The 41,447-nt window shown below is 55.1% G+C and carries 42 protein-coding genes; 40 read left to right on the forward strand and 2 right to left on the reverse strand.

Going from position 1 to position 41,447, the window contains the following annotated elements:
- Positions 1 to 614: 614 nt before the first annotated feature.
- The gene (locus tag DW089_RS08105) at positions 615 to 1,289 is read right to left on the reverse strand and encodes a Crp/Fnr family transcriptional regulator (protein ID WP_118287069.1); all 675 of its coding nucleotides are present in this window, start codon (positions 1,287 to 1,289) and stop codon (positions 615 to 617) included.
- Between the two features lie 151 nt (positions 1,290 to 1,440).
- Between DW089_RS08105 and DW089_RS08110 the strand changes: the two genes are divergently transcribed.
- From DW089_RS08110 to DW089_RS08120, 3 genes are all read left to right on the forward strand, one after another.
- A complete protein-coding gene (locus tag DW089_RS08110) occupies positions 1,441 to 2,628 on the forward strand; it encodes a flavodoxin domain-containing protein (protein ID WP_118287070.1) in 1,188 nt (395 codons plus the stop codon).
- Positions 2,629 to 2,838: 210 nt separating this feature from the next.
- Positions 2,839 to 4,908, forward strand: a complete 2,070-nt coding sequence (locus DW089_RS08115) for a polyribonucleotide nucleotidyltransferase (protein WP_118287071.1) — start codon at positions 2,839 to 2,841, stop codon at positions 4,906 to 4,908.
- A 199-nt stretch (positions 4,909 to 5,107) separates the two neighbouring features.
- A complete protein-coding gene (locus DW089_RS08120; RefSeq protein ID WP_118287072.1) occupies positions 5,108 to 5,542 on the forward strand; it encodes a zinc ribbon domain-containing protein in 435 nt (144 codons plus the stop codon).
- An 81-nt stretch (positions 5,543 to 5,623) separates the two neighbouring features.
- On the opposite strand, the gene rpmB is transcribed toward DW089_RS08120, so the two are convergent.
- Positions 5,624 to 5,815, reverse strand: coding sequence for a 50S ribosomal protein L28 (gene rpmB, locus DW089_RS08125; RefSeq protein ID WP_012937850.1), 192 nt, complete (start codon positions 5,813 to 5,815; stop codon positions 5,624 to 5,626).
- Between the two features lie 120 nt (positions 5,816 to 5,935).
- Here rpmB and recG point away from each other — a divergent pair, with 120 nt between their 5' ends.
- From recG to DW089_RS08310, 37 genes are all read left to right on the forward strand, one after another.
- Positions 5,936 to 7,999: an ATP-dependent DNA helicase RecG gene (recG, locus tag DW089_RS08130; protein WP_118287073.1), complete on the forward strand. Its 2,064-nt coding sequence runs from the start codon at positions 5,936 to 5,938 to the stop codon at positions 7,997 to 7,999.
- A gap of 87 nt (positions 8,000 to 8,086) precedes the next feature.
- A complete protein-coding gene (locus DW089_RS08135) occupies positions 8,087 to 8,833 on the forward strand; it encodes a TVP38/TMEM64 family protein (protein ID WP_118287074.1) in 747 nt (248 codons plus the stop codon).
- A gap of 194 nt (positions 8,834 to 9,027) precedes the next feature.
- Positions 9,028 to 11,094, forward strand: coding sequence for an elongation factor G (gene fusA / locus DW089_RS08140; protein ID WP_118287075.1), 2,067 nt, complete (start codon positions 9,028 to 9,030; stop codon positions 11,092 to 11,094).
- Between the two features lie 341 nt (positions 11,095 to 11,435).
- Positions 11,436 to 13,424, forward strand: coding sequence for a transketolase (gene tkt, locus DW089_RS08145; protein WP_118287076.1), 1,989 nt, complete (start codon positions 11,436 to 11,438; stop codon positions 13,422 to 13,424).
- 95 nt (positions 13,425 to 13,519) lie between these two features.
- Positions 13,520 to 14,320 (forward strand): bifunctional hydroxymethylpyrimidine kinase/phosphomethylpyrimidine kinase, encoded by an 801-nt coding sequence (gene thiD, locus DW089_RS08150; protein WP_105326166.1) that lies wholly within the window; start codon positions 13,520 to 13,522, stop codon positions 14,318 to 14,320.
- Positions 14,317 to 15,141, forward strand: a complete 825-nt coding sequence (gene thiM / locus DW089_RS08155) for a hydroxyethylthiazole kinase (RefSeq protein ID WP_233547577.1) — start codon at positions 14,317 to 14,319, stop codon at positions 15,139 to 15,141. Before thiD ends, thiM begins: the two co-directional genes overlap by 4 nt.
- Positions 15,122 to 15,757 carry a thiamine phosphate synthase gene (thiE, locus tag DW089_RS08160; RefSeq protein ID WP_118287077.1) on the forward strand — a complete coding sequence of 212 codons (636 nt, stop codon included), beginning with the start codon at positions 15,122 to 15,124 and terminating at the stop codon, positions 15,755 to 15,757. The genes thiM and thiE overlap by 20 nt, the downstream gene beginning before the upstream one ends.
- A gap of 12 nt (positions 15,758 to 15,769) precedes the next feature.
- The gene (locus DW089_RS08165; RefSeq protein ID WP_105326164.1) at positions 15,770 to 16,213 is read left to right on the forward strand and encodes a hypothetical protein; all 444 of its coding nucleotides are present in this window, start codon (positions 15,770 to 15,772) and stop codon (positions 16,211 to 16,213) included.
- A gap of 66 nt (positions 16,214 to 16,279) precedes the next feature.
- On the forward strand, positions 16,280 to 16,630 hold the full coding sequence (gene ylxM, locus DW089_RS08170; protein ID WP_231085954.1) for a YlxM family DNA-binding protein: 351 nt from the start codon (positions 16,280 to 16,282) through the stop codon (positions 16,628 to 16,630).
- Between the two features lie 2 nt (positions 16,631 to 16,632).
- Positions 16,633 to 17,979, forward strand: coding sequence for a signal recognition particle protein (gene ffh, locus DW089_RS08175; RefSeq protein WP_105326162.1), 1,347 nt, complete (start codon positions 16,633 to 16,635; stop codon positions 17,977 to 17,979).
- A 27-nt stretch (positions 17,980 to 18,006) separates the two neighbouring features.
- Positions 18,007 to 18,279, forward strand: a complete 273-nt coding sequence (rpsP, locus tag DW089_RS08180; RefSeq protein ID WP_118287078.1) for a 30S ribosomal protein S16 — start codon at positions 18,007 to 18,009, stop codon at positions 18,277 to 18,279.
- A gap of 11 nt (positions 18,280 to 18,290) precedes the next feature.
- On the forward strand, positions 18,291 to 18,518 hold the full coding sequence (locus tag DW089_RS08185) for a KH domain-containing protein (RefSeq protein ID WP_105326160.1): 228 nt from the start codon (positions 18,291 to 18,293) through the stop codon (positions 18,516 to 18,518).
- Positions 18,519 to 18,620: 102 nt separating this feature from the next.
- Positions 18,621 to 19,028, forward strand: coding sequence for a YlqD family protein (locus DW089_RS08190; RefSeq protein WP_105326159.1), 408 nt, complete (start codon positions 18,621 to 18,623; stop codon positions 19,026 to 19,028).
- A 4-nt stretch (positions 19,029 to 19,032) separates the two neighbouring features.
- Positions 19,033 to 19,527 (forward strand): ribosome maturation factor RimM, encoded by a 495-nt coding sequence (rimM, locus tag DW089_RS08195; RefSeq protein WP_105326158.1) that lies wholly within the window; start codon positions 19,033 to 19,035, stop codon positions 19,525 to 19,527.
- Entirely contained in the window at positions 19,528 to 20,292 is a 765-nt protein-coding gene (gene trmD, locus DW089_RS08200) for a tRNA (guanosine(37)-N1)-methyltransferase TrmD (protein ID WP_231085952.1), read from the forward strand. It begins immediately after the preceding gene.
- A gap of 125 nt (positions 20,293 to 20,417) precedes the next feature.
- A complete protein-coding gene (gene rplS, locus DW089_RS08205) occupies positions 20,418 to 20,759 on the forward strand; it encodes a 50S ribosomal protein L19 (protein ID WP_105326157.1) in 342 nt (113 codons plus the stop codon).
- A 63-nt stretch (positions 20,760 to 20,822) separates the two neighbouring features.
- Positions 20,823 to 21,170: a hypothetical protein gene (locus DW089_RS08210; protein WP_105326156.1), complete on the forward strand. Its 348-nt coding sequence runs from the start codon at positions 20,823 to 20,825 to the stop codon at positions 21,168 to 21,170.
- 54 nt (positions 21,171 to 21,224) lie between these two features.
- Complete coding sequence (gene lepB, locus DW089_RS08215; RefSeq protein WP_105326155.1) at positions 21,225 to 21,764, forward strand: signal peptidase I; 540 nt, start codon at positions 21,225 to 21,227, stop codon at positions 21,762 to 21,764.
- A gap of 261 nt (positions 21,765 to 22,025) precedes the next feature.
- On the forward strand, positions 22,026 to 22,943 hold the full coding sequence (gene ylqF, locus DW089_RS08220) for a ribosome biogenesis GTPase YlqF (protein ID WP_105326154.1): 918 nt from the start codon (positions 22,026 to 22,028) through the stop codon (positions 22,941 to 22,943).
- Entirely contained in the window at positions 22,930 to 23,733 is an 804-nt protein-coding gene (locus tag DW089_RS08225) for a ribonuclease HII (protein WP_105326153.1), read from the forward strand. The genes ylqF and DW089_RS08225 overlap by 14 nt, the downstream gene beginning before the upstream one ends.
- Positions 23,734 to 23,785: 52 nt before the next feature.
- Positions 23,786 to 24,139 carry a YraN family protein gene (locus tag DW089_RS08230; protein ID WP_118287079.1) on the forward strand — a complete coding sequence of 118 codons (354 nt, stop codon included), beginning with the start codon at positions 23,786 to 23,788 and terminating at the stop codon, positions 24,137 to 24,139.
- 44 nt (positions 24,140 to 24,183) lie between these two features.
- Positions 24,184 to 25,710: a YifB family Mg chelatase-like AAA ATPase gene (locus DW089_RS08235; protein ID WP_105326151.1), complete on the forward strand. Its 1,527-nt coding sequence runs from the start codon at positions 24,184 to 24,186 to the stop codon at positions 25,708 to 25,710.
- An 8-nt stretch (positions 25,711 to 25,718) separates the two neighbouring features.
- A complete protein-coding gene (locus DW089_RS08240) occupies positions 25,719 to 28,076 on the forward strand; it encodes a prepilin peptidase (protein WP_118287080.1) in 2,358 nt (785 codons plus the stop codon).
- Positions 28,066 to 28,605, forward strand: coding sequence for a hypothetical protein (locus tag DW089_RS08245; protein ID WP_105326149.1), 540 nt, complete (start codon positions 28,066 to 28,068; stop codon positions 28,603 to 28,605). The genes DW089_RS08240 and DW089_RS08245 overlap by 11 nt, the downstream gene beginning before the upstream one ends.
- Before the next feature lie 110 nt (positions 28,606 to 28,715).
- Positions 28,716 to 29,966, forward strand: coding sequence for an aminotransferase class I/II-fold pyridoxal phosphate-dependent enzyme (locus DW089_RS08250; protein WP_105326148.1), 1,251 nt, complete (start codon positions 28,716 to 28,718; stop codon positions 29,964 to 29,966).
- 104 nt (positions 29,967 to 30,070) lie between these two features.
- The gene (locus DW089_RS08255) at positions 30,071 to 31,732 is read left to right on the forward strand and encodes a nucleoside kinase (protein WP_105326147.1); all 1,662 of its coding nucleotides are present in this window, start codon (positions 30,071 to 30,073) and stop codon (positions 31,730 to 31,732) included.
- An 11-nt stretch (positions 31,733 to 31,743) separates the two neighbouring features.
- Positions 31,744 to 32,940 carry a pyridoxal phosphate-dependent aminotransferase gene (locus tag DW089_RS08260; protein ID WP_118287081.1) on the forward strand — a complete coding sequence of 399 codons (1,197 nt, stop codon included), beginning with the start codon at positions 31,744 to 31,746 and terminating at the stop codon, positions 32,938 to 32,940.
- A gap of 136 nt (positions 32,941 to 33,076) precedes the next feature.
- On the forward strand, positions 33,077 to 34,720 hold the full coding sequence (locus tag DW089_RS08265) for a subtype B tannase (RefSeq protein WP_118287082.1): 1,644 nt from the start codon (positions 33,077 to 33,079) through the stop codon (positions 34,718 to 34,720).
- Positions 34,721 to 35,303: 583 nt separating this feature from the next.
- A complete protein-coding gene (locus DW089_RS08270) occupies positions 35,304 to 36,557 on the forward strand; it encodes a DEAD/DEAH box helicase (RefSeq protein WP_118287083.1) in 1,254 nt (417 codons plus the stop codon).
- Between the two features lie 79 nt (positions 36,558 to 36,636).
- Positions 36,637 to 38,100 (forward strand): glutamate--tRNA ligase, encoded by a 1,464-nt coding sequence (gene gltX / locus DW089_RS08275; protein ID WP_105326143.1) that lies wholly within the window; start codon positions 36,637 to 36,639, stop codon positions 38,098 to 38,100.
- Between the two features lie 166 nt (positions 38,101 to 38,266).
- Positions 38,267 to 38,704 (forward strand): 50S ribosomal protein L13, encoded by a 438-nt coding sequence (gene rplM, locus DW089_RS08280; RefSeq protein WP_105326142.1) that lies wholly within the window; start codon positions 38,267 to 38,269, stop codon positions 38,702 to 38,704.
- A gap of 20 nt (positions 38,705 to 38,724) precedes the next feature.
- Positions 38,725 to 39,117 carry a 30S ribosomal protein S9 gene (gene rpsI / locus DW089_RS08285; RefSeq protein WP_105326141.1) on the forward strand — a complete coding sequence of 131 codons (393 nt, stop codon included), beginning with the start codon at positions 38,725 to 38,727 and terminating at the stop codon, positions 39,115 to 39,117.
- Positions 39,118 to 39,574: 457 nt separating this feature from the next.
- Positions 39,575 to 39,934, forward strand: a complete 360-nt coding sequence (locus DW089_RS08290; RefSeq protein ID WP_105326095.1) for a hypothetical protein — start codon at positions 39,575 to 39,577, stop codon at positions 39,932 to 39,934.
- Positions 39,935 to 39,972: 38 nt separating this feature from the next.
- Positions 39,973 to 40,161: a hypothetical protein gene (locus tag DW089_RS08295; protein ID WP_105326094.1), complete on the forward strand. Its 189-nt coding sequence runs from the start codon at positions 39,973 to 39,975 to the stop codon at positions 40,159 to 40,161.
- 62 nt (positions 40,162 to 40,223) lie between these two features.
- Entirely contained in the window at positions 40,224 to 40,595 is a 372-nt protein-coding gene (locus tag DW089_RS08300; RefSeq protein WP_105326093.1) for a hypothetical protein, read from the forward strand.
- Between the two features lie 38 nt (positions 40,596 to 40,633).
- Complete coding sequence (locus DW089_RS08305; protein WP_105326092.1) at positions 40,634 to 40,822, forward strand: hypothetical protein; 189 nt, start codon at positions 40,634 to 40,636, stop codon at positions 40,820 to 40,822.
- Between the two features lie 38 nt (positions 40,823 to 40,860).
- Entirely contained in the window at positions 40,861 to 41,049 is a 189-nt protein-coding gene (locus DW089_RS08310; RefSeq protein WP_105326091.1) for a hypothetical protein, read from the forward strand.
- Positions 41,050 to 41,447 lie beyond the last annotated feature (398 nt).

A 41,447-nucleotide genomic window follows, 5' to 3' on the forward strand; every position in this document is an offset into this window, starting at 1 on the left:
CAGTCAGTCCTGCGGACTGACAGCCCCTCCACGCTTGGATGGGCCGGTCTTAGCTCCCTACGAGTCATGTACTAAACGGATATAGTAAAGCAACATAGTTCGTAAATATCTGCACTACCCAAATCTATTACTTGACCAGTAGCGGCATAGATTGCTTCCTGAGTGGTTCGCCGTTTCCAATCAGCGGCGTCCTAACGGACTTGCTTCTTGGACGGCTATCACATAGGTCGCATATTCCAAATGTCCTTGAGAAACTGCATTGACATTTGGATGCGACCGTAAAGCGTGTAGGAAGTGTCGCATTTTCCTCTATAGCTCCCTTCAAGCGTTGCGCTTATATCCAATAATCCAAAAAATAATTCTATGGGATTATTGGTTAATATGAGCCATGCGATAGCCGTCCGGGAATCAAACCCGTAGGGTGCTGATGACCGGTATACGGCGAACCGCTAAGGGGGTGGCAGCCACTACCTTCCACGTTTACGGGGAAGGGGAACCGCCCGCAGGGTGGTGGAAAGGGGGCTGACGGAAGAAGTTTTTCCAAGAATAAGGCGACGATAGAAGTTTCTTTATTTCACACCCCTTCTTTTGTAGGCGGTGGGGCCAGTTGGCGGCTATTCCTCCTCCAGCTTTTTCAGGACGAAATGGTTTTTGTGGTACTGGAGGATGCCTTCTTTTTGCAGCTTGGACAGTTCGGTGGACATGGCGGCCCGTTCTACGCAGAGATAATCGGCCAGCTGCTGCCGGTCGTAGGGAATGGCAAAGGACAGGCTGCCCTTTTGGAGGGCCTGGGAGGACAGGTAGGACAGGAGTTTTTCCCGGGTGGTCCGTTTGCTGAGATGGGTGAGCTTTTCGTTGAAGACCATGGTCTTGCGGCCCAAAATGGCCACCAGGTTTTCAATCAGTCGGTTGTGGAAAGCGCAGGCAGCCTGGCAGGAGGTGAGCAGCCGTCTGACGTTCAGAAAAAGCAGTTCGCAGTCTTCTGCGGCCACTACGCTGGCATTCAGCAGACTGCCCGGCACGGCGGCAAAGGGCTCGGCGAAAATATCCCCGGCGCCAATCCGGGTCATAATATGGCGGTGGCCCCACAGGTCTTCCTGAATGGCTATGACAGAGCCGGACAGCACCAGGCCCATTTCCTGGGTGGGTTCCCCGGCCCGGAGTATGTATTCTTCGGCTTTTTTCCGGCAGTGCCGGGGGCCCAGGCAGCCCATTAAAATTTTGCTTTCTTCCGGTGTGATGCCTTTAAACAGGGCGTGGTTTTGGAGCTTTTTTGTGTAATCTTCCATAATTCCTCCATATTTGTTTGTTTTCCAACATAAATAATAGTTTCAGTGTACTATACTGATTGCAGAAAAACAAGAAATCCTGTATGATACGGCGTATTGATAAGCGTTTTATAATGGCAGCAAGGTAAGAGGAGTTTAGGAGGAGAGCAGTATGAAAAAGCAGGTAAAAAATAATGTCAGCTGGGTAGGCTATATCGACTGGGAACTGGAACATTTCCACGGGGACGATTATTCCATCATGAATGGTTCCAGCCAAAATGCCTATCTGATTGAAGAAGAAAAGACCGTGCTGGTGGATACGGTGTGGGCGCCCCATCGGTTCGAATTCGTGGAAAGCCTGAAAAAGGCCGTGAACCTTCACAAGATTGACTTTATCGTCATGAACCATGGGGAAGTGGATCATTCCGGGGCGCTGACAGCGCTGATGGAAGAAATTCCTGGAACGCCCATCTACTGCACCGCCAATGCCGTAAACAGCATCAAGGGCCAATACGGGGACCGGGGCTGGGATTTCCACGTGGTGAAAACCGGGGATTCCCTGGACGTGGGCAACGGCAAGAAACTGATTTTCGTGGAAATGAAAATGCTCCACTGGCCGGATTCCATGGCCACCTATCTCACCGGGGACAACATCCTGTTTTCCATGGACGCTTTTGGCCAGCACTTTGCCGTAGAAGAAATGTTCAATGACAAGGCCAACCAATGCCTCCTGATGAAGGAAGCCATGAAATACTACGCCAACATCCTGAATCCCTTCTCTCCTTTGGTCACCAACAAGCTGAAGGAAATTGCCGGGCTGGGCATCCAGATCGATATGATTGCCCCTGCCCATGGGGCCATCTGGCGGGACAACCCTTTGCAGATTGTAGAGAAATACGGCCAGTGGGCTGCCCAGTACCAGGAAAACCAGGTGACCATCGCCTACGATACCATGTGGGAAGGCACCACCAAGCTTGCCCACGAAATCGCCCGGGAAATTGCCCGCCAGAGCCCGGATACGGTGGTGAAGCTGTTCAACATCGCCAAGTCGGACAAGAATGAAGTGATGACGGAAGTATTCAAATCCAAGGCCATTGCCGTAGGTTCTCCCACGGTGAGCAACGACATTCTCTCCAGCGTTTCCGGCTGGCTGGCCTTCCTGAAGCAGCTGAAATTCAAGAATAAGAAAGGCGCTGCTTTTGGCTGCTATGGCTGGAGCGGGGAAAGCGTCAAGATTCTGAAGGAAAAACTGAAGGACGCTGGCTTTAAGGTGGTAGAGCCGGAAGTCAGATCCCAATGGAACCCGGCGGAAGAAGATTTTGCCAAGGTGCCGGCTCTGGTGAAAGCCCTGCTGGAGTAGGACTGGGCCGACTGCCGCAGAACCCTGGGAAAAACCAAATACCCCAAACGAGTACACCTGCATTCTGGTGCTGCCGCTGGCGCCCAGGGTGCAGGTTTTTTCACAACTGCTGGGGGAACCTTTCTGGGATTTTTATTGTAGTTTTTCCAACTTCTGTAGTATAATATTTTACATACATGTCAAGAGTGTAACATAAGGAGGATGCAGAGGATGCATACATTTAGCACGGACCTGGGAGGAAGAACTCTCACGATTGAAACCGGCAAAATTGCCAAGCAGGCCAATGGTTCTGTATTGGTGCGTTACGGCGATACGGCTGTAGTAGTGGCCGTCACCGGGACGGATACCCCTCGGGAAGGCGTTGACTTTTTCCCGCTGACGGTGGACTTTGAAGAAAAGATGTACGCCGTGGGCAAGATTCCCGGAGGCTTTTTACGGAGAGAAGGACGCCCGGCAGAAACGGCCATCCTGACTTCCCGTCTGATTGACCGCCCCATTCGTCCCATGTTCCCGGAAGGCTACCACAACGACGTACAGATTGTGGCCACTGCCGTTTCCGTGGATCCCGACAATGCTCCGGACATTCCGGCTATGATTGGTGCTTCCTGCGCCCTGTCCATTTCCGATATTCCCTTCGAAGGCCCCATTGCAGGTGTTCGGGTGGGCCTGATTGATGGCCAGTTCATCGTGAACCCCACGGTGGAACAAGCTGCGGTCAGTGAAATGAACCTGTGTGTGGCTGGTACCAAAGATGCCATTTTGATGGTAGAAGCCGGTGCCAAGGAAGTTTCTGAAGAAACCATGCTGGACGCCATTTGGTTCGCCCATGGGGAAATCAAGAAACTGGTGGAATTCCAAGAAAAAATTCAGGCTGAAGTGGGCAAACCCAAGATGGAAGTGCCCGTTTACACGCCTCCTGCTGAACTGGTGGAAGAAATCCGCCTGTACGGCGAAGACAAACTGAAGGCTGCCCTGATGGATGCGGACAAGCTCCACCGGGAAAAAATGGTGGATGAAGTAAAAATGGAAATCGCTGAACATTTCAGCGAACTGTATCCGGACAACGCCGTAGATGTAGCCTACATTACCCAAAAGCTCATCAAAGCGGTAGTGCGCCATACCATTTCCGTGGACAAGATTCGTCCCGATGGCCGTGCTTTGGATGAAGTACGTCCCATCAGCTGTGAAGTAGGTCTTCTGGCTCGGCCTCATGGCTGCAGCCTGTTCACCCGTGGGCAGACCCAGGTACTGAACTGCCTGGCCCTGGCCCCCCTGCGGGAAGCCCAGACCCTGGACGGACTGGGTACCGAACTGGTAAAACGGTACATCCATCACTACAACTTCCCGCCCTACAGCGTAGGCGAAACCAAACCCCTGCGTTCTCCCGGCAGACGGGAAATCGGTCACGGCGCCCTGGCAGAACGGGCTCTGCTGCCGGTAATTCCTTCTGAAGAAGAATTCCCGTACACCATTCGGCTGGTATCTGAGGTGCTGGAATCCAACGGTTCCTCCTCCATGGCCAGCGTCTGCGCCAGCACCCTGTCCCTGATGGATGCCGGCGTGCCCATTAAGGCTCCGGTTTCCGGCGTAGCCATGGGTCTGGTCAAGGAAGGCGAACACTTCACCATCCTCACCGATATCCAAGGGCTGGAAGATGCGCTGGGCGATATGGACTTTAAGGTAGCTGGTACTGCCAAAGGCATTACCGCCATCCAGATGGATATCAAGATTGACGGCATCAACAGGGAAATCTTCCAGCAAGCCCTGGCCCAAGCCAAAAAAGGCCGTGCCTTCATCCTGGGCAAGATGCTGGAATGCATCTCCGAACCCCGCAAGGAACTGAAGAAGTACGCTCCCAAGATTACCACCCTGAAGGTGAACCCGGACAAGATCAAAGACATCATTGGACCTGGGGGCAAGGTAATCAAGAAGATTGTGGAAGAAACGGGTGCCAAGATTGATATCGAAGACGATGGTACCGTGTACATTGCAGCCGTGAACTCCGAATCTGCTGACAAGGCCATTGCCACCATCAAAGGCATTACTGCTGAACCGGAAGTGGGCAAGATCTACACCGGTAAGGTAACCCGCATCATGAACTTCGGCGCATTTGTGGAATTCATGCCCGGCCGTGAAGGTCTGGTACACATTTCCCAACTGGCCAAGGAACGGGTGGAAAAGGTGGAAGACGTGGTCAGCGTCGGCGACGAAATCGTCGTGAAACTGGTGGAAATCGACAACAAGGGCCGGATGAACCTGTCCAGAAAAGCTGCCCTGTAAGCTTAGACAAAATAAGACTTCCTGGAACTCCGCGAGGAGCACCAGAAAGTCTTTTTGCGTTAGAAGGGGCAGGGAAGGGGACTGCTGACAAAGCGTTCTAAAAATGGTAAAATTATAAAGATAGCCCTGTTTTCAGGGTATGGAAAAGAATAACAGGGAACCGCGTTCCCTGATCAGCTGGTATAAAAGGAGTAGGAATATGCGTGTAAATGGCAGCGGCGGCAGTTTTGTGCAGCAGGCTTTTCAGATTTCCCTAGAGGCTGCCTGGCAGCTGGGGCTTATGGTCATTGCCGATATGGGCATTGAAGCAGAAAGCCAGGACGATCAGCAGCATCTGTTTTCCGGGTCCCTGCTGACGGAAGAAAAAAGCTTCCTGTTTGGCCGGCCCAAGCGGAAATTCGTGACGTTTGCGGTACAGCCTCTGGAGGAGGGCTGCCAGGTGATTGTGGACATCCACAAAAAGCACCTGGAGGTGTACAGCCTGACGCCCCAAAACCGGGAAACCAAGCAGTTCATGGAGCTGTTTCAGCAGAAGGTGGACGCCTATCTGCACCAGCGGATCTGCAGTCGGTGCGGTCAGGCCGTGGCAGTGGGCATGGCCTTTTGCCCCTACTGCGGGCAGAAGCTGGACTAGGGCAGAAGGGTGGGCGCAGCCCAAACTGCGCAACAAAAAAGGACCAGTTGTCAATGACAACTGATCCCTCAGCTTTATAGCTTAGATGGCGCGGGTTACCTTGCCGGAACGTAAGCAGCGAGTGCAAACGTTGATGCTTTTTACTTCACCGTCTACCACCGCTTTAACCTTTTGTACGTTAGGTTTCCAAGAACGTTTTACATGTCTATTGGAATGGCTGACGTTGTTACCGGACAGCTCACCTTTGTTGCAGATTTCACAGATGCATGCCATGGTCCCACCTCCTTCTAGTTATAAGGCAATGCTTTACATTTTTTTAAATCAGTGTATCTATTCTAACATATACGCTTAGTTTTATGCAAGTATATTTTCAGCAAGAGGAGAGAAAAAAAGATGTGGTGGCAGGAACCCATTACCAAATTAAAAGGCATCGGGCCCAAAAAAGCCCTGGAATTCGAAAACTTGAACGTACAAACCATAGGGGATCTGCTGAACCATTTTCCCCGGCAGGGCTGCTACCTGGACTATTCCCATGTAAAAACCATCAAGGAATTGACCACGGACGGGGAGATGCAGCTGTTTAAGGGCCGGATTGTCCGGCTGAACCAGCGGCGCAGTGCCCGGAATATGAAATACGCCACGGTTACCGTAGGGGACGACACGGGCTTTGCGGAAGTGATGCTGTTCGGACCCCAGGTGTACGGGGTGCGGTTTTTGAAAAACGGGGAGGAGGTACTGGTCATCGGCAAGGTGACCCAGGGCCGCACGGCCAAAAGCGTGACCAATGCTTCCCTGTCGGCGGTAAAGGAGGAGCAGCAGGCGGCGCCTGGGATTTTGCCCACCTATGCCCTGACCGGCGGCCTGAGCCAGAACCAGGTGCGCAGCGCCGTAAAGCAGGCCCTGGCTTTGGCCAAAAAGGAACTGCCCGAGTGCCTGCCGGCGCCCATTATGGTGAAATACCATTTTCTGGGTCGCTACGAAGCCCTGCGGAACATCCATTTTCCCAGTTCTCCCAAACTCCTGGACGAGGCTACCCGGCGCTTTGTTTTTGAGGAACTGTTCTTTCTCCAGTGCGGGCTGCTGCACCACCGGACGAAAATCAAACAGGAAAACAGCGGCATCAAAATGAGCCCCAACGGAAAGCTGTGGCTCCAGGTGAAGCACAACCTGGGGTTTGAGCTGACCGCCAGCCAGAAAAAGGCCTGGCAGGAAATTGACGACGATATGCAGGGCACGGAACCCATGAATCGGCTGGTCCAGGGGGATGTAGGCTCCGGCAAAACGGCGCTGGCCCTTCTGGCCATGGCCAAGGCCGTGGAAAATGGCTACCAGACCTGCCTGATGGCGCCTACGGAAATCCTGGCTGAGCAGCACTACAAGGAAATGCAGAAGGTGCTGGAACCGGCGGGCATCCATACGGCCCTGCTTACCGGCAGCCTGAGTACCAAACAGCGCCGGGAAGTGCTGGAAGGCCTGGCGGACGGCAGCATCCAGGCGGTGGTGGGCACCTACGCCCTGATCCAGGACGCGGTGGTGTTCCAGTCCCTGGCCCTTGTGATCACCGACGAGCAGCACCGGTTTGGGGTGGCCCAGCGGGCCAAGCTCCAGGATAAATCCACGGCGGCGCCCCATGTACTGATCATGACGGCCACCCCCATTCCCCGGACCCTGGCCCTGACAGTGTACGGGGACCTGGACGTATCCCTGATGAAGGGGCTGCCCCCGGGCCGTAAGCCTGTCCAGACTCTGTGCTACACGGAGGATATGCGTCCCGGAGTCTACAAGGGGCTGATTCACCAGATCCAGCAGGGCCACCAGGGCTACGTGGTGTGCCCCCTGATTGAGGAATCGGAAGGGGTGGATGCCAAGGCCGCCTCGGAGCTCTACGACGAATTGACCCAGACCTATCTCAAGGGGATTCCCTGCGGTCTGCTCCACGGCCGGCTGAAGGCGGAGGAAAAGGACCAGGTGATGGAGGACTTCGTCAAGGGCAAAACCAAGGTGCTGATTACCACCACGGTGGTGGAGGTAGGGGTGAATGTGCCCAACGCCACGCTGATGATTATTGAAGGGGCGGACCGGTTCGGCCTGGCCCAAATGCACCAGCTCCGGGGCCGGGTAGGCCGGGGCAGCGCCCAATCCTACTGCGTGCTGCTGACGGCTTCCCAGAATCCGGTGACCCTGGAACGGCTCCAGATTATGCGCACCTGCAGCGACGGCTTTCTCCTGGCAGAAAAGGACCTGGAGCTCCGGGGCGCTGGCCAATTCTTCGGACTGCGTCAACATGGGTTGTCGGACCTTTATATAGCTGATATACTACGAGATGCAGATACTTTGGTGGAAGCCCGGAAAGCAGCCCTTTGGGCCATGCATGACCCTGAGACGGCGGCTTTTGTGGAAAATGCTGCGGCTACCACCCAGTTTGACGGACGTTTTGACCGGATTTTCAATGCCTAGGCGGCAGCCTTCGCCTATAAATGCACAGCCACCTTCCTTGCAGGCGCCTTTGGCCCTGTACAACCTGACCCCAGAAAGCAGGCGCTTATGACCCCAGACCAAGATCCCAGTACCCTACCTCAAAAGAATAAAAGCAAGGACCACTGTGAAGCCCGGGTTTTTAAATTCATTGCCTTTGCAGCCCTGGTTCTGCTGCTGTATCTCATCAATGTGCTTGACCCCACCTTTTACGGCCACGTGTTCCACCTGGTGAAAGGCGGGGACATGGAAGAAGCCGTGTGCTTTCTCCGTTCCTATGGCCCCTGGGCCATTGTGATCAGCTTTTTCCTGGACGTGTTCATCAATGCGGCGGGCTTTCTGCCCTCCATTTTCATGTCTACTGCCAACGGAGTGGTGTTTGGCCTGCCCATTGGCATTACCATTTCCTGGACGGCGGAGTCCGTGGGCGTAATCATTTCCTTTCTGATTATGCGCTACTTTCTCCGGGCCACAGCAGAAAAGGTCATTATCAAAAGCAACAACCTGAAGAAAATCGATGACATGAGCAGCGACAAAGGGCTGGTGGTCATGGCCCTGGCCCGGACCCTGCCCTATTTCCCGTCGGGGATTCTCACCTGCCTGGGGGCCATCAGCCGGATGAGCCTGCGGGACTATGTGATTGCCACCTTTCTCGGAAAATTTCCCTCCACCTTTTTGGAAGTGGTGGTGGGCCACGATATCGTCAACTTTCATGAGCATATGCACCGGCTGGCCATTCTCACCACCCTGGTGGTACTGGCCTACGGTACCCTGCTCTATGTCCAATACAAACGGCACAAAAAGCCCAAAGTCTGAAGAAAGTCCTCTGGCAGAACTGCTGCTGGAGGGCTTTTTGTTTACCGAAAAACTTTTTTGTGTATCTTTCCTTACAAAAATTCCTGTTATTTGAAGAAAATTCAGAACTTTACTCGGTCTTTGCAGGAAAAGGGCCCACTGCACCCGAAAAAAGTCATCAGATGTTTGTGATTACCGATTAAGGGGGGCTTATTGTGAAAGAGTATACAGGCGATAAAATCAGAAACGTAGCAATCGTGGGACACGGCGGAGCCGGGACCACTTCCCTGACGGAAGCACTGCTGTACCGCAGCGGGTCTATCAGCCGGATGTGCAAGGTGGAAGACGGCCAGACCACCACGGACTTTGAACCGGAAGAAATCAAGCGGGGCGTTTCTGTCAGCGCCACCTTGGCCCCGGTGGAATGGCGGGACGTGAAGATCAATTTCATTGATACCCCGGGCTTTGCCGACTTTGTAGCCGAGGTAAAGGGTGCTTTCCGGGCTGTGGACAGCGTGCTGATTGTGGTCAGCGCCACCAGCGGTGTCCAGATTGGCACGGAGCAATGCTGGAAACTGGCGGAAGAAGCGGGGCTGCCCCGGCTGATTTTCGTCAACAAGATGGACCGGGAAAACGCGGACTACGACAATATCTTGAACAACCTGCGGGCCAAGATCGGCAAGGAAGTACTGCCCCTGGAACTGCCCCTGGGCAAGGAAGAAAATTTCTGCGGCGTCATTGACGTGTTCAATATGAAGGCCTATCGGGGCAACGGCAACGGAGCGGACGAAATCGAAGTGCCGGACGATATGAAGGCCTGGGTGGAAGACGCCCACAGCAAGATGGTGGAAGCTGCGGTGGAAGCCGATGATGCGGTAATGGAACGGTACCTGAACGGGGAAGACATTTCGGACGAGGACATTATGCGCTGCCTGGTAAAGGGCATCCGCCAAGGGCTGATTTTCCCGGTGCTCTGCGGTTCCGCCTATAAGAACATTGGTCTGGGCCGCTGCCTGAACGCCGTGGTGGACTACACCTTCCCGGCCATTTTGAACGACTTCATTGTAAAGGATGTTAAGACCGGCGAAGAAGAAATCAAGGACTCCAACGCAGCCATGGCAGCCCTGGTGTTCAAGACCACCTCCGATCCCTTTGTGGGCCGGCTCAGCTTTGTCCGGGTGTTCTCCGGCACCATCAAGAAGGACAGCACCGTGTACAACGCCAGCCGGGAAGAAAACGAAAAGGTGACGGGTATCTTTACCCTCCGGGGCAAGACCCAGATTCCCATGGACCAGATTGTGGCCGGGGATATTGGGGTGCTCTCCCGCCTGCAATTTACGGCTACCGGGGATACCCTGAGCGACCCCAATGTGCCGGTCCTGTTCCCGCCCATTGATTTCCCGCTGCCCATGTACAGCCGGGCCATCTACCCCAAGAAGAAGGGGGACGAGGATAAGATTGCTTCCGCCCTGACCAAGATGACGGAAGAAGATCCTACCATTATTGTCAGCCGGAACCCGGTGACCAAGGAAACCCTGATCAGCGGCATGGGGGACCAGCATCTGGAAATCATTATGGAACGGATGCAGCGGAAATTCGGCGTGGAAGCTGACCTGAAGGCGCCCATTGTGGAATACCGGGAAACCATCCGGGGCAGCGCCGATGCGGAAAGCAAGTACAAGAAACAAACCGGCGGCCACGGCCAATACGGCCATGTGGTCATCAAGATGGAACCCCTGCCTCCGGGAAGCGGCTTCGTCTTTGAGGATAAGATTTTTGGCGGGGCCATTCCCCATCAATATATTCCTGCGGTGGAAAAGGGCATGAAGGAATCCATGGAACACGGTATCCTGGCCGGCTATCCGGTGGTGGACCTGAAAATCAGCCTGCTGGACGGTTCCTACCATACGGTGGACTCCTCGGAAATGGCCTTTAAGGTGGCTTCCCACCAGGCCTTCCAGAAGGCCGCCGAACAGGCCAAACCGGTGCTTATGGAGCCCTATTACAACCTGAACGTGTACTGCGACGAACGGATGACCGGGGACGTGATTTCCGACCTGAACGGCAAACGGGGCCGGATTCTGGGCATGCAGACCCTGGAAGACGGACGGGCCTGCGTCAACGCCCAGGCTCCCTATGCCGAGGTGCTGGACTACGCCGTAGACCTGCGGGCCCTGACCCAGGGCACGGGCTCCTTCGAGATGAAGTTCGACCATTACGAAGATGTTCCGCCCAAACTGGCAGAAAAAATTATTGCGGAAAGTAAGCAGGAAAAAGCCTAACCATTAGCGAATAAGAATAGTGTCACGAAGGCGGCAGTTTGCAGGTGTAGGGGCCTGGACTGCCAGGGGATCCTCCGGCGTGCCCAAAACAGGCAGGCCGGAGGAGCTTCGGGACAACCGCTGTTCTTATAGTGAACAACAACCGAAAAACCGCTTTCTGTGCCGGCAGCGCTGCTGTACCGGGACAGGGGGCGGCTTTTTGGCGTTTGGACCGAAAAATCCCGGGAAACGGAGAAAATTCTGAAAAGTGCCACGTGTTGCGTAAACGGTAAAAATATCCTATAATCAAAATGAATTGCACCGTATTTCAATCTGTCCAATCATGGGGGAGTTCAAACTAAATGAAAAATATTGACCAAGAATGTATCAACACCCTGCGTTTTTTGTCCATTGATGAAGTTCAGGCCGCCAATTCCGGCCATCCGGGCCTGCCCCTGGGCACCGCGCCCCTGATGTACACCCTTTGGGACCGCTTCATGAAATATAATCCCAAGAACCCCAGCTGGTTCAACCGGGACCGTTTTGTCCTGTCTCCCGGCCACGGCAGCGCACTTTTGTATGCTATGCTCCATGTGGCTGGCTATGACCTGTCTATTGAAGACCTGAAAGCCTTCCGGCAATGGGGTTCCCGGACTCCGGGCCATCCGGAATATGGTGTTACCGCCGGCGTGGACGTTTCCACCGGTCCTCTGGGCCACGGCTTTGCCATGGCAGTGGGTATGGCTATGGCAGAAGAAATGCTGGCTGCCCGCTACAACAAGGAAAACTTCCCGGTGGTGGACCACTATACCTTCGGCATTACCTCCGATGGGGACCAGATGGAAGGGGTAGCTTCTGAAGCTGCTTCCCTGGCTGGCACCCTGGGCCTGGGCAAATTGATTTTCCTGTATGACGACAACCACATTACCATTGAAGGCAATACGGAAATTGCTTTCCGGGAAAATGTGGGCGCCCGCTTTGCCGCTTACGGCTGGCAGGTACTCAAGGTGGATAATTCCGAGGATGTGGAAGCCCTGCAAAAGGCCGTGGAAGAAGCTAAGGCCGATACCAAGCATCCGTCCCTGATCATCGTCAAGACCCATATCGGGTTTGGCAGCCCCCGGCAGGATATGGCCAGCGCCCACAGCGAGCCCCTGGGCGAAGACAATGTGGCCAAAACCAAGGAAGCCGCTGGCTGGGACAGCAGCAAGTCCTTCTACGTGCCCGACGAAGTCAAGGCGCATTTTGACGCCAAAATTCCGGACTGCCAGAAGAACGAAGCCGACTGGAACCAACTGGTTATCGACTACGCCAAGGCCTATCCGGAACTGGCCCAAGAACTCACCGACCGGATTAACGGAAAAATGGACCTGGATGTGAAAGAGCTGATGAAGGTCTTTGCGGATGCCACTTCCGTAGCTACCCGCAGTGCTTCCGGCACCCTGCTGCAAACCCTGTCCGACCAGCTGCCCGCGCTTATTGGCGGTTCTGCTGACCTGGGTCCTTCCAACAAGACCGAAATGAAGAACAAGGGCTTCTTCTCTGCAGAAGACCGGACCGGCCGGAACATCCATTTCGGCATCCGGGAACACGCCATGGGCTGCATTGTCAACGGCCTGTGCCTCCACGGAGCCATCCTGCCCTTTGGCGCTACCTTCCTGGTGTTCTCCGACTTTATGCGCCCGGCTGTAAGAATGGCCGCCCTGATGGGTATCGGCAGTATGTTCGTGTTCACCCATGACAGTATTTTCGTAGGGGAAGATGGTCCTACCCATGAACCCATCGAGCAAACCATGAGCCTGCGGCTGATTCCCAACGTATCCGTCTTCCGTCCGGCTGACGCCCTGGAAACGGCTGTTGCCTGGAAAGCCGCCTGCGAAAACCGCAAGCAGCCCACCTGCCTGATGCTCACCCGGCAGAACCTGCCTGTGCTCCACGACTATGCAAAGGTGATTGCCAAGAACGCCGCCAAAGGCGCCTATGTGCTGAGCCCGTCCCCCCGGGACAAGGTGAAAGCCATTCTGCTGGCTACCGGCAGCGAAGTACATCTGGCCCTGGCCGCTCAGGCTGCCCTGGACAAGGAAAAAATCGGCGTAACGGTGGTTTCCATGCCCAGCTGGGATAAGTTCGACGCCCAGGACGAAGCCTACCGGAAGAAGGTCCTGCCCAAGGATACGCCGGTCATCGCTTTGGAAGCCGGGGTCAGCCTGGGCTGGGCCCGCTACACCGGCAGTGAGAAACGGGTGCTGGGCATTGACCGCTTTGGGGCCTCCGCTCCGGGCAAGACCGTTTACGAAAAGTTTGGTTTTACCGTGGACCATGTGGTAGAAATGGTAAAGAAAGTTAAATAAGATTTGTCTTCCTTGGCATCAAAGGAAACTGGTAAAGAAGCGCTGTATGGATTTCCTTTCCTGCGGCGCTTCTTTTTTGGAAAAGAGGCGCGCTGATGTTTCACTTATTAACCATTGCCGGATCCGATTCTTCCGGCGGGGCCGGCATCCAGGCCGACCTGAAATCGTTTGCAGCCCACGGCTGCTTTGGCATGAGTGTGATTACTTCCGTAACGGCCCAGAATACCACTGGCGTTACGGCCATCCAGAATATTGACCCGGAAGTGGTGGCCGCCCAGATTGATGCGGTATTTACGGACATCCGGGTGGACGGGGTGAAAATCGGCATGGTTTCCACGTCCCCCATTATCCGCACCATTGCGGAAAAAATGCGCCAGTACAAGCCCAAGGTCCTGGTGGTGGATCCGGTGATGGTGGCTACCTCCGGTGCCTACCTGCTGGAAAAGGACGCCCGGACGGATTTGATTGAAGACCTGCTGCCCCTGGCGGACCTGATTACTCCCAACATGATGGAAGGGGAAGTGCTGTCCGGGCTGACCATCCGCAGCAAGGCGGATATGGAAAAGGCGGCGGCCATTATCCTGGAAAAGGGGGCCAAGGGCGTTCTCTTAAAGGGCGGCCATTTGGCCCAGACGGCCGATGATTATCTTTTGACCCGGGACGGGGGCAAATGGTTTGACGGTCCCCGCTATGATAACCCCAATACCCATGGTACAGGGTGCAGTCTGTCTTCTTCTTTGGCAGCGGACCTGGCCAGCGGTATGACGATGGAGCAGGCCGTCCGGGAAGCCAAGGACTACGTGGCCCTGGGCATCAAAAACGGTCTGCCGGTGGGCCACGGCCACGGCCCCATCCATCACTTTGTAACCATGTTCAAGAAGGCCGGACTGGAATGATGGAGGACCTGCTGGCCGAGTTCCCGGTAATCAGCGGCCAGGTCCGGGAGCGGCGGCCGCTGCTGCACCATATTACCAACTACGTAACCGCCGGCTTCTGTGCTGATGCAGGCCTTGCCCTGGGAGCCCTGCCCATGATGACGGATGCCCCGGAAGAGGTGGAAGCCGCAGCCCGCCGGGCGGACGCCCTGGTGTGCAACCTGGGTACCTTCAGCGCCAGCCATTATGAGGCCATGGAAAGAGCCATGGGGGCGGCCCGGGAAGGCGGGGTGCCCATTCTCCTGGACCCGGTAGGGGTCATGACGGTGGACTGGCGGAAACAGGCAGCCCTCAAACTTTTGCAGGGCGGGGTGACGGTGCTCAAGGGCAACGGCGCCGAAGGCCGGGCACTGCTAGACTGGCAAAAGGGTAAGGGCAAAGGGGTGGACGCAGGACTGGAAACCCAGCCGGGCCTATTGGCCAAAGCCCTGGCTCGGACCTATCATTGTGTGGCGGTAATTACCGGTCCGGTGGACGCCCTCAGCGACGGAAAACGGATACTCTATGCCCGGAACGGGTCGGCGCTGCTTTCCCGGATTACCGGGGCAGGGTGCATGACCGGCACCGTTATGGGAGCCGGCATTGCCGTGGCGGAGTCTCCGCTGGCGGGCGCCCTGTGGGGCCTGACGGTAATGAACGTGGCGGCAGAAGCGGCCCAGGTGAACTGCCCGGGACCGGGAACTTTCCGGGTCCGGCTGATGGACGCCCTGTACCAGGAAAACGGCCTGACGCTCCAGCAGAAATTTCGGGGGGAAGAACAACGTGACGAAGAAAACCATTGATTACAGCGTATATTTGGTGACGGATACCCATTGCCTGAAGGGCCGGGATTTTTACGCCGCCGTGGAAGAAGCCCTGAAGGCCGGGGTAACCCTGGTCCAGCTCCGGGAAAAAGATGCCTCCTGGGAAGAACTGCTTGCTAAGGGAAAACGGGTGAAAGCCCTGTGTGACCGGTATGGGGTACCCCTGCTGATTGACGACAATATTGCAGCGGCCAAGGAAATCGGCGCCGCCGGGGTCCATTTGGGCCAGGAGGACGCCGCCATCGAAAAGGCCCGGCAGGAACTGGGAACGGACGCGGTGGTGGGCATCTCCGCCCACAATGTGGCGGAAGCCACCGAGGCCCAGCGCCGGGGTGCGGATTACCTGGGGGCGGGAGCCCTGTATCCCACCGGCAGCAAAAAGGACGCCAAGCTGCTGCCGGCCCAGACTTTCCGGGCTATTGTGGCCGCAGTCCAGATTCCTGTGGTGGGCATTGGGGGCATCCACGAGGACCAGTACGCCCAGGTTTTGGAACTGGGGGCCAGCGGCTGTGCCATGATCAGCGGTATTTTGGGAGCGGAGGACATTACCGCCACCGTAACCCGGCTGAAGGCGTTGTACGCCGCCCGCCGCTAAAGGAAGGTGCCTATGGCAGGAAACAAAGAAGCGGAAGCACTGGGACGCAAGGTCCTGGAGCTTTTTACCTACAGGATTACCGATGAGATTTTCCAGTTCATCGAGAAACACCCGGAGCTCCTGGAGCAGTACCGGGAAGCGGTGAAAAACAGCTCTGCCCATGGGGTCAACGCCGTATTGGGAAAGATGATCACCGAAGCCTATGACCTGGAAAACCTGAACAAGGAAACCAATCCGGAGTCCAAACTGCTGAAAAAGTACACCCGGCACGGGGTCCGCTGGGATAAGGACAGAACCCGGCGCATGGCCAAAAAGGTCATGTACGGCGGGGAGGACTTGTTCTCCGGGGAAACCAAACGCCGGGAGACGCCGGTGAAGAAGGACGAAAACCAGGAGAAAACCGGGTTTGTGGAAGAAAGTTTGTTCAGCCTGGAAAAAACTGAGCCTGTCAAGTAAAAATGCTTGACAGGCTTGTGCCATTATAGTAGAATAAGCGTCGGTGATACCATGCAGGATGATGAATTGACAAAAAAGATCCGGTTTGGCCGGCTCTACGATATGTACGGCGGTCTGCTGACCGAAAAGCAGCAGGCTGTGATGGAGCAGTACTTTTACGATGACCTCTCCCTGGGAGAGATTGCGGAAAGCTGCGGCATCAGCCGCCAGGCAGTGTACGATCTGCTGCGGCGGGTAGAACAGACCCTGGAAAAATATGAATCCAAATTGCAGCTGCTGCATGGCGCCCAGGATACCCGGTTTAAGCTCCGGGGAGCCCTGTCGCTGCTGGAAGCCTGCAAGTCCGACGGCTTAACCGACCCGCGTCTGGAAGAAGTCCGGACCATCTTGCAGAGTTTGATTGACGAAGGCAGGTAACTATGGCTTTTGAAATATTAACCGATAAATTGACGGCTGCCATCCAAAAGCTGCGCGGACAAAAGACCGTATCCGAACAGGATTTGAAGGATACCCTCCGGGAAGTCCGGCTGGCTCTGTTGGAGGCCGATGTAAACTTCAAGGTCGTCAAGGAATTTACAGCAAAAATCAAGGAGCGGGCCCAAGGGCAGCAAGTGGACCCCAGCCTGACTCCTGGCCAATATATTGTAAAGATTGTTCATGAAGAACTGATCAATCTGCTGGGCGGCACCCAGAGCAAACTGGCCGTGTCTCCCAACCCGCCCACCATTATTATGCTGGCGGGCCTGCAGGGCGCTGGTAAGACCACTACGGTGGGCAAGCTGGCCAACTACCTGCGGAAAAATGGCAAAAAGCCCCTGATGGTGGCTGGGGACGTGTACCGTCCTGCTGCTATCACCCAGTTGGAGGTCATTGGCAAACAGCTGGACATGCCGGTGTTTACCCTGGGCGACAAGGTTTCCCCGGTGGAAATTGCCAAGGAAGCCCTGAAGCGGGCCAATGCCCTGTTGTGCGACACGGTAATCATCGATACCGCCGGCCGTCTCCACGTGGACGAAACCCTGATGAACGAGCTGAAGGACATGAAGGAAGCCGTACATCCCGACGAAATCCTTTTGGTGGTGGACGCCATGACCGGTCAGGACGCCGTTACGGTGGCCGATGCCTTTAACCAGGCACTGGGCATTACGGGCCTGATTGTGACCAAACTGGACGGCGACGCCCGGGGCGGTGCGGTTCTCAGTGTGAAGGCAGTGACCAACTGCCCGGTAAAATTTGTGGGTATGGGCGAAAAGCTGGATGCTTTGGAACCCTTTTATCCTGATAGAATGGCTTCCCGGATTCTGGGCATGGGGGATGTGCTCTCCCTGATTGAAAAAGCCCAATCCGCCTTTGATGAAAAGGAAGCCCAAAAGCTGGCTGAGCATCTGAAAAAGAATGAATTTACCCTGGACATGTTCCTGGACCAAATGAAACAGGTCAAGAAACTGGGCTCCCTGGAATCCATTCTCAGCCTGATCCCCGGCATGGGGAAAATCAGCAAGCAGTTGGAAGGGGTGGACCTGGACGGCAAGGAAGTACGCCGCCTGGAGGCCATTATCACTTCCATGACTGCCGAAGAACGGCGCAATCCCCGGATTATCAACGGGTCCCGCCGGAAACGCATTGCAGCCGGCTGCGGCCAGCGGGTACAGGATGTCAATCGCCTGCTGAAGCAGTTTGAGGAAAGCAAGAAGTTGATGAAAACCATGCAGGGCATGAACAAGTATGCACGGAAGGGACGCTTTAAGCTCCCCTTCCTGCAATAAACAAATTCTTTTAAGGAGGTGAATCTTGTGGCAGTTAAAATCCGTCTGAAACGTATGGGTGCTAAGAAAAACCCGTTCTACCGTATCGTTGTTGCCGACGAACGCGCTCCGCGTGATGGGCGCTTCATCGAAACCGTAGGTACCTATGATTCCACTGTTGATCCCGCAGTGATCAATATTGATGAAGAAAAGGCTCTGGCTTGGATGCTGAAAGGTGCTCAACCCACCGACACGGTTCGTTCCATGTTCAGCAAACAAGGCCTGATGGCTAAACTGGCTGGCGAAAAGGCTGGTAAATAAGGAGGTTGACTATGAAAGAGATAGTTGAAGTCATTGCTAAGGCTATCGTCAATAATCCCTCCGAGGTCCAAGTGGAGGAGGAGAGAAACGGTTCTTCCGTGATCCTCAAACTCCACGTGGCACCTGAAGATATGGGTAAAGTGATCGGCAAGCAGGGCCGCATTGCCAAGGCTATCCGTCTGGTGATGAAAGCTGCTGCCACCCGTGAAAACGTAAAAGTAATCGTAGACATTGATTAATGGAAGAGCAGCCCCTGTATTGCAGGTGATGCTCTTCTTTAGTCAGGAGACATGACGCGGATCCCGGCGCCCTGGCGTCAGGGGTTCAGTAAGGTGGATACTATGGATAAAATGATCGTCCGGGTACCGGTTGGCATCAAAGCCAAGGTGACCGAAGACCTGAAATCTCAAATCGTTGCAGATATGAAACGCCAGGTCCAGGCCGCCGAGCTGGATTTTGAACAATTCCAGTTCAATGCCAAACGGGCACTGAATGAACAAGCTGGTGCCGATCCCAATGCCCTGCGCGGTTTGCAGGAACAGATCGAGTACGAAAAGGCCCAGCGCGGCCATGCGCTCCAGGAGCTGAAAGATAAACTGGAACGGGCTGAAAATCTGGAAATTGGCAGTGAAGTCGGTCACGGCACACTGGAACGCAGTGTGGAAATCACCATCGGTTCCGATCTGGAATCCCTGATGGGCGCCGAAATCCTGGTGGAAGACGGCAAAGTCATCGGTTTTAGAGCGTGAGTCCATGGAACAGAAGATTGTGATTGGCAAAATTGTCGCCCCGCATGGCGTGCGGGGCGAATTTCGCGTTCTGCCCCTGACGGACCAGCCGGAACAGTACGAGGACAGGGAAACCCTGACCTTGGACAACGGCCGGGTGCTGCACGTAGTTTCCGTACGCTTCCATAAGAATGCGTACCTGGTAAAGGTGCAGGAAGTCACCGATATGGACCAGGCCGAAGCCCTGCGGGGCCGGACCATTGTCCTAAGGCCAGAGGAGCTGCCGCCCCTGCCGGAAGGGCAGTTCTATGTCAGGGACATTATCGGGTTTGCGGTGGTTTCTCCTGCGGGAGATCCCATTGGCACGGTAAAGGACGTGATTTCCCCGGGACCCACGGATGTGTTCGTGGTGGCTCCCCCGGAAGGGGAAGATATTCTGGTGGCCTCCATTGCCGAGAATATCAAAAAAATTGATTGGGACCAGAAGCAGGTGGTCATGGTCCTGCCGGAGTGGATCTAAGTGAGACAGTTCATCTTTCTCACCCTGTTTCCGGAAATGATCCAGCAGGCGGCGTCCTTCTCTATTTTGGGCAGGGCCGTACAGGAAGGTCTTCTTTCTGTAGCCTGCGTGAATCCTCGGGACTTTGCTACGGACCGGCACCGCAGTGTGGATGATACCACCTGCGGCGGCGGCGCCGGTATGGTGCTCCAGCCCCGGACCTATTTGGCTGCGCTGGAGCGGGCCAGGGAACTGGCACCGGAGGCTCTGGTGCTGGCGATGACCCCCGCCGGGGAAGCCCTGAAGCAGCAGCGGGTTTGCAGCTTGGCCGCCAGCGGCCGGGACCTGATCTTTTGCTGCGGGCACTACGAGGGCTTTGACGAGCGGATTCTGGCCCAGGCGGACCTGCGGCTTTCCGTAGGGGACTTCGTCCTGACGGGAGGGGAGCTTCCGGCTCTTGCCGTCATGGATGCAGTGGCCCGCTTTATTCCCGGGGTGCTGGGCAAGGCCGTCAGCGCTGAGGAGGAATCCTTTGCTGCGGGCCTGTTGGAATACCCCCAGTATACCCGCCCGGTGGACTATCAGGGACAGCTTGTACCCTCCGTCCTCACCAGTGGGGACCACGGGAAGATTGAAACCTGGCGGCGGAAGGAAGCCCTGCGGACTACCCTGAAGTACCGGCCGGAACTGCTCCGGACGGTGCCCTGGCAGCCCGGGGACGGCAAGCTGTTTCTGGCCGTCCAGGCGGAAGAAAAAAATCAGGGAAAGGACCCGGAAAAGGACTGATTTTGCAGCCCTTTTTCTTGCGCCCACCCTGTCTGTATGGTATAATACAGCGTATGCATTAACGGGCGGTCCGCTGTTAGCACGAGGCTAAGAATGAACGTCTTGGATTCTGAGGAGGAACATAAATGAACATCATCGAAGCAATTGAAAAGGAACAACTGCGTTCCGACATTCCTGAATTCCGTGCCGGCGACACTTTGAAAGTTTATGTAAAAGTAGTCGAAGGTACCCGTGAACGTGTTCAGCTGTTTGAAGGCGTTTGCATCTCCCGCAGTGGCGCAGGTGTGCGTGAAATGTTCACCGTACGTCGTATCGCTTCCGGCGTTGGCGTAGAAAGAACTTTCCCTGTACATTCTCCCAGACTGGAGAAAATTGAGGTATCTCATAGAGGTATCGTTCGCAGAGCAAAACTGTACTATCTGCGTAAACTGACCGGTAAGGCTGCTCGTATTAGAGAACGCCGCTAATCGGAAACAAAAAACGGTGGGGGACTGTCTGCGCAGTCCCCTTTTGTTTTAGGAGTTGGTAAGATGGCTGCACCTAAGAACGCACAGGGCTGGTCCGGAAAGTTGTCCAGTCTGCTGCTGTTTGTGATCCTGACCTACTGGCCCATGGTCCTTTTTGTGGACAAGGCCTGGACGGAACAGGGGCTGAACTTACTGGGACTGGTGTCCCTTTTGTACTGGCTGGCGGTAATCCGGGAACGCCAGGGCTTTGCCCTGCTGCAGCGGTACGTCCACGGGGACAAGAAGGCGGTAAACCAGCTGGTGGCCGGAGTCTGGAACTTCTGGAACCAGGATGCCTTTGCCACCCAGGCCACCTTGGTGAAACTGGTGGCGGTGCTGGGAATTCTCCATTTGCTGGGGAATCTGCTGTAAAAATTTTGGAAGCGGCGGTGCTGCGGCTTTCCAATTTTGTGCTAGGAGAATGGTATGGACGAAAAAGAAAAATCCGGGTCCTGGCAGGACACTGTCAGCGACTGGCTGATTTCCATTATTGTGGCCGTGGTGCTGGCCTTTGGGATTCGTACATTTTTGGTGGAACCCTATATGGTTTCCGGACCTTCCATGATGAATACCCTCCAGGACCAGGAACGGCTGCTGGTGAACAAGCTGGTGTACTACACCAGGGAGCCCAAACGGGGCGAAATCATCGTTTTCAAATATCCCAGTGACACCCGCAGGGACTTTATCAAACGGGTCATCGCCGTAGGCGGGGATACCATTGAAATCCGGGATGGGAAGACCTATGTGAATGGTGAGGCGCTGGATGAGTCCTATATCCGGGAACCCTTCCACACCAACTATCCCAAAACCACGGTACCCCAGGGCCATATTTTTGTCATGGGGGACAACCGGAACAATTCCGAAGACAGCCGGTACCGGGACGTGGGCTTTGTGGACCTGAGTCTGGTCAAGGGCAAAGCCAGCCTGATTTTCTGGCCCTTGGGACAATTTCGGTCTTTGCCTTGAGTAGAATAAGAACATGCAGGGTCGGTGCAATAACTGGCCCTGCTTCTTTTTTTGCCTGGGAAAAAAGTGGGGGATTCCCGTTAAACCCCTAAAAATGCCCGCATTTTGCAGGGAGAAAGAAAACTGTTATAATAAAACAAATTGAAAGCCGCAGGACCTGAAGGCTGCGGCAGAGGGGGAGCAACTGGCTCTCCTAAAGGACAGAAAAGAGCGGCTCTGCTGGCCTCTGGGCGGCAGGGCGTAGGATAGAAAGGAAAAACTATGAACGAAATGGAAAAAGAACCCAAGCTTCACATCCAGTGGTTCCCCGGTCATATGACCAAGGCCAAACGGATGATGGAGGAACAGCTGAAGCTGGTGGACGTGGTGGTGGAAATGCTGGACGCCCGGATTCCACGGTCCAGCGCCAACCCCATGCTGAAAAAGCTCATTGGCAACAAGCAGAAAATCGTGGTGCTGAACAAGACGGATATGGCGGATCCTGTGCAGACCGCCCGGTGGCTGGAGCGGCTGAAGGAACAGAACTTTACCGCCCTGGAAGTGAACTGCCAGAAGAACAAAGGGGTCAAGGCCCTGGTGGCGGCCATCCAAAAGGCCGGCCAGCCTACTCTGGACAAATGGCTGAAAAAAGGCGTCAAGAACCATCCGGTCCGGGTGATGATTGTGGGCATTCCCAACGTGGGCAAGTCCACCCTGATCAACCGGCTGCTGGGCAAAAACAAGACCGTGGCCCAGAACCGGCCCGGCGTAACCCGGGGGCCCCAGTGGGTCATCCTGGGCAAGGGGCTGGAACTGCTGGACACCCCGGGGGTGCTGTGGCCCAAATTTGACGACCCGGAAACGGGCTTTTCCCTGGCCGTGACTGGGGCCATCCGGGAAGAGGTATTCGACTTGGAAATTGCCGTGCACATTCTGCTGCTGCGGCTGAAGAAGTACTATCCCCAGGAACTGTCCGCCTACTACAACATTGCACTGGCGGAAGAAGACGGGGCCAAGGAACTGGAAGAAAAAATCGGCCGTTCCCGGGGTTGCCTGAAAGCCGGCGGCCTGGTGGACTACAACAAGGTCATCCAAATGGTGATCCGGGACTTTAAGACCGGCAAACTGGGGGCTTTCACCCTGGAGGTTCCGGGAAAAAGTGCTGCCGAAAAGGCGGAGGAACACCATGAAGATTGCTGAAGTGAAGGAACTGCTGGCGGGAACGCCCACCGCAGAACAGCTGGCGGAGCTGCGCCTGGATGCCCGGGCCGGGGTCCAGAAGCTGCTGGCGGCCTATACGAAGCGCCTGGCGGCAGAAGCGGCGGAACGGGACCGGCTGCTGCATTTCCAGGACCTGGAGCGCCGGTATTGGGAGCAGGGCCTGAATCAGGTGGCCGGCACCGATGAAGCGGGGAGGGGCCCTTTGGCGGGACCTTTGGTAACCGCTGCGGTTATTTTGCCCCACGGGATTTGGCTGCCCGGGCTCAACGATTCCAAAAAGGTGCGCCCTGCCCGGCGGGAAGAACTGTATGACGAAATTTTGGACCAGGCGGTGGCGGTGACCGTGACCATTCTGGGGCCCCGGGAGATTGACGCCCTGAACATCTATCAGGCGGCCAAGTGGTCCATGACCAACTGCCTGAACCACCTTTCCACGCCGCCCCAGGCAGCCCTGACAGACGCCATGCCCCTGACGCTGGCCTCTGGGATACCGGTGGAGGACCTGGTCAAAGGGGACAGCAAAAGCGCGGCCATTGCGGCGGCTTCCATTATCGCCAAGGTTACCCGTGACCGGCTGCTGGTGGAGCTGGACGCCCAGTATCCCCAGTACGGGTTTGCAGCCCACAAGGGCTACGGCGTTTCCACCCATGTGGAGGCCATTCTGCGGGACGGCCCCTGTCCCTGGCACCGGGGCAGCTACGAACCCATTAAGACCCACTTTCCCCAGCATCAGGGAATCAGTGAGGAAAAAACGCTGGTATTAAAATAGGCGGAGTGCCCGTGTCCTGCGCCTGCCAGCCGCTGAAACAGGAGGGATTGGTATACACGAACACAGATGCTTTGGCAACTGGGGAGAGGATGCAGCTGCCCAGTACCTGGAAAAACAGGGCTACCGGATTGTAGCCCGGAACTATGCTTGTGCTTATGGAGAACTGGATATTATTGCCCAAACAAAGAATACGCTGGTTTTTGTGGAAGTGAAAAGCCGACGCAGCCTGAAATTTGGCCGTCCGGCAGCAGCTGTAACCCGCGAAAAACAGGTTCACCTGCACCGGGCGGCTTTTGTGTATCTCAAGGAGCATCCAGGCTTTCGGGGCAAGATCCGCTTTGACATTATTGAGGTACTTTCCCTGCACGAGACCCTGAACATCAATCATATGCAGGCCTGCTTTTAGGCCAGACTACAAACGCTATTCTATTTGAAACAGGTGATGAACAAATGTATGCACGCACATGGGGGGAAACCACCCGAGGCATTAACGGAGAAATGGTGGCCGTGGAAGTGGATGTGGCCAACGGCCTGCCCGCCTTTGAAATGGTGGGACTGCCGGATACGGCGGTAAAGGAGTCCAAGGAACGGGTAAAGGCGGCGGTGAAAAACACCGGGTTCTACTTTCCCGATACCCACATTACGGTAAATCTGGCGCCGGCGGACCTGAAAAAGGACGGCTCCGGCCTGGACCTGCCCATTGCCCTGGGCATCCTGGCAGCCAAACAGCATATCAAGCTGCCGGAGGACAATCCTCCGGTCTTTGCCGGAGAACTGGCCCTGGACGGCAGCCTGCGGCCCATCAGCGGCATTCTGCCCATGATTCTCCGGGCCCGGGAAGAAGGCCGGGACACCATCTACATCCCCCGGGGCAATGCCCAGGAAGGGAAGCTGGTGGACGGCATCCAGGTGTTTACGGCGAAAACCCTGCTGGAACTGGTGGACCATCTTCAGGGCAAGGAGCTTTTGGAACCTTTGGAGAAGGAGCCTCTCCAGCTGGAAAACCCGGAGGACAACAGCGTGGACTTTGCTGACGTCCAGGGGCAGGTGGTGGCCAAACGGGCCATGGAAATTGCTGCGGCCGGGGGCCACAACGTGCTGATGGTGGGGGCTCCCGGAGCCGGGAAAACCATGCTGGCCCGGCGTCTGCCCACCATTCTGCCGCCTATGACGGAGGAGGAAGCCCTGGAGGTAACGAAAATCTACAGCATCTCCGGACTGCTGAAGCGGCGCAGCGGCATTATCAGCGAGCGGCCCTTTCGCAGCCCCCACCATACGGTGTCCCAAAGCGCCCTGATTGGGGGCGGCACCATTCCCCATCCTGGGGAAGTGACCCTGAGTCACCACGGGGTATTGTTTTTAGATGAATTACCGGAATTTTCAAGAAGCGCCCTGGAGGTCCTGCGCCAGCCCCTGGAGGACGGAATGGTGACCATCAGCCGGGTCCAGGCTTCCCTGACCTATCCGGCCCGGTTCATTCTGGTGGCGGCCCAGAATCCCTGTCCCTGTGGGTTTTGGGGAGAGGAGGACAAGGTGCACCAGTGTTCCTGCCGGCCCGGGGATATTGCCCGCTACCGGAAGAAGATTTCCGGGCCGCTGCTGGACCGGATCGATATCCAGATTCACGTACCCCGGCTGCAATACCAGGAACTGAAAAGCGATAAGAAGGAAGAATCCTCTGCCGTAATCCGGCAGCGGGTGGTGGCGGCCCGGGAAATCCAGCGGCAGCGCCTTAAAGGCACCCACCTGTACTGCAACGCCAGTATGGGACGCCGGGAAGTGAAGGCCTTTTGTCCCATGACCCCGGAAGCGGAAGCCCTGCTGGAGCGGTACTTTGTGGCTCTGGGGCTCAGCGCCCGCAGCCACGACCGGATTATCAAGGTGGCACGGACCATTGCGGATTTGGCGAAAAGTCCCATAATTACCGTCACCCATTTGGGGGAAGCCATCCAGCTGCGCACCAGTATCCAAGGGTAGGGGAGGACATGATGGGAGTAAATGTTTTTTATGGAATCATCTATTTTCTCACCGGCCTTTGTGCCGGCAGTTTTGTGGGACTGTGCGCGGACCGGATGAAAAACGGGGTGTCCATCTGCTGGCCGCCGTCCCATTGCGAGGCCTGCGGCAGAAGACTGGGCCCAAAGGACCTGGTGCCGGTGGTAAGCTATTTGTACCGGAAAGGCCGCTGCGGCTACTGCCGGACGCCCCTTTCCCGGGACCTGCTGTATCAGGAACTAGGCTGCGGCCTGCTGTTTCTGCTGTTGGGCTGGGGCCAGGTTCCCGGCTGGCAGCTTTTTACCCTGTGGGGTATCTTCGGCACCCTGTACCTTATCGTCTGGCAGGACCTGCGAGAACGGGCGGTGTACCACTGCGTGCTGCTGGCCTTGGCCGGGTGGATTGCCCTGCGCTGTTTTTTGGTAGGGGGAACGCTGCTGGAAGGGCTTTTTGGGGTTTTGGCCGGCGGCGGTTTCCTGCTGGTGTTTCATTTGATTTTTCCCCAGGGTCTGGGGTTTGGGGACGTGCTTTTGTGTTCCCTTTTGGGAGCTTGGCTGGGACCTTTGAAAGGGTTCCAATGCATTGTGCTGGGGAACCTGCTGAGCCTGGGCTGGGCCCTGTCCCGTGCCCGGGAGAAAAAGCTGGCTCTGGAAAAGGTGGGTGTTCCCCTGGCTCCTTTTTTGGCCCTGGGAGCCTTTCTGGTGCATTGTAAAGGGGTGGTGGGAACGCTGCCGTCGGCGCTGGACCCGGGGCTTTTGCTGCTGGGGCTGCTGCCCCTGGAGCAAACCCTTTCCTGGGACAACCTGCGCAGCCGTTGGGAAAAACTGGTTTCCCCCTGGCCCAAGCGGCTCCTGGTGGTCCACTGGGGAAACCAGGCTCTGACCCTGACGGAAACGGAGCGCCGGGGAGAAAAGCTGCACCTTGCCCGTACGGCCCAGCTGCCCTGGCCCCGGGAACTGCCGGCGCTTACCAGTCCGGAACAGGTCCCTGCCGTAGCCGAATGGCTGGGGGACCAGTGCCGGAAGCGGGGCTTTGGGGCGGGGCAGGTGAGCTTTAGCCTGTCCAGCCGGCAGGTGCTGCTGCGCCGGGCCAGCCTGCCCCAGGCAGCGGCGAAAAACCTGGCGGAAGCGGCCCAGTGGGGCCTTTTGCAGGACGTACCCTGGAAGCCCGGCACCTTTACGGCCGCCGCGGTTCCGGTGCAGCTCAAAAGCAATAATACGGCGGTGCTGCTCCAGTCCAAGGCCCTGAATCAGGCCCTGCTGGACCTGGCAGCGGCACTGGACTGGGAACTGGTGAGCCTGGAAGCCCAGGCGGCCAGCTGGGGCAAATGGCTGACGGAGGAACCGGGGGCGCTGCTGCTTACCAAAGAAGGGAAGCGCTTTGTCCTCACCGTGCTGCAGCGGGGGATTCCTGTGGACAGTGAGCCCCTGGCCCTTGCGGAAAAAGAGAAAACGGGGGCGGAGGAGCTGACCAAAAGCCCCCTGTGGCAGGAGGCGCAGGGGACTTTTCAGGAGTCTGGCCAGCAGGCAGCCCAGCAGATTGCTGCCTATGCAGAGCTGTGGCGGCAGGAGCTGGGACTTGCGGCGCTGCCCCTTTATGCGGCCCTGGGCGGCGGGGAGCCTTTGGGCCAGGAGCTCCAGCCCCTGCTCCAGAAACGGGGGCTGCTGCGGCCTCTGCCGGGCCTGGACAAGGTTACGGTGGCAGAAGCCTATGCCAGGGGGGAAGAACTGCTTTCCCAGCCGGAAATCCTCTGCTCCCTGGGGGCGGCCAAACCCTGTCTCCACACGAGAAAGCTGTCCCTCCACCGGACTGCGGGAGCCCAGCCGTCCCTGGGGCGGCTGTCCCAGAAACGGGGGTTTACCCTGCTTTGGGGTCTGGGCTTTTGCGGCTTGTTTTTTTGCCAGCTGCTGCGGCTGGGCACTGCCTGGCGGCTGGGAGAAACCCAAAGGCATTTGGCGGCCCTGGCACCCTGGGAAGCCCAGTGGCAGACCAGCCTGAGCCGCAAGGCGGACCTGGAGGCCCGGAGCCAGCTCCGGCAGAAGGTGCAGCAAAAACAGCTGCCCTGGGCTGGACTATTGGCCCTTTTGGGCAGCCTGGTGCCGGCGGACTGCTGGGTAACCCGGGTGACCCAGGAAGGGGACGGGGAAGCGGTGCAGGCGCCTGGGGTGGTGCTGGAAGGCCGGACCCTGGAGAAAAACAGCGTCCTCAGGCTGGTGGACCTGCTCCAGCATCAGCCCGGCATCAGCGACGCCCAGCTGGAACGACTGGAGGAAGACGGGGCCAAGGACCGGACGGCGGGTTTCCGGATCCGGCTTCAGCTGAAGGGAGGCGGCAGCTATGCTGGCTAACCTGAAACGGGACCCCAAAATCCGACTGGCCCTGCACCTGTGCCTATGGCTGGCCTTCCTGGTTTTGGCCTTTCGCCCGGCCCTGACCCAGCTTCGGCTGGAGCGGCATAAGCTGCTGGGCCTGGAGGAGCGGCAGCGGCAGCTGGTGCTTTTTGCCAAACGGTATGACCCTGGAACAGCCGCCCAGACGGAAGAGCAGTGGCAGCAGCTGCGCCGGCAGGTGCCGGACCAGGTGACCCGGGAAGAAGCCGTCAGCCGGCTGGAAGCCCTGTGCCGGGAAAGCGGGGTGCGTCTGCTTTCTCTGGAAGCCCAGGCTCCCGGCCGGGAAGCGGGGGGAACGTACCTGCCCCTGTCCCTGGCTCTGGAGGGGGATTACACCCAATTGCTGTTGTTCCACCAGCTGTGGGAGCAGGAACCTGGCACTTTTCAATGGACAGAATCTAGCACAGAGTGGAAAAATCGTAACAGTATGTTAAATTTTCATGGAAAATTAAAAATTTTTGCTACAAAAAATGGCCAAAAATCCTAAAATTTCCGTTCTTCCAGTTGACCTCCCCGAAAATTAATGAGATAATATTTAGTGCAACGGTTATGAACAGAGTTTATCTAGTTGTTCAATCATTGAGGGGAGGAACTATCATGACCATTAGTTGTGTAGCACCGCATACACACGGAAAGACAAGTGTAGACAGAATTTTCGGAGCCAGCGAAGCAGCCCAAAAGAGAATCAAAGAAATCGGTGCTGACGCAGTGACCAATGCCACCATTGGCGCTATTATGGACGATGATGAAAAATTCGCAGTACTGCCCACCGTCAGCAAGGTGTTCAGAAGCCTGGAAGACGGCCAGTACTTCAGATATGCTCCCATTATGGGGCTTCCAGAATTCCTGGATCTGGTGCAGGACGCCTGCTTTGGCGAGTCCCGCCCCGAAGGCTATACCGCAGCCCTGGCCACGGCCGGCGGCACCGGTGCCATCCACCATTCCATCTGGAACTATACGGAAGTGGGCGACCAGGTAATTACCGCTGAATGGTACTGGGGTGCCTACAACACCATCTGCCGGGACATGGATCGGGAACTGGTAACGTATCCCATGCTGACCCCGGACGATAAGTACTTCAACCTGCCGGCCCTGACCGAAACGGTCCACAAGGTGCTGGCCCGCCAGGACCGGGTACTGGTCATCATCAACACCCCGGCCCACAACCCCACCGGTTTCAGCCTGACGCCTGAAGACGTGGAAAATGTCCTCAATATGCTGAAGGAAGAACTGAAGGGCACCAACAAGACTGCTACCCTGTGCCTGGACGTAGCCTATATCGACTATGCCGGCGAACGGGAAGAAGTCCGCAAAATCTTCAAGAAGCTGTCCAACCTGCCCAAGAACATCTTCGGCCTGGTTGCCTACAGCATGTCCAAGAGCTTTACCATGTACGGCGAGCGCTGCGGCGCCCTGCTGGGGGTAACCTCCGACAAGGAACAGATCCAACAGTTCCTGGACGTAAACAAAAATACCGGCCGCTCCACCTGGTCCAACATCAACCGGGGAGCTATGGAAACCCTGCAGATCATCTACAAGGACCCTGAACTGCTGGACAAGGTACAGCAGGAAAGAGCCTACTATTACAAGATGGTACAGGCTAGAGGTGACCTGTTCACCAAGGAAGCCAAGGAATGCGGCCTGAATATTGTGCCCTACATCTCCGGTTTCTTCCTGTCCATTCCGGCAAAGGATTCCATGAAGGTCTGCGAAAAACTGCATGAAGTCAACGTATTCTGCGTGCCTTTGGCTGCAGGCGTGCGTGTAGCCCTGTGCGGCATTTCCCTGAACAAGGTAAAGGGTCTGGCTGCCAAAATCAAGGCTGCCATGGATGCAGTAGGAGAATAAACAGAAATGGATTGGCTGCCGGACCTCGGCAGCCAATTTTTCTTGTATACAATATTCAATATAGACTTAGCACGAGAAACCATCAGCAAAGGAGAGGTTGCAGTATGTATATCTATGGACCGGGTGGGGAGAAAAGATCCTACGCGGATCGAACCCCGCTTGTGGAAATGGCCAAGGACTTTCAAAGCCAATACCAGGCGCCCATTGCGGTGGGTGTAGTCAATGGAGAAGCTGTGCCTCTCCAGCTCTGTCCCCACAACGGGGACCGGGTGGGCTTTTTGGATTTGGATTCTGCCGAAGGGTATAAGGCCTACATCAGCACCTTTTTGTTTGCCCTGATTACTGCCATGAAGAAGCTGCGGCCGGAAGTGCGGCTGGAGGTGGAAAACACCTTTGGCAATGCCCTTTTCTGCGATATCAAGAACCGGATTGTACTGAGCAAGTACGACCTGGCGGACGTGACCGGCTTTATGGAACAGATGATCCGGGAACGGGTACCGGTGGAAGTGACCCAGATTGCCAAGGACGATGCCTGGCCCTATGTGAAGCCCCGGTTTTACGAAGATCAGGCGCCGCTTTTGGCAGCCCTGCCGGCGGATTACAAAATCAATATTTACCAGCTGGGCCGGGAAAATGCCTACTTTGTAGGTCCCCTGCTGCCGGATTTGGGGTACCTGAAGAAGTTTGAACTGCTGCGGATGGGGCCTGGTATCCTGCTGCGCTATGGTAAGCGGGGCCAATACAATCATCTGAAGCCCTTTAAGGAGCGGCAGAAACTGGCCTCCGTCTATGCCCAGGCAGAAAAGATGGGCCAGGTGATGCACTGCCCCACGGTGGCGGCCTTGAACCAGTACATTACCCGGGGCGACAGCCGGGGGATTATCCAGATGTGCGAGGCCCAGCACGAAAAGAAGATTGCCCAGATTGCGGATGTGATTGCGGACCAGGAAGACCGGGACATCAAACTGGTGCTCATTGCCGGGCCGTCTTCCTCCGGGAAGACCACCTTTGCCCAGCGGCTAGCGGTCCAGATGCGGGTCAACGGCCTGCGGCCCATCCCCATTTCCCTGGACAACTATTTTAAGGAACGCAAAGATACGCCGCTGCTGCCCGATGGCAGCTACGACTATGAATCCATCAATGCCCTGGACCTGGACCTGTTCAACTACGATTTGGAACAGCTGCTGAAGGGCAAAACGGTGGAAATTCCCCATTACAGTTTCAAATCCGGCAAACGGGAGTTCCGGGGCCAGAAAGAACAACTGGGCAGCGATGGGGTGCTGGTTGTGGAGGGTATACACGGACTGAACGAAAAGCTCTCTAGTCACGTCTCAGCGAAACACAAATTAAAAATTTATATTAGTGCCTTGACACCATTGTCATTTGACGATTATAATCGTATACCAACAACGGATATGCGGCTTCTGCGCCGAATGGTCCGGGATTCCCAATTCCGGTCCCACAATGCCCTGCAAACCTTGCAGAATTGGCCGAAAGTTCGGGCGGGAGAAGAAAAGTACATATTTCCTTTCAGTGAGGAGGCGGACATTATGTTCAACACCACGCTGATTTACGAACTGGCCGTGCTGAAAAAATATGCCCAGCCTCTCTTGGCCAAGATTACCCCGGATAAACCGGAGTACACCGTAGCCAAGAATTTGATGGATATGTTAAGTATCGTTGAATCCATTGATGACGAGGCCATTCCCAACAACTCAATTATCCGTGAGTTCATTGGTCACTCCATTTTTGGTGACCTATTATAGGAGGTCTTGCTATGTATATTTCTCAAAGATCACTGAACATCCCTACCTCTCCCATCCGGAAACTGGCACCCATTGCCAACCGGGCGGAGAAAGCCGGCCGCAAAATCTACCATCTGAACATTGGCCAGCCGGATATTGCTACGCCGGAAAGCTTCTATGAAGGGGTTGCCGCCTGCCATCCCAAGGTATTGGCTTATGCCAAGAGCCAGGGGGACGAGAACCTGATCAAAGCTATCCAGAAGTACTATGAAGGCTGGAATATCCACTTTGACTTTGACGATATCTACATCACCAACGGGGGCAGCGAAGCCCTGGCCTTTGCGGTGATGACCACCTGCGATCCCGGGGACAACATTGTGATGTTTGAGCCCTTCTACGCCAACTACAAGAGCTTTGTAGGCGCCTATAACGTGGAAATCAACGGGGTGCCCGCAGATCCTGCCACCGGCTACCGGATGCCCAGCCGGGAACAGATTGAAGCGGCCATTAACGACCGGACCCGGGCCATTCTGATTACCCATCCCGGCAATCCCACCGGCGTCATTTACAACGCCGAAGAAATGAAACGGCTGTCGGACATTGTCCTGGAACACGACCTGACCCTGATTGCCGATGAAGTGTACCGGGAATTTGTCTACGACGGGGACTACACCAGTTTTGCTTCCCTGCCGGAACTGAACGATAACCTGGTGCTCATCGATTCTGTATCCAAGCGGTACTCTGCCTGCGGCGCCAGAAGCGGCTGCGTGATTACCCGGAACAAGGCCCTCCAGGCAGAACTGTTAAAGAGCTGCCAGGCTCGGCTGGCTTGTCCAGAACTGGAAATGGCCGGTGCGGCTGCTCTCTACAGCACGCCCAAGTCCTATTGGGCTGACGTGAAGGCGGAATACACCAAACGGCGGGATACCATCAAAGCTGCCCTGGCAGCCATGCCCGGGGTGATTTTCTCCCAGCCCAAAGGCGCCTTCTACGTCATGGTGAAACTCCCGGTGGACAATACGGAAAGCTTCGCCAAATGGCTGCTGGAAGACTTTTCCATTGACAACGAAACGGTCATGATTACCCCCGGCAGCGGCTTCTACGCCTCCAACCCGAACCTGGGTGTGGATGAAGCCCGGCTGGCCTATGTGCTGAACTGCCAGGACCTGGAAAAGGCCATGCACATTCTGGCCGAAGGCCTGAAACAATATCCGGGCCGGACCCTCTAAGGTAAGCAAGCGTTTGACTCTTGCACGGAAAAGAATTACAATAAAATAGAAATTGGGGAAGAACAACGATAGCTGCACAGGGTTTGCATCGTCGTTGTTCTTCTTTTTGTATATGGGAAAGAAAGGATCTGATTGTATGCGTCAATCGAAAAAGCTGCTTTCGGCAGCCCTTGTCTGCGGCATCCTGGCGGGTGCCTCCTGTTATGCACCGGCAGCCGTTTGGGCGGCCGATACCCAAAAGCCTTCGGCAGCAGCCGTGAAAACCGGGACTGAGGCCCAGAAAACCTACGACCTGACCTTCCACCCGGAAAAGGGCATCCGGGAAAGCAAAACCTACCAGAACCAGCAGGTGGACTACTACGCCTACCGGAATATTGTCTATGTCAGCAAACCGAAAAATGTGGAATACGAAAGTATGAATCTGTTTGTGCCCGCTGCTTACCTGGAGGGCAAAAGCGTCAACGGCTACACCGCCCAGACAGCGCCTATTTTCCTGCCCAACAAGGTGGGGGGCTATATGCCCGGTACCGCCGATGAACCCCAGGAAAAGGACCGGATGAGCGGGGGTCCCAACGCTGCCCTGGTGGCCCTGTCCAAAGGGTACGTGGTGGCTGCCCCGGCCATTCGGGGCCGTACCACCCAGGGCGCGGACGGCGCCTATGTGGGCAAGGCACCGGCCTTGATTGTGGACTACAAGGCGGCGGTCCGCTACCTGCGCCACAACCAGCTGCGGCTGCCCGCCGGCAATACGGAGCGGATCATTTCCAACGGCACCAGCGCCGGGGGCGCCCTGTCCGCCCTGCTGGGGGCCACCGGCAACAGCAAGGATTATGAGGCGGCCCTGAAGGAAATCGGCGCCGCAGAAGAACGGGACGATATCTACGCTTCCAGTGACTATTGCCCCATTACCAACCTGTCCCATGCAGATATGGCCTACGAATGGGTCTTTAACGGGGTGAATTTCTACCACCAGAACAAAATGCCCGGCGGGCTCCCAGGCATGCCCGGGGCCCAGGGAATGCCCCAAGGTGCTCCCAAAGCTGCTGCCGCTTCCCAAAAGGGCGCAGCCGCAGGCCGGCCGGAGAATGCGCCCCAGGAAACCCAAAGCGTCCAGGTCATGAGCAAATTGGAGCAGGAAACCTCTGACGACCTGAAGAAACTGTTCCCGGCCTACGTGAACAGTCTGGGGCTCAAGGACCCCAGCGGCAGGCTGCTGACCCTGGATAAGAAGGGGCAGGGCAGCTTTGCCGATTACATCAAGTCCGTGTATTTGGCTTCCGCCCAGACAGCCCTGGCTGCAGGGCAGGATCTGTCCGGTCTGGATTGGCTGACCATCCAAAACGGCAAGGCTGTGGCTATGGACCTGGGCAAATATGCCGTGTACGCTACCCGACTGAAGGCGGCTCCGGCTTTTGACAAGCTGGACGGCACTTCCGGGGAAAACGATGAATTCGGTACCAGCAGCAATGTACCCCGGCACTTTACGGAGTATTCCCTGAAGCACCGGACGGACAAAAACGGCCTGGCACCGGCGGAGGATATCAAACTCCTGAGCCCTCTGGCCTATATCGGCAAACGGGGCGTTACCGTGGCACCCCATTGGCGGATCCGCCACGGCAGCGTGGACCGGGATACGGCCATTGCCATTCCCGCCATTTTGGCCCTGAAACTGCAAAATACCGGGGCTGACGTGAACTTTGCTGCCGTCTGGGGCAAGGGCCACGCCGGGGATTACGACCTGGACCAGCTTTTTGCCTGGATGGACAGTATTTGCCATTAAGGCTTTGCAGGGCGCTGGCGAATAAAAAGTGAAATGCGGGAAGGGGCTGTGAAAAAATGAGTATTCATTTTTCCACAGCCCCTTCTTTAGCATTCATTTGTTTTAGCTATATCCGAACATCAAAATCTTCTCAGCCAATCGCTTTTGTTTGGTTAAACTTTCTCAGTCAGCCCTACAGGCTGACAGCCCCTTCACGCTTGAAGGGGCCAGTCTTAGGCTTATACGAGTCATGTGCAAAACGGGGTTAGAGATGAAATTACGGTATGTAAATAGTAGTACTATCTTTCTCTTTCACTTGACCAGTAGAGCTCTAGAACGCTTCCTGCAAGAGTGTAGGAAGTGCCGCCGTAGGCGACGATAGAAGTTTCATTTTTTCACAGCCCCTTCTTTTTCTTGCAGGCCGTAGGGGAAGGACTGTGAAATTTTCACGAGAAACGGACAATTTATGCTTTTCTGCTTTACCGAAGCCCCTGCCATACGGTATAATAAAAGATACGATTGTATGCGTAGTACCTTGCTTTGTCCCCGCCACGGGGCGGGGAAAGTTTTGCAAAAAAGGTAAATAGCGAGAGGAGATGACACAATGGCAGCTGGTTTTGCCCAATTGAAAGTGAATCCGGAGATGGTAGAGAAGCTCCACAAGACGGGGAAGGATATCCCCACGCCTGTCCAGGAGCGGGCCATACCGGCCCTGCTGGCCGGGAGGGACGTAATTGCCCGGGCCCAGACGGGGGTGGGAAAAACCCTTTCCTTTGTGATTCCCCTGTTTGATAAAGTGGTGCCGGAAAAGGAATACGTCCAGGCGCTGATTTTGTCTCCCACCCGGGAGCTGGCCCAGCAGACCGCTGGGGAAATCCGCAAGCTCACCGGCGATACGGGAATCCATACCCTGCTGGTCAGCGGGGGACGGGATTTTGAAGAAGAAAAACGGAAGATTTCCACCAAGGCCCAGGTTCTGGTAGGAACGCCCGGCCGCCTTTTGGACCATCTGCGCAAGGGCAACACCAGCCTGGGCGGGGTGGTGTATCTGGTGCTTGACGAAGTGGACGAAATGCTCCGCCAGGGCTTTGGGGACGATATTGAGACCATCCTGTCCCTGCTGCCCCAGCAGCACCAGTCCATGATGTGTTCCGCTACCCTGGACGAGGAAGTGCGGAAGCTGGGCCGGAAGATTACCACCAACCCCCTGCTGATTGACATTGCCCCCAAACAGGCTACGGCGGACACCATCCAGCAGATTTGCATCAAGGTCAACGAAGACCACAAGCAGGAGGCCCTGGCCACCCTGATCCACCGGTACAACCCCTACCTGATGCTGGTGTTCTGCGCCAGCAAGGAACGGGCCATTGCCCTTAGCGACTGGCTCTACGGGGAAGGCTTCAACGTGGACGTGCTCCACGGGGATATGTCCCAGGCCAAGCGCCGGACCGTGATGGAAAACTTCCGGAAGGCCAAGCTCCAGATTCTGGTGGCCAGCGATATTGCTGCCCGGGGCCTGGACGTGGAAGGCATCACCCAGGTGGTGAACTACGACATTCCCCACGATGCGGACTGGTATGTGCACCGCATTGGACGGACAGGCCGGGCCGGTAACGAAGGCATGGCCATTACCTTCTACACCGCGGACGAAACCCGTTGGCTCCAAAACCTGGAGCAGAAACTGAACATCACCCTGGAGCGCCAGAACCTGGCAGGGGAAACCGTGCGCCGGACCATGAAGCCGGTGCGCCCCAAGAAGAAACACGTGCCCAGCCGGGGCAAAAACGCCGTGGGCCCCAACAAACGGGGTACCAAGTACGCGGAAGCCTCCCGGAAACAGAAGAATAAAAAGAAATAACACTTTCTGCTGAAATCAGCGGATTTGCGTGGTATAATGAAAAACATTGTAGGGAAAACGATGGGAAGAGGTGTCGGCAATGAGTGAAATTCGTGTAAGATTTGCCCCCAGTCCTACGGGGTATCTGCATATCGGTGGTGCCAGAACGGCACTGTTCAACTGGCTGTTTGCCAAAAGCCAAGGCGGGAAATTGATCCTGCGTATTGAAGATACGGATATTGAACGGTTAAAGGAAGATTCCGTTTCCCAGATTCTTACCAGCCTGAAGTGGCTGGGCCTGTCCTGGGATGAAGGCCCGGAAGTGGGCGGGGACTACGGTCCCTATTACCAGTCCGAACGGCTGGATATCTACCGGAAAATCTGCCAGGAACTGGTGGACAGCGGCAAAGCCTACTACTGCTTCTGCTCGGCAGAAGACCTGGAAAAACAGCGGGAAAAACAAAGAGCCCTGAAGCAGCCCTTCCATTATGCCCGCACCTGCCGGGATATTCCCCCGGAAGAAGCCAAAAAGCGGGTGGAAGCCGGCGAAAAGTACTCTGTTCGGATTAAGCTGCCGGCCAGCGGCCCCATTACCGTCCATGACATGATTCACGGGGACGTAACCTTCGATTTCAACCAATTCGATGATTTCGTCATCATGAAAACCAATGGTATCCCCACCTACAACTTTGCTGTAGTGGTGGACGACCATATGATGCATATTACCCACGTACTGCGGGCGGAAGAACATTTGTCCAACACCCCCAAGCAGATCGTGCTGTACGAAGCTCTGGGCTACGAAGTACCCCAGTTTGGACATATGCCCATGATCCTGGCTCCCGACCGGAGCAAGCTCAGCAAGCGCCACGGCGCTACCAGCGTAGAGGAATTCCGGGATAAAGGCTATGTCCATCAGGCCATCATCAACTACTTGACCCTGCTGGGCTGGGCCCCTGGCAATGACCAGGAAATCTTCACCCTGGAAGATACCGTAAAGGCTTTTGACTTCAGCAAAATGTCCAAGAAGGCTGCCGTCTACGACGTGAAGAAGCTGACCTGGCTTAACGGCCAGTACCTGTCCTCCCTGCCCCTGCGGGAGATTGCCGATGCTTCCGTGCCCTTCTTCAAGAAGGCCGGCCTCATTGACGACAACTACCTGCCGGCCCACCAGGAATACTTCGACCATCTGGTGGATGTAGTTCGGGTGCGGGTGAAGACCCTGGAAGAAGTGGCGGACGCTTCTGCTTACTTCTTTAAGGACGTGGAAAGCTACGATGAAAAGGGCGCAGCCAAGTTCTTTAAGCCCGAAGCCGCAGAGCTGCTGCAAAAATGCTATGACGCCCTGGCTGCCCTGGAAGTCTTTGACCTGAAGACCACGGAAGATGCCTACAACAAACTGGCGGAAGACCTGGGCCTGTCCCTGGGCAAGGTAATCCATCCCACCCGTTTGGCCCTGACCGGCCGGACCTTCAGCCCCGGTATGTTTGACGTCATGGTGCTCCTGGGCAAGGAAAAGACCCTGGCCCGGCTGCAGCAGGCCATTGCCTACATCAAAAAGGCGTAAAAAATTTCTAAAAATGTTAAAAAAGATACTTTTTCCCTTTGACAAGTATCTAAATAATGTTTATAATATATGGGTATCACTTTGAGACCGTGCCGTTAGCCCCGGCAGCCTCCCAAAGAGTCATCACCGGATACGCTAAAGTAAAAGCTTTATAGGAGGAATAAGGATGAAAACATACATGGCAACCCCGTCTACCATTGAACGCAAATGGTATGTAGTGGATGCCACCGATAAGACTTTGGGCCGTCTGGCTGCTGAAGTTGCTAAGGTGCTCCGCGGTAAACATAAACCTACCTTTACCCCGCATATGGATACTGGTGACAACGTCATCGTTATCAATGCTGCTAAAGTGAGACTGACCGGTAAAAAACTGGTTCAAAAAATCTACTTCCGTCATTCCGGTTATCTGGGCGGTGACAAGTATACGAAAGCCGGCGAACTGCTGGAAAAGGATCCTGCAAAGATGGTTGAAATGGCTATCCGCGGCATGGTTCCCCACAATCGTCTGGGCAATCAAATCATTAAAAAACTGCATGTATACGCTGGTTCTGAACATCCTCATGCTGCACAAAAGCCTGAAGATTTGACCATCGATATTCGCTAAGAGGAGAGGAGAACTAGAAAATGGCAAAAGTTACCTATAATGCAACTGGCAGCCGCAAGAGCTCTGTTGCTCGCGTTCGCCTTGTTCCGGGCGAAGGCAAGATCGAAATCAACGGCCGTGAATTGAGCCAATATTTTGGCCTGAAGACCCTGGAACTGGTGGTTCGTCAACCGCTGGATACCACGGAAACCCTGGGCAAATACGATGTTATCGCTAACGTAGTTGGCGGCGGCATTGCTGGCCAGGCTGGTGCAATCCGTCATGGTATTGCCCGTGCCCTGCTGAAAGTGGATGCTGACTTCCGTCCCCTGCTGAAAAAAGCTGGTCTGCTGACCAGAGATCCTCGGGAAAAAGAACGCCGCAAATACGGCTTGAAGAAAGCTCGTAAGGCTTCCCAGTTCTCTAAAAGATAATTTTGGGTCCCCTGCGGACCTATCCAAAACCAGGTACATTCCCAAAGAATGTACCTGGTTTTTTGATGCGCAAAAACGCTTGTGCGGACAAACAAAAGCCGCACTGCCTGGGCAATAAGAGCAGTGCGGCCACGAAGGAAGCTGGGGAACCTGCGCCTGACGAGGGTTGCAGGCTGCAGGGGTTTCCCCGATTTGACACAGCCGCCTTCTACAGTCAGAAGGGGTTTGTGATACCTTGATTATAAAGGCTGCTGCGGCCCTTCGTCAATCACCGATGGTGGGGTGTGTTTCCACGGAGCCTGGTAATTCAAAATTTGTAGAAAGGATACACGGGGAACCGTGGCCTCATGTATAGACTGTCCATTTTTCCCGACTTTCCTGCAACGGGTCGTCCTTTACTTTGGAAGAAAAACGGTGTATTCTGAAGTAAGAAAGCAGATGGGGGAGGGATGGGCTGATGAAGGCGAAACCTAAACGGATTCTGTTTTACGATTCCGATAAAACGGACTATATGGTGGAAATGGACAACCATTGGTATTATTTAGTCATGCTGGGTGCAAAAAGAATACTTGTTTATGAGCAGCCTTTAAGCTATGTTAATCACCAGCCTTATATTGAAGTGCCCAAAAAGACCAGTGATATTCCGCTGGAAGTAAGGAAAAATCTGTTAGAAGGGATTAAAACATTCCCTTACCATGTAGGTTTGCCTGCTATCCTTGATGGAAAATTCAACGAAAATTTCTCTAACCCATGGCTTGCAATGGGAAGAAAAATTCTCGAAGAATTACCAGGCGTCCCCTTCAATCTGGACGAATAGCCGAACTTCCCCAAGCCCTAAAAAGGGAGGAAGCAAAGATGCGTAAAAATAGCAATTTGACTCAACCGTTTATTGGAGTCCCAGTGAGCCCACAGCAATGCAAAGATTGCATTTTTAGACGGCCTGATCGAGATTATGATGTCAAAGACTGCTTAAAGTATAAAACCATAAAACCCTGGGGAGTTATGGAAAACAAAGAGAAATGTAAAGAATACAAAAAAGAATAGCCGAGAATCCCGAGACTCAAAAAATACAGCATGTTTGCAAGTCAAATAAGGAGGGCTGGCGCATGAAGGCGAAACCTAACAAAATCCTTTTCTATACGTCAGACGGAGACGACTATATGGTGGAAATGGACAACCATTGGTATTACTTGGTGCGTTTGTTTTTTCGGGAAATCAGGGTTTTTCGGCAACCTTACAGTTACTTGAATCACATTACCTATGTGATAGTTCCGAAAAAAACGACTGATATTCCTTTGGAAAAAAGAAAAGCCATAGCGGAGGGATTGAAGACGTTTCCAGGAAAGTATGCTATTGGAAGCGATAAACGTCGTTTTCCACCTGATGGTTTTAAGGAAGACCTGAAAAATAAAGTGTGGGAATATCATAAAGAAACCATGGTTAATTCTCCAGGCGTCCCCTTCAATCTGGACGAATAGACGAGATTTCTGAGGCTTTAAAAAGGGAGGAAATACAGATGCGAGAATATAGTAATTTGACAGAGCCTTTTTATGGAGATCCATTAGATCCTAAGCAATGCAAGGATTGCGCCTACAAACGTCCTGATAGAGATTATGACGTAGGTACTTGCCTGAAGTATAAAATTTCGAAACCCGATGCAGTTATGGAGAATACGGGAAAATGTAAGAAATACAAAAAGGAATAACCGAGTTTCTCCAAACCCTAAAATGGGAGGAATTAGAGATGCGTAAAGATAGCAATTTAACGCAACCATTTGTTGGTTTTCTGCTGAAGCCAGAGCAATGTAAAGATTGCGTATATAGGAGACGAGATAGAAACTATACAGTAGGAGATTGCTTAAAGTATAAGCCTTTTAAACCCTGGGGAGTCATGCATAATAAGGAAAAATGTAAGGAATACAAAAAAGAATAGCCGAGCTTCCTCAGGCCCGAAAAAGAAAATAAAGCACCACCCCAAGACGAGCGAACGCTCGTCTTTTGTCGTTCCAGAAAATGTCCGGGAGGTTTGGAAAGTACTGCCCGGCTAACGGGCCTAGGGGCTTAGGGGCTGCAGCTGGCTTCCCGGGCTGTTTCAGGGCAAAAAAATACCGCCCAGCTGCGCAGTAGCTAAGCGGTCATCGCCAATAGACGTCCGGAAGGCGATGCAATCCTATAAGTTAGGTCAAGTAAAAAAACAAACGATAGCGATGGCACCAGATACCCCATCTGGTGTCCTAAAAGCTTACCCAAAAGCTTTTTTCGTTCATGCCCAGGTCGGGTGAATATACCGATACGATTTTGCCATGTGCACGGACTTTTTTTACCACTCTG

The sequence above is a fragment of the Acidaminococcus sp. AM05-11 genome (assembly GCF_003472805.1).
GTDB lineage: Bacteria > Bacillota > Negativicutes > Acidaminococcales > Acidaminococcaceae > Acidaminococcus > Acidaminococcus hominis.

Bases quoted from the DNA above. Each gene is read 5' to 3' on its own strand.
- thiM (WP_233547577.1), top strand. From the start codon at position 14,317: ATGATGGAGGACCTGCTGGCCGAGTTCCCGGTAATCAGCGGCCAGGTC.
- rplM (WP_105326142.1), top strand. From the start codon at position 38,267: ATGAAAACATACATGGCAACCCCGTCTACCATTGAACGCAAATGGTAT.
- rpmB (WP_012937850.1), bottom strand. From the start codon at position 5,815: ATGGCATGCATCTGTGAAATCTGCAACAAAGGTGAGCTGTCCGGTAAC.
- rimM (WP_105326158.1), top strand. From the start codon at position 19,033: ATGGAACAGAAGATTGTGATTGGCAAAATTGTCGCCCCGCATGGCGTG.
- lepB (WP_105326155.1), top strand. From the start codon at position 21,225: ATGGACGAAAAAGAAAAATCCGGGTCCTGGCAGGACACTGTCAGCGAC.
- DW089_RS08250 (WP_105326148.1), top strand. From the start codon at position 28,716: ATGACCATTAGTTGTGTAGCACCGCATACACACGGAAAGACAAGTGTA.
- tkt (WP_118287076.1), top strand. From the start codon at position 11,436: ATGAAAAATATTGACCAAGAATGTATCAACACCCTGCGTTTTTTGTCC.
- DW089_RS08190 (WP_105326159.1), top strand. From the start codon at position 18,621: ATGGATAAAATGATCGTCCGGGTACCGGTTGGCATCAAAGCCAAGGTG.
- rpsI (WP_105326141.1), top strand. From the start codon at position 38,725: ATGGCAAAAGTTACCTATAATGCAACTGGCAGCCGCAAGAGCTCTGTT.
- recG (WP_118287073.1), top strand. From the start codon at position 5,936: ATGTGGTGGCAGGAACCCATTACCAAATTAAAAGGCATCGGGCCCAAA.
- gltX (WP_105326143.1), top strand. From the start codon at position 36,637: ATGAGTGAAATTCGTGTAAGATTTGCCCCCAGTCCTACGGGGTATCTG.
- DW089_RS08260 (WP_118287081.1), top strand. From the start codon at position 31,744: ATGTATATTTCTCAAAGATCACTGAACATCCCTACCTCTCCCATCCGG.
- DW089_RS08120 (WP_118287072.1), top strand. From the start codon at position 5,108: ATGCGTGTAAATGGCAGCGGCGGCAGTTTTGTGCAGCAGGCTTTTCAG.
- DW089_RS08105 (WP_118287069.1), bottom strand. From the start codon at position 1,289: ATGGAAGATTACACAAAAAAGCTCCAAAACCACGCCCTGTTTAAAGGC.
- DW089_RS08225 (WP_105326153.1), top strand. From the start codon at position 22,930: ATGAAGATTGCTGAAGTGAAGGAACTGCTGGCGGGAACGCCCACCGCA.
- DW089_RS08255 (WP_105326147.1), top strand. From the start codon at position 30,071: ATGTATATCTATGGACCGGGTGGGGAGAAAAGATCCTACGCGGATCGA.
- DW089_RS08245 (WP_105326149.1), top strand. From the start codon at position 28,066: ATGCTGGCTAACCTGAAACGGGACCCCAAAATCCGACTGGCCCTGCAC.
- DW089_RS08290 (WP_105326095.1), top strand. From the start codon at position 39,575: ATGAAGGCGAAACCTAAACGGATTCTGTTTTACGATTCCGATAAAACG.
- thiD (WP_105326166.1), top strand. From the start codon at position 13,520: ATGTTTCACTTATTAACCATTGCCGGATCCGATTCTTCCGGCGGGGCC.
- DW089_RS08270 (WP_118287083.1), top strand. From the start codon at position 35,304: ATGGCAGCTGGTTTTGCCCAATTGAAAGTGAATCCGGAGATGGTAGAG.
- ffh (WP_105326162.1), top strand. From the start codon at position 16,633: ATGGCTTTTGAAATATTAACCGATAAATTGACGGCTGCCATCCAAAAG.
- DW089_RS08115 (WP_118287071.1), top strand. From the start codon at position 2,839: ATGCATACATTTAGCACGGACCTGGGAGGAAGAACTCTCACGATTGAA.
- ylqF (WP_105326154.1), top strand. From the start codon at position 22,026: ATGAACGAAATGGAAAAAGAACCCAAGCTTCACATCCAGTGGTTCCCC.
- DW089_RS08165 (WP_105326164.1), top strand. From the start codon at position 15,770: ATGGCAGGAAACAAAGAAGCGGAAGCACTGGGACGCAAGGTCCTGGAG.
- DW089_RS08185 (WP_105326160.1), top strand. From the start codon at position 18,291: ATGAAAGAGATAGTTGAAGTCATTGCTAAGGCTATCGTCAATAATCCC.
- DW089_RS08235 (WP_105326151.1), top strand. From the start codon at position 24,184: ATGTATGCACGCACATGGGGGGAAACCACCCGAGGCATTAACGGAGAA.
- DW089_RS08110 (WP_118287070.1), top strand. From the start codon at position 1,441: ATGAAAAAGCAGGTAAAAAATAATGTCAGCTGGGTAGGCTATATCGAC.
- DW089_RS08305 (WP_105326092.1), top strand. From the start codon at position 40,634: ATGCGAGAATATAGTAATTTGACAGAGCCTTTTTATGGAGATCCATTA.
- DW089_RS08310 (WP_105326091.1), top strand. From the start codon at position 40,861: ATGCGTAAAGATAGCAATTTAACGCAACCATTTGTTGGTTTTCTGCTG.
- DW089_RS08210 (WP_105326156.1), top strand. From the start codon at position 20,823: ATGGCTGCACCTAAGAACGCACAGGGCTGGTCCGGAAAGTTGTCCAGT.
- DW089_RS08265 (WP_118287082.1), top strand. From the start codon at position 33,077: ATGCGTCAATCGAAAAAGCTGCTTTCGGCAGCCCTTGTCTGCGGCATC.
- DW089_RS08300 (WP_105326093.1), top strand. From the start codon at position 40,224: ATGAAGGCGAAACCTAACAAAATCCTTTTCTATACGTCAGACGGAGAC.
- rplS (WP_105326157.1), top strand. From the start codon at position 20,418: ATGAACATCATCGAAGCAATTGAAAAGGAACAACTGCGTTCCGACATT.
- DW089_RS08240 (WP_118287080.1), top strand. From the start codon at position 25,719: ATGATGGGAGTAAATGTTTTTTATGGAATCATCTATTTTCTCACCGGC.
- DW089_RS08295 (WP_105326094.1), top strand. From the start codon at position 39,973: ATGCGTAAAAATAGCAATTTGACTCAACCGTTTATTGGAGTCCCAGTG.
- DW089_RS08135 (WP_118287074.1), top strand. From the start codon at position 8,087: ATGACCCCAGACCAAGATCCCAGTACCCTACCTCAAAAGAATAAAAGC.